This window comes from uncultured Desulfovibrio sp., from assembly GCF_902477725.1.
Classification (GTDB): domain Bacteria; phylum Desulfobacterota; class Desulfovibrionia; order Desulfovibrionales; family Desulfovibrionaceae; genus Desulfovibrio.
In genome coordinates this window covers 1-56,475 of the sequence record NZ_CABSIF010000003.1, presented here as the reverse complement: position 1 = coordinate 56,475, position 56,475 = coordinate 1, and the positions used below count along the sequence as shown (strand labels likewise).

Here is a 56,475-nt window from a genome sequence, read left to right as displayed (position 1 = left end):
GATGGCAAGCGCAGACCGTTGAATGTGGTGGTTTTGACCATGCTGTAGATGGCCATGTCTTCAAACACAAGCCGCTGGCCGGGCACAAGAGGCGCGTTGAAAGAGTATTCACCGGCCACATCGCCCGCCAGACAAGATTTTCCGGCAAGGCGGCATGTCCAGGCCTGTTCTCCGGCCTCGCCTGCCAGTTCTGCCACATGTGCTGATTCGTAGCGCACACGCGGACGGTAGGGCATTTCAATGACATCGGGCATGTGGCAGGGAACGCCGATATCAAGAATGGCCACAGGCATGTCGGCCTGCACCACGTCCAGCACTGTTGCCACAAGCCAGCCTGCGTCCAGAGCCACAGCCTCGCCTGGCTCAAGGTATATCTGCGCGTTGTAGCGGTCGCGCCAGTCGGTCAGGCAGCGGCAGAGCAGATCAAGATCATAGCCGGGCTTGGTGATGTGGTGCCCGCCGCCAAAGTTGATCCAGCGGCATTGCGGCAACCATTGTCCAAAATGGTGTTCAACGGCCCTCAGGGTGCGCTCAAGGGCATCTGCCCCCTGTTCGCACAGGGTATGGAAATGAAGCCCGGAAATGCCCTCCAGGGCCGCAGGGTCAAAGTCTTTGGGTCTGATACCCAGACGCGAGCCTGGTGAGCAGGGGTTGTAGATGGCGGCTGCGCCCTCGGAATGCTCTGGGTTGATGCGCAGGCCGCACTGAATCTGGCGGTCCGGGCAGCGGCTCTTGTTCTGCATGGTCACTGCGGGTGCGAATTCGCGCCACTGGGCAATGGAGTTGAATACCAGGTGATCCACAAGGGTAAGCAGCTCGGCCATCTCGCGCCGGTTCCATGCAGCGGCAAAGGCATGCACCTCGCCCCCAAAGTCCTCCCGCGCCAGCCGCGCTTCGTCCACAGAACTTGCGCAGGCTCCCCACAAGGGGCCGTGCCCCTTGGTGCGCGAAAGGAGCGGAAAGGTTGCCCAGGCTGCGTAACCCTTGAGCGCAAGAAGAATCTTGGCCCCGGTGCGTTCCTGAACTGCGCCCAGAGTGGCGGCATTGGCCAGAAGCTGCGCTTCGTCCAGAACAAAACAGGGCGAAGGAATGCGGGCGGGATCGAACAGAAGGTTCTGGCAGTGCATGGATGTTCCTTTGAACAAAGAGAGTTTCAGTATGGTGTCGCGCCAGCGCTGGCTTATGCTTGCCAGATAAAGCGGTCGCGCCCTTCCCGTTTGGCTGTGTAAAGCTGGGCATCGGCCGCATTGATGAGCGATTCGAGGTCGCTGGCCTTTTGTTCGGCCATGCCGATGGAAACAGAAATGGCTATGCTGAGCGCACCGATCTGCACTGGTTTTGAACTAACGGAAGTGCGAAAATTTTCAAGCCTTCGGGCGAAGTCGTTTTTATCCATTCTCGGCGCGACCACGCAAAATTCTTCGCCGCCGTAACGTCCGCAAATGTATGGCTCCGGAAACTCGTCGCGCAGCATGCCGCCAAGCTGCCGCAGGGCAATATCGCCCGCCAGGTGCCCGTAACGGTCATTGACCTGTTTAAAATAATCCACATCAATCATGGCGGCGGCCATGGCCCGACGTTCTTTTCTTGCCTCGGCCACAGCCTCTTGCGCTTCAGAGAAAAACTGACGGCGCACCAGCAGGTTGGTGAGGGCATCACGCTCTGCAAGGGCGCGGTTTTTACGGATAAGATCCTGAATGTCAAGATTCATGGAAATACGGCACAAAAGTTCCTCAAAGGAGGATGTTTTGAATACGTAATCGTTGGCCCCTGACCGCAGAAATTGTGCTCCCGCGTCCGTACCCACAGAAATGACAATAATGGACAGCTCGTCCATGGTGTGGGTTTTGCGGATGGCGGCGGTGAGCTTGATGCCGTCCATGCCGGGCATGTAGTGGTCAGCCAGCACAATGCGTATGCCAGGGTGCTCCTTGAGAATCTGCAAGGCTTCCAGGCCATTGCCTGCCGTGTAAGCGGTGATGCGCTGGCGCCGCAGCAACTCGGATACCTGCATGCACCAGAGGTTGGAATCGTCCACAATCAGGGCTTCAACGCCGCTATTGGCGCGCAGGCGGCTCACCACACGCATGAGGTACATCATGTCATCGGGGGTGCGCTTGACGATATAATCGGTAACGCCCTGCAACATCAGGCGCTTATAGATGTCTTCGTCAAAATGGGCGCTGACCACCACCACAGGGATGTGCCGGGCAAGGATGGCAGGGACAATCTCGCCGTTGGGAGCGTCGGGCAGGTTGAGGTCGCAAAGGGCGAGAAAGTACTGCGAGGGATTGTCCTCCAGCAGTTTCAATGCCTGCTGGCGATCCTCAGCGCATTCGTAGGAAAGCCCCAATTGTTCCTTGAGATTGTGCGCCATAAAGCGCGCTGTTGTCCGGCTGTCTTCAACGATGAGAACTTTCTGCATGTTTGCTTCCGCATGAGGGATTGGTTTGGGGCAGGATAAAAAAATTGCGCCGTGCAAGAGTGCGGAACCTGCGCGGCGGCTGTGAATTTTGATCGTATTGATTTTTGCTCTTGCAGTCAAAAGGGATAACGGCTCTTGCGTGTTATATTTGCAGAACATCCCCCGCACAGCACCGCTGGCGAAACACCGGGCCAGTGCGGCGGGAACGATTGCCTGCCGCAGTTCTGCCCATGATAGCACGCAACAATGCCTGCACGAGGAGTTTTACGGAATCACGTTGGCGATTGAGGGCGCATTATCGCAATGTATGTGGCGCGGCATGGGCGTGCGCCTTCACAGTATTGCCCCTCTTTTTTGGGTGGACCAAGCGGCCTGGTCTTGGCATTCTCCCGGCAAAAAGGTAGCAAGGCCCATGTCCCCATCAATATTGCTCGCCATCCTCTTTGCCGCATTTCTGCACGCGCTTTGGAATATTATTGTCAAAAGCGGTGAGAACAAGCTGTTTGAAACCGGTTTGAACGCCTTTGGCGCCTGCGTGGGCGCGCTGTGCCTGTTGCCTTTTTTGCCGCCTCTGCCGCAGGCCGCGTGGCCTTATCTTGGCATGTCGTGCCTGTGCCACCTCGGGTATTACATCTGCATTTCTGCCGCGTATGAGCGGGTAGACATGTCTTTTGCCTACACCGTAATGCGCGGATGCGCGCCTTTGCTCACCTCGCTGGCCCTGCTGGCCTTTGGCGTGAACATGTCTGTGGGCGCATGGTGCGGCGTGCTTACGTTGTGCGCGGGGATTCTGTGCCTTGCCACCGATAATATGCGCCGTGGCTATGGGTGGAGCGAAGTTTTTATCTCGTTGCGCACCTCATGCATCATCATGGGGTACACGCTGGCGGACGGTCTTGGTGCGCGCGAAAGCGGCAACGCAGCGACCTACACCACCTGGATTTTTTTGATCAACGCGCTCCCCGTGCATGTTTACATCCTGTGGCGGCATGGCTGGAGCTACGTGCGCTATGCCCGTAAGCGGATTGCTGTAGGTACGTTTGGCGGGTTGGCAAGCATGGGTTCATACGGCATTGCCCTCTGGGCTATGACCCTGGCACCTATCGCTGTTGTGGCGGCCCTGCGCGAGACTTCGGTGATCTTTGGCATGCTGCTGGCCATGTGGCTGCTGCACGAGCGTTTTACGCCCTTGCGCGGATTTTCTGTGCTGTTGGTTGTCGGTGGTGCTGCACTGCTCAAGCTGGCTTGATCAGAAGGTTGCAGGCTGGCAGACTCGCCGGTGATTATGGCAGCGGACTATTGCGAGAGGCAGCCTTTGCTGAACGCGGCGCACGTCCACCTCTGGGGCAAGGAGTCAGCCCTGCCTAGATATCACGGGTGCATCGCTGGCACATTACCAACTCAACCACCCCTCGCTGTTTGTTGCTGGCAGGCAACAAGAAAGGGCGCTCCCTTGCGGGAACGCCCTTTTGTATTTTGAAGCAGAAACAGACTAGCTGTTTTCGCTTTCTTCAAACTTCTGCTTGAGCAGGTCGCCCAGGCTCTGACCGGCTTCTTGCGAGCCGGAATGGAATTCCTTGGGCTTGCGGCGTTCTTCCTCGTCCTTGATCTGCTTGATGGACAGGCCCAGACGGCGCTCTTCAGCGCTGACATGGATAACCTTGGCCTGGATTTCCTGGCCTTCCTTGTAGATCTCGGCGGGGGTCTTCACCTTCTTGCTGGAAAGTTCGGACACGTGCACCAGGCCTTCGATACCTTCTTCCACTTCAACAAAGAGGCCGAAGTCGGTGATGTTGGTCACAATACCCTTGATGGTGCAGCCCACGGGGTAGGTGTTGGGCACATGGCCCCACGGATCGTCCACCAGCTGCTTCACGCCGAGGGTGAACTTTTCGTTTTCCTGATCCACGGTCAGCACCTTGGCCTGCACGGTGTCGCCCACCTTGTACAGCTCATTGGGGTGACGCACTTTCTTGGTCCAGGAAATGTCGGAAACGTGGATAAGGCCGTCGATGCCGTCTTCGATGCCAATGAACATGCCGAATTCGGTGATGTTCTTGATGACGCCTTCAAGGACGGTGCCTTCAGGGTACTTTTCAGCAACCAGTTCCCAGGGATTGGGGCGAACCTGCTTCATGCCGAGGCTGATGCGCTTCTTGTCGCCGTCCACGCCCAGGATGACCACTTCGACTTCGTCGCCGGTGTGAACCATCTGGGAAGGATGACGCAGCTTGCGGGTCCAGGACATTTCGGAAATGTGCACCAGGCCTTCAACGCCGGGTTCCAGTTCCACAAATGCGCCGTAGTCAACCAGGTTGGTGACCTTGCCGCTGCACTTGGCCCCTTCGGGGAAGCGGGCGGAGATGTCCTGCCACGGATCGGGCACGAGCTGCTTGAGGCCGAGGGAAACTTTGTTGTTGTCGCGATCAAAGGAAAGCACCTTCAGGGTCAGTTCCTGACCGATGGTGATCATTTCCTTGGGATGGCGAATGCGCTTCCAGCTCATGTCGGTGATGTGCAGCAGGCCGTCGAGGCCGCCGAGGTCAACAAACACGCCGTATTCGGTGATGTTCTTGGCCTTACCGGTAACGATCTGGTTTTCTTCAAGGGTGCGCAGCAGATCCTGGCGTTTGGAATCGCGCTCCTCTTCAAGCAGCACGCGGCGAGAAACGATAACGTTGCTGCGGCGGCGGTTGATCTTGAGCACGCGGAATTCGAATTCCTGGTTGACCAGGGCATCCATATCCGGCACGGGGCGCAGATCCACATGTGAACCGGGCAAAAACGCTTCCACACCGCCGATGTCCACGGTGTAGCCACCCTTGATGCGGCGGACAATGTGGCCCTTGATGACCCGGTTGTTTTCCTGCACGTCTTCGAGCTGGTCGAACACCTGCATGCGCTTGGCTTTCTCGAAAGAAAGAGTGATGGTGCCGTCGTTTTCGTTCTTGCGAACAACGTAAACGTCAACACGATCGCCCACTTTGACGGAAATGTTGCCGGCGGGGTCGCGGAATTCTGCCGCGGGAATCTGCCCTTCGGACTTGAAGTTCACGTCAACAAGCACATTGTCATCATCCACGCGGACGATTTCGCCCTTCGTGATAGAGCCTTCCTCAAGATCGCCGAAATCGGGATTGAGGTAGTTTTCAAGGGCGCTTTCGAAATTGATTTCGTTGTCGTGCCCGGTTTCCAAACCTGCCATATGTCCAGCCTCCAAACATAATTTCCCCATAACAGGGAGGTGCTTTATTATCAGGATTTCATCAGAAGAACAAGAAAAAATACGCGCCAAATCGGCTTTAGCCGCCGAAAAATCGGGATTCTGCGCCGCTCCGGATGGCCCAGGCGCGGCAGCCCGCGCGGGGCATACCTTGCAATGGCCTGTCTGACGGGGCTTGCAGGGTATGCCCACTTGACTTTTATTGCCGCATGAATTGTTTTTAAAAAGTCGGCGGGGAATTCCGTTAAAATCGGAAACAGTCGCGCTGCGGTAAGAGGGAACGAAGCTTCATCGTTCCGCCACATGGCGGGGCGCTACAGCCAGTCGCGCGAGCGGCGAAGGCGAAGTCTAGGCAAGGGGCGCGAGGCCCCCATGCCCTCAAGTCCGAATATCCTCCGGCATTTCATCCAACTTAACCCGTCAACGCGCCATTGAGGAGGTTGCCATGCTGCGTACTACGCCGCATTCCATTCTGCATTTTTTCACTCGTACTCTTTTGCCCATTTTTTTGTTGTGCGCCGTCATGGGCGCACCTGTGGTTGCCCCTGCCGCTGAATCCGGCGCGGAAAGCCCCAAGGCCGGAGTGCTGCTGGTGGCCTTTGGCACCAGTGTGCCCGAAGCCCTGGCTTCAATGAAGGCCGTGGATGCGGAGTTCAAGGCCGCATTTCCCGGTCAGCCTGTGGTGTGGGCCTATACCTCGCAGATTATCCGCAAAAAAATAGCCGCCGAGGGGCATCCCGTGGGCGGTATCAGCGACGGCCTCGCCCAGCTTGCCAAGGACGGCGTCAAGGTCGTGCGCGTACAGTCGCTGCACGTCATGGCGGGCGAGGAGTTCAGCGCGCTTGAGCGTGCCGTGCTTATCGATCTGCAAAAAAATCCGGGCCGCTTTGACTCAGTGTTTCTTGGCCGCCCCATGCTGGAATCGAAAAAAGACGCGCAGGAACTCATTCAGGCCATCAGGGAAGACGTCAAGTCCCTGCGTGGTAAGGACGCAGCCCTGGTGCTCATGGGGCACGGCCAGAGTCATGGCCGCGCGGATCTGACGTTTGAAGGTACGCGCGCCGTGTTCCACGATGTGGATAAGCGCGTGTTTATGGCAACCGTTGAGGGAGCGCGCAGCGTGGATGACCTGCTGGCGGAACTCAAGGCCGCCAAGGTCAAGAACGTGGTTATCGAGCCGCTCATGCTGGTGGCTGGCGACCATGCGCACAACGATCTGGCCGGGGATGAAGACGATTCCTGGGCCTCGAAGCTCAAGGCCGCAGGTTTCAAGGTGGAGACCAACCTCAAGGGTTTGGGCCAGATTGCCGGTGCGCGCGCCATTCTGGTGCGCCATGCGCGCGAAGCCGCCGATGACCTGATCAAGGAACCCAGGAAGCAGTAGCGGGCGTTTGCCTGCACCGCATATTTGTTGTGGGAGCCGCATAAGCCGGGACAGCGCGCCCGGTTTGTGCGGCTTCTTGCATTTTTGTGCGGGAAAATGGGGAGTGTGGGAGGCGCCGTGTCTCGCAGGTTTTCAGGCCTTTTGTCGGGTTCAGTGCGCTTGAGTATGTTTGTGTCTCAAGCCTGGCGGGTCACCAGCCATGCCAGCATGCCGCCCTGCGCCGCAATAGCGGCCGCAAAGGCCAGCCAGCAGCCCCAGAGGGGTAAGGCCTTGGGCGCAATGCCCGCAGCCAGCGCCAGCATGCCCTGAAATGCCCGTTTTAGGGGCCACAGCAGCGCCAGCCCCGCCCACACCGAGGCGCTCAGGGTAAAAACCTGCAATTCCTTGATTTCCCACAGCCCCACCAGCGAGGCATACAGATCAACATTGCCGGAATTGTAGGCATTGCCGATGAGTTCCAGCCTGTCCAGAGCCGGGCCGTCAGTGCAAATTGCGCCAAGAATGAAAAAAATGCCCACAAGACCAAGAAACAGCAGCAGAAAAAGACCGAAGGTGCGCATTTGCCAGCGGGAATGCGCCACACCAGCAAAATCGCCGATACGGCGCGCAAGAAAATGCAGGGGAATTGCCAGAAGCGGCACTGGCACAATGAGCAGGCCCAGACCGGGCCTCACCAGCGCAAACGATCCCCCTGCAAGCATAAGATAGCCTGCAAGTGAGATAACAGATGCGGGTAAGGCGGCAAGGGGCATACGCGCTCCAGTGTCGGCGGTTCTGGCGCGTAGAACAGGGGCGCGCTCGTATAAAATCCTATGCCAAAAAGGGGCAAAGGTCTATGCGGCAAGGGAACTTGCGATAATTTGCCGGAGCGGAGCGCCCGCGCGGCAATGCAGGAATCCGCCGTCGGGCAAGGGACTAGATTTCGGGCCCAACGTTCTGAGCTGGCACTGGGGGCTAACACACTGAGGCGGCGACTTTAGCCTGATATTTTGACCTAGCGTTCGGGCGTTGAGAGAAAGGCGGGCATGCTGGCCGCAGCCCCCCGGCAGGATGCCTCATCAGGGTCAAAGCAGCACAGGATGGCGCACCATGATCCGCCATCGCGCTGTTGCGCCACGCAGCGGTCAAGCTGCCTGTCGGGGCAACTGGCAGCTGGGGCAAGGTCGGGCAGGGCAGCGCGGCAGGCAGCTTCAAGCCGCAGACATTCGGCTTGCGCCTGACCCTGATCCTTTCCCTGATATTTTGATGTGTTGGCGTGTCTGGCGCACCATGCGGGGCTGTCCACTTCTGCTATCTCTCTCGCGGACGCAGCGGGAGCCAAGAGGCAAAAGGCCAGCAGGCATGCGGCGGTAAAGCCCATGATAAAGGCGCAGGGCAAAAACCCCGCGCCAGTGTAATCAATATGTTTTGCCACGGCCTAGCGCTTGTCCACCACGCGTTTGGATTTGCTGAAGGTACGCGGCAGGCTGGCGTAGTCCGCCACGTTCACGGAAACGCGGGCCATGATGGCCTTGTGCAGGCGGGTTTCAAGCTCATGGGCCAGGGCGGCATCGTTGCCTTCGGTCTGGCCCTGTCCGCGTTCCACAATGAGGGCCAGATGGTCGAGGGAGCGATCGTCACGGGTGAGTTCCACCTGGTACTCACCGCCAAGTTCCGCAAACTGGCCGATGACTTCCATGAGCTGACCGGGGTAGATGTTCACGCCACGGTAAATGATCATGTCGTCCGAGCGCCCGAGGATGCGGTCATGGCGCGGCATGGCAAGGCCGCACGAGCATTGACCCGGCAGCAGGCGCGAAAGATCGTGAGTGCGGTAGCGCAGCAGGGGCACGGCCTCCTTGCACAGGCTGGTCACGACCATTTCGCCCACTTCGCCCTCGGCAACTGGCTGCATGGTGGCGGGGTCGAGCACTTCAATGATGAAGAGGTCGGCCCAGTAGTGCAGGCCTTCGTGGGCGTCGCAGTCGATGGCCGTGCCGGGGCCGTACATTTCGGTCATACCGCCGATGTCGTAACAGCCCTCAAGGCCGAGCTTGCTTTCAATGGCGAGGCGCATCTTTTCACTGCGGGTTTCTGAACCGCAGACCATGCGCTTGAGCTTGATCTTGCCGCGCAGATCGGCGCGTTCCACTTCTTCCGCCAGCAGCAGGGCCATGGATGCCGTGGCCGTAAAGCCCGTGGCCCCCAGATCCTGCAAAAGCTGCAAGTGCATTTCAAGATTGCCCGGCCCCACCGGCACGGTGAGCATGCCAAGGCGTTCGCTGCCCGCCTGAAAGCCCGCGCCCGCCGTCCACAGTCCGTAGCCCACGGCAAGCTGCATGCGGTCTTCGGGGGTGAAGCCCGCCAGTTCAAAGCAGCGGGCAATCTGGAGGCTGAACGTATCAATATCGCGCTGGGTGTAGGCCAGAATTTTGCGTTTGCCAGTGGTGCCGCTGGAGGCATGGATGCGCGCCACGTCACGCGGCGGCACGCACAGGAGCGGCAGGGGATAGCCCTCGCGCAGGTCTTCCACGTCGCAGGTGGGCAGACGGCGCAGGTCGTCCAGGCTTGTAATGTCGTCCGGCTTCAGGCCGCAGGCTTCCAGCTTTGCCCTGTACTGGGGCGAATTCCAGGCCTGACGCACGGTGTAGCGCAGACCTTCAAGCTGTTTCTGGCGGATATCCTCATCGGTGAGCTGGGGAATAAAGCGGTACGACATGAAGCTCTCCTGATTCCATTGGGGTCATGGGCTTGAAAAGAAAATAAACCACACACTGCGGTTTTTTTGCGCCGCAGGCAAGCCCAAAGGGCACTGCTGCCTACAGTTTGGCCCCAAGGGCAAACACTTCGCGCACCGAAAGCATGCGCTGTGCCGGATCGGCGTCCTTTTGCTGTTCCAGCGCCAGCATGAGCAGCACGCGGGCCTTAGCGGGCGAAAGCATGCCGCCGGGCACAAAGCCCTCGTATTCATCAAGGGGCGTTACAGGGCCGGAACCGGTACGGCTGCACCGGATAACGGGGATGCCCCCGGCAATGGCCTGCCGCAGCTCATGGCGCACGGCATCGGGCATGGAGCCGTTGCCCATGCCAGCCAGCACTATGCCCGCGCTGTGCTCCATGGAATAGCGCACAAGATCAACAGGCATGCCCGCGCAACCGTAGATCACATCCACGCGCGGCAGCTTTTTACGGCCTGCAAGTTCGGCAAAGGTTCCGGCCAGAGCGGGATCTTCCTCCCCGCCGTAGTAAAACTGGGGTTCGCCGTTGATAACACGGCCAAGGCAGCCCGATTCCAGCGCGCGGAAGGCTTCCACATCAAGCGTGGCGACTTTTACAGCCGTGCGGGCCGAGAGCACCCGGCTGTTCATGACCAGCAGCGCGCCGCGCGCCTGCGCCTGGGGGCAGGCCGCCACGGCCACGGCATCGCGTATGTTGATGGGGCCGTCCGCGCTCAGCGAGGTGGAGGGGCGCATGGAGCCGGTCAGCACAACGGGCTTGGGGCTGGCAAGGGTGAGGTGCAGATAGAAGGCCGATTCTTCCAGCGTGTCTGTGCCGTGGGTCAGCACTACGCCGCAGATTTCTGGGTCGTCCAGAGCCTTGGCGCACTGCTCGCCCAGCATGGCCCAGTGTTCGGGGGTGATGTTTTCGCTGGGCAGGTTACCGCACTGCACGCTGGTGATGCGGGCCACGCCCTCAATGCCGGGCAGGGTTTCGAGCATGCTGTCAACGGTGAGCACCCCCGCCTGATAGCTGATCTGCTCAAGCGGCGTGGGGGCAACGCCCGCAATGGTGCCGCCCGTGGCAATAAGGGCCACCTTGGGCAGGGAGGTTGCGCTGGAACTGGCTGATGACGAAGAATGGTTGCTCATGGTGGCTCCTGCGGCGCGGTTTGCCTAGGAACGGCAGATTGCAGCCGCTTTGTCGTGAACAGTGTGCACCGCAGTCCAGAGCATATCCGTCTGCGGTTCGTTGGTATGCGGGCAGATACTGCGTCCGGCGGGGGCAAATCCCATATGGGTATAGAACGCCAGGGCGCGGCGGTTTTTTTCATACACGGTACAGCGGAGGCAGGCGTGCTTTTGATCGGGAAGTTCAGCCAGCACCTGTTCCTGCACCAGTTCCAGCAGTTGCCGCCCAAGGCCCTTGCCCCACCAGCGGGGCAGCACGAACAATCCCGCCAGATACGTGCTGTTGTCATCCGGCAGGGTTGCGGCAAACGCGGCGGGCTCTCCATCGGCGGTAAGCAATAAAACCTGAGATGAAGGTAGGTAGTGCTCCGCCATAACCGCCCGTTGTCCGCGCCAGAACGCGGCAGACACAAAGTCATGCCCTGCCAGAGAGGCCGCCAGCCAGATATCGGCGCAGGTCGAGTAATCCTTGGTAGATGCGGCCCTGACTGTTGTTACAGCCGGGCGAGGTGCGGCATGCCCCGCGTGTGTGGGGAAAAGTGTCGTTTTCATGGCCTCCCTCTGCTTAAGCGAGCCAGTGCAGCGCGTCAACCGCCGGGAACGCAGTACAGTCCCCGCGCTTGTGAACTGGTGCGCGTTACTTGGATTTGGAACAACATTGGTGTAGCGTGCCGCAATGGACAAAAAGAAAATACTCCTCGTGTCGTTAGGGCATTTGTCGTGCGATATTAACGGCGGAGCCTTGCCCGCCATACTGCCGTTTTTGCGGTCGGCTTTTGATTTGAGCTATCAGGCCACGGGCGGGCTGATGTTTGCATACTCCTGCCTGTCGTCCATGATCCAGCCGCTGTTTGGCCTGCTTTCAGACAGGTTTTCCAAACCCTGGTTCATCCCCGTGGGCGTACTGCTGGCAGGTTGCGGCCTCGCGGCCATTGGCTGGATGCCCGGCTACTGGGGGATTTTTGCGGCTATCGGCCTGAGCGGCATTGGCGCGGCCCTGTTCCACCCGGAAGGGGCGCGTTTTGCCAATGCGGTGTCGGGGCAGAACAAGGGCACGGGCATGAGCCTGTTTTCCATTGGCGGCAATGGAGGCTTTGTGCTGGGGCCGCTGCTGGCAACCGCCTGCCTTGGGGCCTTTGGCCTGACGGGAACAACGGTTTTCGCCATACTGGCCGTGATAACGGCAAGCATTCTGGTGTGGTCCATCGCCCGCATGGGCGCTACCAAAAAAGTGGGCGCAGCGGCAGGCGGCAAAACCGGGCCAGCACTCGGGGCGGAGGGGGAAACCCCCGGCGAGAACAACTGGCGCGAATTTTCTAAGCTGACGGTCTCCATCGTTACCCGTTCCATCACATTTGTGGGCTTTAACACCTTTATTCCGCTCTACTGGGTCAGCGCTTTCGGGCAGTCCACGGCAACGGGCGCAGTGGCCCTGACTTTTTTCAGCGTATGCGGTGTTATCAGCAACTTTTTCGGCGGGATGCTTTCTGACAGATTTGGCTACCGCGCCGTCATCCGTGCGGTATTCGCCCTGTTGCCGCCTGTGGTGGCGGCATTCAGCCTGAGCAACAACCTGTACGCGGCATGGGCCTTGCTGCCGCTGCTGGGATTTGTGCTGTACGCGCCCTTCAGCGCGCAGGTTGTGCTGGGCCAGCAGTATCTTGCCAAGAACATCGGCTTTGCCTCGGGCATTACCCTTGGCCTGGCAACCAGCCTTGGCGGCGTGGTGGCCCCGCTGCTCGGCTGGATTGCAGACAACTATGGCATGCCAGCCACCTTTCAGTCGCTGGCGGCGCTTTCCATTGTGGGCGCGATTTTTGCCTATTCCCTCAAACCCGTAACCGTGAAGAAGGAAAAGAAGGCATGAACAGCAAACAAAAAACTGAACCTCCCCATGCAGCGCATGCGCTGACGCGTGAAGTGCCGCTCATCGGCACCGTGCGTATTGTGGAGCGCGGAGGGAGCGTAATTCGGCTCGATCTTGGCCCCACGGCCCCCTTTGAAGCATTGAAAAATACCAAGGAACAGGAAACGCCACTGCTGAAGGAAGCCTTCAAGCAGCTTGATGAATATCTGACCGGGAAGCGCCGCGATTTTGATTTGCCCCTTGCCCCGGAGGGCACGGACTTTCAGCGCGGCGTGTGGGATGCCCTGCAAACGATACCTTACGGGCAGACCCGCAGCTACAGGCAGGTAGCCGAAGCCGCCAATTGCCCCAAGGGATACCGGGCGGTAGGCCTTGCCAACAATCGCAACCCCATTGCCATATTCATTCCCTGCCACCGTGTTATCGGCGCGGACGGCAAAATGGTTGGCTACGGCGGCGGATTGCCGATCAAGGAAGCTCTGTTGCGTCTGGAGGGCTACCTGTAGCCGCAGGCTTTTTCAGACGACACGTGTACTTTTTTCTAGGCCGTCCTTCGGGGCGGCTTTTTTGCGCGCGTCTTCCGCCCAGAGAGCAACCCCGCCTGGGGCTGTATCTTCCCTCTCGCGCTTCTTCGCATATGACTGCGTTTCTTGTGTTGCCTTGTGTGCGTTAGACTCTGGCGATAATGTTCGCAAATTGCGTAACATGTTTAAAATACACTATTAATATGAATGCTGATTTGTGCATAATCTGCCCCTGCGGGCGCACGGGTGAACCCCGGTTCCGCTATCGGTCAGAATGTCGGCATTGTGCGCAAGAGCAAAAAATGGGCGTAGATATTGTTCAAAACTAGAATAACTAACTGTAATTTTTATGTTTGTTTTGAACATTTCAAGTATGGGCAGCCCTGCAACGTTAGGCAGGAACTCCATCTCCTGCTTGCGGGGCACGCCCATTGCCTTGCGGCGCTCAAAAAAGGGCAGCGGCAGGATGAAGGCTCCCCTCCATTCTGTCGCTGCCAAAAATTCATGCCCTAAATGCGGGCGCTCAAATTGTGCGCAATTAATTTATTATTCTGTTATTATTGAAATAATTGTTTGAATAAACTGTTCCTAACCACCAAAACCTTGCGCCAAGGGCATGGAATCTGCCCAAGCTTCGGAAACTACGGGCACTGCGAACATTACAGACGCTGCGGGCGCACGGGCAGCATGGGGCCAAGGTCTATGCCCGCAGGGCTGACCAAGGCGCGGAAGGGATACATCTCCACCCCTGCGGAGAGCGCTTCGTAAAACAGGGCGGCATAGGCTGGATCAATGAAATCTGCCGGAGCAAAGCATTCTCCATCCGGACGTTGCACCAGATAGAACATGGCTGCGCGTTCGCCGCAGGCCACAATGTCCATAAGTTCGCGCAGATGCTTTTGCCCGCGTTCACTGGCGGCATCGGGGAAGCAAGCGGCGTTGTCTTCCACCATCGTGACGTTTTTGCACTCCACCCACAGGGGCGGCAGATCGGGGGCCGTGAGCAGGCCGTCCAGTCTGCTTTGCCCGCGTTTGGCCTCGCGCACAATGGTGGTGTAGCCTTGGGCAAAGGGCAGGCGGCGCGCATGAAAGGCCGCCTCAAGCATGCGATTGGGGGTGCTTGTGTTTACGCCCACCCAGAAGCCGCTGGCAGGGGAGTGTGTGCCTGATTCATGTGCTCCAGATTCGTGGGCGTTCTCAACCAGTTCAGGTACGGCCCTGCGTGCCAGCCACACGCATTCCTGCGTGTATTTGAGCTTGCGCTCAGGATTGCTTGCCGGGGATGCCAGCACCGGCGCACCCGGCAGGCACAGACCCAGCATGCTGCCGGAATTGTTGCTGTGCACCCACAGGTCTGCGCCCTGGTGCTGCAACAGCACGCTGAAACGTTTGCGGCGTGCCACAAAGGCGGCCACAATGCAGTGGGGCGGCAAGGGCAGCAGCGGGGCAGTGCTGGCAGAGTCCGGCAATCCTCCGCAGGAGGGCTGGGAGGTATCGGCAGCGGCTGTATGTGCTGCATTTTTGGGTTCAGAGCTCATTTACACCCCGATATGAAGCTGCTAGAAACAGCCAGTTGTGAGTACGCCTGCCGATTGCGGGTGCGTTGCATACGCCAAGGAGCCTCCTTATGCAGATTTCAGACCGTCTGAGCAGTATCAAACCTTCTCTGACACTCAGTGTCAACAGCCGCGCCCTCGAGCTTAAGGCTCAGGGCATTTCCGTAATCAGCCTTGCCGTGGGCGAGCCGGACTTTCCCACGCCCAAACACGTTTGCGAGGCTGCCAAAGCGGCTATTGACGACAATTTTTGCCGCTACACAGCCGTGCCGGGCATTCCCGAACTCCGCAAGGCCGCGGGTGCGTATTTTGAAAGAAACTACGGCGTCCCGGTGCCGATGGAATCCATTGTTATCGGCGCGGGCGGCAAGCACTGCCTCTATAATTTCATGCAGGCCATGCTCAACCCCGGCGACGAGGTGCTTGTGCCTGCCCCGTACTGGCTCAGCTACCCCGATATGGTCATGCTGACCGGCGCAACCCCCGTGCCTGTGCTCGCCGGGCCGGAGCAGGGCTTCAAGGTGACGCCCGCCATGCTCGAGGCGCACACCACGGATAAAACCAAGCTGCTCATTCTGAACTCGCCCAGCAACCCCACTGGCGCGGTCTACACCGAGGCCGAGTTTACGGCCATTATGGATTGGGCCATTGAGCGCGGGCTGTTTGTGCTTTCTGATGAAATTTACGACCAGCTTGTGTTCGCCCCTGCCAAAATGACCAGCGCCATCAGCTGGTTTGCCAAGTATCCCGAGCAGGTGGCCGTGCTCAACGGCCTCTCGAAGAGCTATGCCATGACAGGCTGGCGCGTGGGCTTTTTGGCTGCGCACCCGACCCTGATCAAAAAGATATCGGCCATGCAGGGTCACAGCACCTCGAATATCTGCTCCATCGCGCAGAAGGCGGGCCTTGCGGCCCTGACCGGCAGCATGGAGTGCGTGGACAAAATGCGCGAGGCCTTTGTGCGGCGGCGCGATTTTGCCATGAAGATCATTGAGGGCTGGCCCTTTGCCATCTGCCCCAAGCCCGATGGCGCGTTCTACCTCTTTTTGGACGTTTCCAAGTGCTATGGCGGCAGCGTGAACAACTCCACCGACCTTTGCACCCTGCTGCTCGACAAGGCCCACGTGGCCGTGGTGCCGGGCGCGGCCTTTGGCGACGACAAGTGCATCCGCTTCTCGTACGCTGTGGGAGACGAAGTACTCAAGGGCGCGCTGGAAAGCATCGGCAAGGTGCTTGCGCAACTGGCTGCGGAGCCTAAATAGCGCCGAAAACCGTGGCAGAATTGCCGCCAAAACCGCCGCTGTAAAAAAAATGCAAAATTGTATTGACAGTTAGGCCAGTTTTGGTCATTCTGCTTTTCGCCGTGGGGCTGTAGCTCAGTTGGGAGAGCGCTTGAATGGCATTCAAGAGGTCAAGAGTTCAATTCTCTTCAGCTCCACCAGATAGGTAATTAAAACCCCCGATCATTGAAAAATGGTCGGGGGTTTTTGCGTTTGGGTTCTACACCAAAGACGGGGCAAGCGTCCTGTGCCTTAACAGCTAGGCCCATATAGTCCGCCTTTCCAGCCCGCCACAATTGTAAAAATCAAAGTGATGATGGTCAGTGCGCCCGCACCAAGCCCCCCCCAATTTTACTTTTATTTCCGCACTTGTTGGGAATGTCATGTAAACCCTCTGCGTTACGTCTACTCATTCACGGCGCACAACCACAAGCAATTTGAGCAGAATGCGCGACTATACTGGCCCGAATAGACCGCTAAGGGCCATAAGCATCCAGAAAGACATAAATGTTGGCCCCAGGGCCGCGAGCAGAAATAACATACAGATGGGGATCTTGACCAGCATTGCGGCGCTAATCTGCGACCTAAAGAAGAATATATACAGGAGCAGTACGCAGATAAACGAAGCAATAGAACCCTGAACTGCAATTGTTATTATGAAGGTAGACCATGAGGACAACCATCCAAGGCCCATTATGTTAGCGATATGGTGAGTGTCTATTATTTCGGCAGCACCTATGAAGCATAAAGACATGCCTGAGATATAAATCCATATATTTTTTTGCAATTTAAAAAGTGACAGCAGCACAATAACGCCAGCCGCTCCAACAGCCTGCACCACATGCCCCATATAGTCGTCATCTACCAGCCAACCATACCAAGTAAGAATCAAGATAATAATGCTAGGCCAGTGTTCTCGCAGTAGCCCTACAGATTTTGCTTCTATTTCCGCTTTTGTTGGGAATGCCATATAATTCCTAAAAAAGGTTTATGTGTTTTGCTCAAGCATGTACAAATTGGGGCAGAAAAAAATAAAAATATTTTTTTTCAAAATCTGCAAAAAATTTCATCATTTATGCCCTTGCCACAGCCTCTGCACGAAATCATAGCCAACTGAAAAATTTTATTTTTTTCTTCACCAACTTCCCCTAATTCCAAACTGAAAAGAACAAAAAAACGACTGAAACGTTTCAGTATTACATAAACGCCCTCATCTGCTATATCTCCTCCAAACCTTTTAAGGAGGAAACATGGCAGCGAACAATTTCAGCACCAGAAACATGGGGCACGACGTTTCAGATCAACCGCGTTTGAGCAACGGGCAATTCACCTTTAAAGGTTCTGCAACAGCAGCAACCATACCCTCCCACAGGCAACAAACAGCGCTTGAGACTCCCATGCCCTTTTCGCAAAATGCCCCGCTGGAGGAGCGCATGTATCCGGCCAGCGTTGCTGACGTAGTAAAAAAGCACGCTCAGGGCGACCACTCTACCTTGCAGCAATATTCTCCAGACCCGGATGCGGCTGTTCCCTACTATCGCATGGGGGTGAGGGAACTCAGACTTCCTGGCGATAGAGGCAAAAAAATGTACGGGACGAAAGTTCCGCTCTTCAACTTACACTATGACCACATGCACTTTGTGGGCAGTGAGGGCCGCAATTTTGGCCTGACCGGTTCTGGCGAATTTTCTGAATCCGCTGAAGACTTAAAAAAATATCAGGTGGAAGCCCCCAAATACCGCAAGGAATACATAGACAGGGCAAGGATCGATGTCGCTCAAGAAAGAGAAAAAAATAAGTGGGACACCGCGCTCAACCAAAATTTCATCCCCCCGGTTTACGACGCCGTGGTTCACAACTGCCAGCACTACTTTGCGGAAGTTCTCCAACAGGCTCAAAAATACGAAACCAGAGAAAAACCGCTTATGTTGCCCTAACCGGCGGAAAACGCTGCCGACAACAACAGGCTAACCCCCTTGGATATGCGTACGTTACGGGTTTATGTATGGCAATAAAAATATTTAATTATACATAATCTGAAGGTGTTAACGAAGCTCCCGGTCAGATGCGATGACCGGGGGCTTTCTGATCGGGGGGGCATGTTTCCTATCTGGTGGAGCTGAAGAGAATTGATCTCTTGACCTCTTGAATGCCATTCAAGCGTCCATCTGGCGTCCTGCTTCTCATTTCCTTCAGTTACCCCAAGTCCCTCTCCCCCTACCCGTCAAGAAAAATGTGGTAAAACATGCTATTTCTGATGTTATCAAGCTCAAAAGGCACAAGCCCCCGGTTGATGCTCACCTGATCGGTCTGAGCAGATTTGAGGCAGCAGGGCGCGTAGGACGGCCTTTCTTTTGTATGACCAGCACCGTGGGCTTGAGGGCGCGTGGTGCTCCTGTAGGCTTCAAGGTCGATTGTGCCGCTAGAGTGCAGCACTAGCGTTTAGGGGCAAATTTTGAGCTGCGTCCTTATCTAGCAGAGCGGCGCAAGGCCGATGGCAGCAAGAAACAGCCAGAATAGTGCAGCTGCGGGGTACAAGGCCGCAATCATAAACAACATGCATGGGGGAACTTTTGCAAGCAGCCCCGCCCGCCCTTTCAGTCTAAAAATATACAAATGCAGCAACAAATATACAAATGAGGCTACAAATCCCTGCACTGAAAGGGATATCATTGCAGCGGTTCGCCGTGGCAGCCATTCAAGCCCCATGGCGTCAGTGAGGTGCTTTGCATCCACAAGCGTGCCTGTGGAGCATAAAACGAGCGCCCCAACATAGAGCCACGGATTCTTTTCCTGCTTAAACAACGGCATGCAAACAAGCATTCCAGCCATGCCTGCGGCCATAACCACCGCAGACGTGGTTTCCCGCATGAGTAGCCACCAGCCCAAAAATGCAATGATCAGTGCAACGATTACAGACCAATGTGCCCGAAAGAAGGTTGACCTTTGTGCTTGTATGTCTGCTGGAGCGGGCATGCAATTCTCCAATGCTGTTTTTTGTGTAAGCCGCAAAGCCATACGGTGCGCAAAAAGAGTGCTTTACTCCTGTTGCTCAGCGGAAAAGCTGAAGGGTGGTGCCGTTGGCCGCCAACTTGCCCTGCAATTTATGGAACTCTCATTTATATGGCAATGGAATATTTGTTTACAGATGGCTTGGTCAGGCAAAACGCCCCCGACTATCCGCGATAGTCGGGGGCGTTTTGCTTTATGTTCTGTGTGCTATTTTATATGGGTATGGAATTACTATGCATTACATGTCTGCAAGTGTGGGCAATCTTTCCGGCGCTTCAGGGCAGCACAAGAGGTTTCTCCTTGGTTGCGTATTCTTGAGCTTTTTGAAGGGCTTATGCAAAGTAGTGCTGACAGTTGTGCGTTGCCAAGTTGTACATCCGATGGCCATAGTTTTGCACATCAATTGCTTTTAATTGAAGCCCTTCCCATTTACGGTCAACTTCTATCTTGGCTCTGTCAATGTACTTTTTGCGATACTTGGGGGGCTCTACTTGATATTTATTCAAGCTCTGCGCGGGTTCAGAGAATACGCCAATAGAAGTCAACCCAAAGTTGCTACTGTCGTTGCCAAGGAAGTGCATGTGGTCAAAGTGTAGGTCAGCCCCTGGTATTCTCTCGCCATACCATCCTGAAAAAAAACGTGATCCAAGAGGTCTAACCCCCATTTGATAATACGGGATTGCGGCATTGGGATCACTTGAATATGGTTGCAAACCTGTGTGATCGCCGTTGGCATGTCTTTTCACAACGTCAGCAACGCTAGCTGGATACATGCGCTCCTCCAGCGAAGCAGTTTGTGAAACAGGCATGGGGGCCTCAAGCGCTGCCTGTTGCCTGTTGGAAGGTGTTGTGGCCACGGTTGCTGCGCCTTTAAAGGTGAATTGCCCGTTGCTCAAACGCGGCTGGTCTGAAACGTCGTGCCCCATGTTTCTGGCGTTGAAATTGTTCCCTGCCATGTTTCCTCCTTAAAGGGTTTGGGGGAGATATAGCAGAGGCGGGAGTTTTTGTAAGACTGAAACATTTCAGAAGTTTTTTAATCATTTTCGGTTTGGAAATGATGGTTTTTATTGAATCAAAAATTAGTATTTTCTTCTAGTTATAGCTGTGAACATGTACGCTTTTGAGCCATTGTGAATCATTTTTTGATGAATATATAAAAAACTTTTTTCAGGAATTTCTTTCTGCTGATGCGGTTAATCCTGGGGCTTACAGGGCTTTTTGGCCCATTGTGATTGGGGAGCTTTGTGACAAACATGCCGTGTTGATGCCAAGTTTTCCCGCAGCTGGGGAGTAATGGTTTATCATCTGCAGATATTTTGTCAGGGCCGCGTGTTGCGCAGATGTAAAGCCATGAGCAGCCCTTTTCAGTGCGTCACCACGCCAAAAACCCCCGACCATTTTTCAATGATCGGGGGGGGGAATTACCTATCTTGTGGAGCTGAAGAGAACTGAACTCTTACCTCTTGAATGCCATTCAAGCGTGCTTAACGCCATGCCTGCGGCAACGGGATAGCCCCCAATAGCCCCCGTGCCTACCGCTCAAGAAATAGGCAGTAAAATTGGCTATGATACTGGCAACCGCTGGCGAAACAAGCAAGCAAATCAAACGTAGACATTCACAGAAGGATTCACAGCCGCCTGCGGTGCCGCTCTGGCACCCGCGCTATCACTGGCAACGGCTACCTGGGCAGGTTGAACCTGCGCCGTTGAAAGGCTGGGCTGAGAAACTGCCGCAGGGGTAGCTTCCGTAGCAGGCGCACTGGCCGCAGGTGCTACTGCCTGAGATTTTTGATCCGTCTGCGGCAGTTGTTGCGGCTGGCCTACAGCGTCCTTTCCATCTGCTGAATCTTTGCCCTCTGCTGCTTTTTTTGCCATTTCTTCAATACGTTTCTTGATTTCTTTGAGGTTGCGCCTTGATTCTTCAGAAACGCTCGCCTGCATTGCAAATCCCATTTGCCGGGCTGCCTTTTTAGCCGCGAGCGCCATCTCTGCTGGGGTTTTGGCAGCAGCGCACGCTGCCATGCCTGCTTCAAGAATGGCCTGTTGGCGATTCATGCTGGCACTTTGCTCGATCTGAGCTCCAACCCGAGAGGCTTTAACGTATTTTGATTCACCCGATGACGCCGACACAAAATTGCGGGACATCAAGCTGGAGTCAACAGATGATATACTCATGATGGCCTCCCTGCGCTCAGACGATGTTACCTGTCTTATCGACTAAAAAAGCAAAAGCTATAGGTAAATATTTTTATATATGACCATAACTCTGATGCTTGCGCACTGCCGTTAAATGCATCGCTGTTGCCACGATGCTGTAATTATATAATTTTATTGATACTCCCACATGTCACAGATTTTTCTGCATGCCCAAGCCCTCCCCTCCCAAAATGCCCTGCAGGCATTTTGCACCAACCCCACGCCAGATTTTCCTCCGAATGTATCGAATTGCTTCTCCACCTTGCCAGCAAACAATATCTTTTTGATACACTTCACATTGCGCAATGCGACAATTTTTGTATAGCTGATATTTTCCTGTAATTATTCATGTAATGCACGATGCGATATTTTTTCTATTGACAAGATATCAAATATCGAAGAGCAGTCATTCTGAAAACTGACCGCTACTGAGTTTTTTGGAGCAGTTCATGAAGTATATTATTCCACTAGCATTTATTTTTGTGTTGCTCGCTGGCTGTGTTGAGTCGTATTCGCATAAAACTGGCGCGCCAGTGCCGCAGTTGGCCCGCATGCCCACACTTGATCCAGAAACAGGCAAGCCCGCCAAATGGTGGCTTCCTGATCTCAGCGATGAAGAAAAGGTTGACCCGCTTGAGGCGCGTGCACAAGAGCGCCGGTGCATGTACAACCTGTACAATGACAAAAACATCAGCGAGTTGTCCCACCCCAACATGACGCACAAGACCCTGCCGCAGAAAAAAAATCAGGTGTGGGCTTATTCGATCTCGTATGTTGAAGAAAGGGAAAAGTCTCGCGGATTTTTCCTCCGCAACGAAATAATCAAAAAGCCTGCCAGCACCATATTCAATATTTTTACGGATATGGACGGAAAGATCCTTGCCTGCACGTGGATCAGGGGCACATCTGCCTATCTTGCAGAGCAGCGCGCAAAGGCGGCGCAGGATGCTGATGCAGCCCGCCCCGCCCCATAGCGCCGCGACACTTTTGCGTACCTACTGATGCACGGAGAATCTGATGCTTAAGAATATATTACTGGTTGGCGTATTTGTGGTGCTGCTGGGCTGCGGACGACACGGCAACGGGTATGACGGCTGGGATGAAAACTATGTTGAAACCGGAACTGGCGTTACGATGTGGCTTCCCAAAAATATGCACACGCGCATGTATTTCTCGTCCGTTGTGGAAGATTATGCAAAAACCTGCGGTCAGAGCCAGTATCTGGATATAAACCTTCTGCCTGAACCGCAGGATGTTTACAGGGATGATGCCGACGGTGTGCGCACCTATGCGTTTTGCAGCACATACTCTGTCCATAAAGGGCGGCAAACGCAGATAAACGGGCCGGATGTTAACCGAACAGTCTACCATGACTACATTTTCAACGTCATGATGAACCAGAAAGGCGAGGTGCTGGACTGCGACTATATACACACGGAGAGTATAAGCGATTCGCCCATTTCAAACGAACCCTTCAAACTCCCCATTCTTATTTTTAAATAAAGGGCCAGATCCATCCGTTGCTCAACACTTCTGCATGGCGTAGGTTTTCAGCATGAACGGCCCACACCCTGGCGAAAAACACCCGATGAAAGAATTCCTCCAGGTATCCTTTATCAAGAATTACTGCACCAACCCGAACGTCATCATCGGCGACTACACGTATTACGATGACCCGGACGGCCCGGAACGCTTTTTTGAGAACATCCTCTATCACTTCGACTTCATCGGCGACAAGCTCATCATCGGCAAATACTGCGCCATCGCCAGAAAGACCACCTTCATCATGAACGGCGGCAATCACGCGATTGTCCCGTTCTCCACCTACCCCTTCTACATCTTTGGCTCGGGCTGGGAGGCTGGCGAACCTCAAAAGCAGGTGGCCCCTGTGGTCAAAGATACCATTGTCGGCAATGATGTGTGGATTGGTTATGACGCCACAATACTCCCCGGCGTGCGCATAGGCCACGGCTGCGTTATCGGGGCGAAATCCGTAGTGACCAAAGACCTGCCGCCCTACAGCATTGCAGCGGGCAACCCGGCGCGACTGATTCGCCGCAGATTTGCAGAAGATGTGGTGGAGCAGCTTTTGGAGATTGCGTGGTGGGATTGGTCGCCTGAAAAGGTCAGCCGAAACCTGCAAGCCATCGTTGGCTGCGATCTGAGCCTGCTCGCCAGCGCAACCTGATATTGCGCTCCGTCGGTGGTACTCTTCGGGCCGGGCGCGCAGGGCACGCGCATCTTCCCTGTCCCTCAGGCGGCCTTCCTACCGGTCAAGAAACATGCGGTAAAACTTGCTGTTCTTGATGCTGGCAAGTTCTGACGGCACAAGCACCCGGTTGATGCTGACCTGATCATTCTGCGCAAGCTTGAGGTAGTACGGCGCGTAGGGTCTGTCTTTTTTAAGTATGACCAGCACCGTGGGCTTGAGGGGCGACTTGTGATCCTGCTGGCATACAATGCCCGTTGTTTCGTTTGAGAGCTGCACCACCGTACCTACCGGGAATATGCCCACCAGCTTGATAAAGTGCTCTACCAGACCCGGCGCCCACGCCTGCCCCGACATGGTGAACAGCTTTTTTACCGCCTGCGCAGGGGGGATTGCGTTTTTGTACACCCGGGAGGATGTCAGCGCGTCATACACATCGCAAATGGATATAATGCCACCGTGCAGACTGATGGCCTCGCCCCTGAGCTGGTGCGGATAGCCGGAGCCATCGTGCCGCTCGTGATGGTGCAGTATGCCGTCAAGAATTATACTGTTAATCCAGGGGATATCCTTGAGGTTATCGTGGCCAAGCCTGACGTGCGAACGGATAACCGAGGTTTCGTCCGGGCTCAGGCTGCGCGGCGCATTCAGAATTTCCAGCGGCACAAAGGCCTTGCCGTAGTCGTGAAAAAGCCCGGCCATACCAGTATCAAAAGTTTCATCATCGTCCAGCCCCAAAAACTGGGCAAAAGCGATGGAAAAGATGGCGACGTTGATGCTGTGTCTATAGGTATAGTCGCTGGTTTTCTTGATGGTTGTGATAAGCAGCAGGGCGTTGAAATTACGGTGCAGGCTTTGAATAATCTCGTTTACAAAGGCCCTTAGCTCCGCAACCTCTATGGCGCCCACCTTCTTTTCCTGCATCAGGTTTTTGATGTAGTTGCAGGCGTCAAAATACAGGTCACGCGCCCGGCAAAGCTCCTCGGCGAGCGGTGTTTGCCGTGCGCCGCTGCGCTCCGGCGCGCAATGGCACGTACCTGATTGCACAGGCACGGAGCGGTCAGGATCGTAGTAGGCTTCTGTATAGCCAGACGCAATAATATGCTTGATCTGCTCGGCACTTTTGATGACGCCACTTTTGCCATAGACAAACGGAGCATTTATCCAGGATGTCGTGGGCTCTACGAGCCACATCCCCTGGCGTAACTGCGTTACGGATATCTTTATCGGCTTCATGAAATCTCCCGCCAAAAGCATTGCCATGAATATAGGTTTGCCCGAGGCAGACCATGCACCTCGCAAGCGAAATGTGATTACTTATCACCTTAATCTGATTTTTTTAATCTATCAAATGGAAATTCGGCTCCATATTTATACAGGAATGCTTATCATCAAAGCCTGAATTGCGTGAAACTATTGATTCATGGCTGAAATTGGAACCAGAAGTTGATACATGCGCGCGGCATGTTGCCCAAATGAATGCACGGCGTATAGGCTGCACCGGCACTGCATCCCCCCTGCATACATACAAAAAGCCCTCGAATTGAAAAAATCGAGGGATTTTGGTGTTATAGACTCTGGTGGGTCTGCACGCGCGGCTCACTGCTCAGCGGCACGTTCGCCCGTTTCGTAAACTGTCTTTGCATAGCCGGGCAATATGCTTTTAAATAATGCATCGATATCTTTTGGGGTTTGCGCAGGCGGCATTGTATTTTTTTGATATATCCGCATCCCTATACTTCTGACAGGCTCTTTGCCGTCTGACTGAAGGTCAAATGTGCGCAATATGAGCGAGAACCTATACACACGTGGTTCCCACAGTATTCTACGCTGCATCTGGATGTTAAAGAATGGAATAAGAACATATCTGGCCCCTGCCTTTTTGCCGCTTTCAATGGCTTCTTCGTCTGTTTCATATCTGCTGCCGGTGGATATTGCCCCGGCATAGGGGGCAAGGGTTTCCTTGAGCAAAACCACAATCTCCGCGCCAGTTCCGGGGTAGTGCTTTGCATCAACAATACCGCCTCCGGGGCTGTCATCAAAATCAGGAACGTCCTTGGGCACGGCAATATACGTACTCTGGTTCTTCTCAAGTGGCGGAAGCGTCTTGGCTGGTGGCACTTGGGCGGCGCACCCGGTCAACGCAACCAAGGCCAGAAGCAGCATCACGATTTTTTGAAACATCTCTCCTCCAGCATTCAGCATCCACAAAAAAATCTGAAACATGATTATTTCATAATTATTTTTATAGTACCACCAATTGCATTAGTATGGTTTGTTGCCTTATGCATCATTGCTGCGGGTGCCCCTTGGGGGGAAAGGTAAAAATTGGGTTCGGGGCCACTATAATCCACTTATTTTTGAGCAGCTTGACAACCATAGTGATAATTGATTTTGTTGCATATAGGTTAAGATTTTTGTTTTACTGGTAGCTGCCGCGCGCGTATTGCCTCCTTTTTGGATGCCCCCCCGTGCGCGCCTATTGCGTCAAACTCCAGATGTGAAGTGACGAACGGCATGTCATCAGTGCGTATTTCCATAGACCGCCTCAAGCCTGGCATGTTTTTGGTCAACCCCGGCATCTCCTGGCTGGCAGAACCCAATCTTTACCAGCAAGAGGGGTTCATCGCCTCGCAGGATGAAATCAGGGCCATTACTCGGCAGGGCTATGCTGAGGCCTGCTACGATCCCATTCGCTCGCAGATTGTGCGCAATCTGGAATCGCCCCCTGCGCCACAGACGCCGCTTACCGAAGAAATTTGTGCGGCACGGGGTGCGTTTTCCGCTGCTTATGGGCATGTAAAATCATTTATGCAGAGCGCCGCCAGCGGCAACATTGAAGTTACGGCTGTGGAGCCATGCCTGAGCGCCATCAAAAAAAGCATTGTGCGCAACCGCAACGCGCTGCTCTTGTTGGCAAATCTCAAGAGTCTGGATGATTACATGTACCGCCACAGCGTCAACGTGGCCATTTTTGCCGTGTCGTTCGCGCAATATCTGGGGATGGATGACGAAGAACAGCGGCAGATAGGCATTGCGGCGTTGTTTCATGATTACGGCAAGGCGCTGCTGCCCGCCAACATTCTTAACGCGCCGCGCAAACTCAACGAGGGCGAAATGCAGATCATGCATTCGCACGTTGAACGCGGTCATGCCAAGCTGCAAGCCACGGGCAAATTTTCGGCAGAAGTATTGGAAGGCATTTTGCAGCATCACGAGCGGCACGATGGCACAGGCTACCCATACAACCTTTCCGGCGACCAGATAGGCATTTTCGGGCGCATCATTTCCATTTGCGATGTCTATGACGCCCTTGCCTCAAAGCGCGTATACAAAGACGCCATCCACCCCAAGCACGCCCTGGGCACCCTGTTCAAGATGGGCGAGAATGCCTGGGCGCCCGGCTATGCCGAGCATTTCATCAAGATGGTGGGCATCTTCCCCATCGGCACGGCGGTGGTGCTCTCTAACGGGCAAAAAGGCATTGTGTGCCATTCCGACCCGTATGCACCCTCATTGCCGCGCGTGCTGCTGGTCAAGGATTGCGAGCACGGTGTCAGGCCGTTCCGCACCATCGACCTGTGGCGACAAAAAAGCATTTCAGTCAACAGATCACTCTCCAAAATCGAAACAGCCTGCTGGGATATTGCCACCCTGCTTGATTCCGCTCACGAGGACGATGCGTAGCTTTGCCGTGGCCGCAGCATCTGGCGTTCGCAGTATGCAGTGTGTTTGCCAGGCCTTTTGCACATAGCACCACAAGATGCCTTTGTTTGTCGCGTTCGACTTTGAAAAATCAACCCTCATGGAGGCTGTATGGCGTGGGTTTATCTTGTACTGGCGGGCTTTCTTGAAATCGGCTGGCCCATCGGCCTCAAACTGGGCTGGACAGAAGAAGGGCTGCGCGTGCTGTGGCTCGCCTTTGCCATCGCCTGCATTCTGTGCAGCGGTATGATGCTGCTGATGGCCCAGAGGGAAATACCCATGGGAACGGCCTATGCGGTATGGACGGGCATTGGCGCTGTGGGTACCTTTGTGGTGGGCATTGTTGCCTTTGGCGATGCGGCTGCGCCCTTGCGCATGGCCTCTGCCGGTTTGATTATCGCCGGTGTGATCGGCCTTAAATTCGCCTGATTCCAGCCATCGGCAACTCTGATAAAATTGGCGGGGCAGTGGCGCGCAATCATGTTGCGCCACTGCCCCGCCTTTTGTTCACACCCTTGCAGCCGGGCGTATCCGCCAGACTCCATGCAAAAGCTTGCCCCTACGGGCTACTTTGTCAGGCTTTTCAGTTCTGCATCAGAACCCGCAATGGCAATGCGCGTACCGGGCTGTATGAAGCCCAGAATTTTGACCATCGCTTCTTCCGGCACGCTGATGCAGCCAGATGTGGGCTTGTCCTGCGTACAGTGCAGAAAGATTGCCGAGCCAGCGCCCTTGACGATTTTATCCGTATTATACTCGATCACGGCCACGTACTTGTAGGCCACGGTTTCTTTGGACAGATCTTCGGCAGATTTCCAGTCAACGGGGGTTGTATCCTTTGTAACCCACTGGTTGTAGCGGGCTGAGGCAACGTCATCCACCCACTTTTCGTCGCCTGCAAGCTTGGTATAGGCAATGTTCACCACAGGGGGCGTAGCCAGCCCAAAACCGCGCCGGATTTCATACACACCCACGGGCGTTTTGCCATCGCCCTCGCGCTTGTCCACGCTGCAACCGTTTCTGCCCACATAGGCCGGGGTGCGCAGCAGTTCCTGCCGGGTGCCGTTGGCTGTGGAGTACACCACCAGCGTGCCCGTGGTGCCGGAGGCGACAACTTCAATCTCGGTTGTGGCGGCCTGGCACTGGCTTATGCCGTTGCTGCCGCAAACCAGTACGAAAAGAAGAAGACAGACCGAAAATAGATATCTTTGCATGGTGCCTCTGAATGTTTATACAAGCTTGCTGACCTATTGCCCCGCCATTGCGCAACGAAAAGATATGCGAACGATTCTCCACGCAACAGCGCGGCATACCTGCTACACGCTCGCATACTGCTATCGCGATTCGCGGTCATATTCAACAGCAGGACACGTTACTAAAACAGAAACGAGCCCCATATGCTACAAAAGCCCCGACCAGTGATGAACTGGCCGGAGCTTTTTGCAGACGCATAATGGCAGAAGGTTATTCTGCCTTACGCGCATCAGTAATCTTTGATTTCCAGATACACAAGAGTCTGGTTCAAAAGCTGGTAGGCTATTTCGCCAAACGTAACAGGCCCGACAAAGGCGCCGGTCTTCTTGTTTTCAAGATTGGAGAACAGGTAATTCAGAATACAGTTGCACGAAAACACAACCTTATCTGTATTCGAACCCATTACCTTGCTTACATGCGCATCAAAGGCCGCCACGTAATCCGCAATCGGCTTTGCATGTTTATAACGGATGCCGCTGAAAACCGGTGCATAAAAGTGCACCATGTTTTCCGCCTCGTTTATGCACTGAAAACTGATGTTCACCAGCGCGCCATAGTAGTCGGCAACGATTGGCAGCCTGGTATCCAGATTGTGTTCCTTGAGGTAGGCAGCGAAATTATGTGGGACGCCATTGACCATGACATCCTTGGCTGAAAACCCGTCGGCAGAAAAGGTCAGCGTGTCGCCATCGCCCTGCTCAAAAAGGTTGATGATGCCGATCTCTGCCAGCTTGCCGGGCTTGAGCTCTGCCCGAAGTACTATGGCGCCATCTTCAATCATGCTTCCCGTACTGCCGTTAAAAACCTTTGGTGTTTTGTTGCCAAGATCGTCCAGATGCACGCCTGCAATCCAGCCGATGAGCGGCGACATGCCGAAAGATTTGTAGTTGGGGGCATTCACCGCAAAGGAAAGATGCGTTTCGCTTGCCGCAGGTATCAGAATAAAACTGAATCCCTGCCTTGGCCCCTCCACATACACATTGGCGAGCGTGTCTTTGTTGTACTGGGCAATGCTGACGCTTTGGACAATATCGGTAATGTCTGTAACAAATATGAGTTCACGGGAGGCAAGCCCCCCATGCTCTTTTGTAATAAAATAAGGAATTGTTCCGCCAACCCAGTTGCCCTTAGGCAACTGCTGGATAACAGCTTCTTCGCCTGCAAGAAGAAGTGAACGCCCTTCGGAAATTTTTTTCTGAACGTCATGTATCCCCATAATTGACTGATTCATAATTTCCTCACTTCCCGAAAATTGTTTTGACATCATCCTGCACGGTTTGCGAATTGGCGTTTTGCACAAACAGGTTATACAGCTGGTCTATACTTGAGGCGATATTCTGCGGTGTTGGGTTGTCATGAACCCCGCGCACCAGTCGACCGAGCATGATTTTGGCTGCCAGAAACTTGAGTTCGAAGGTCTTCTTGCCAGTGATAATGTCTTGCCAGCCCGCATGGCTTTTGCTCGGAACTTCCATTGGCTCCTCCTTTTTCAACTAGCTGAATACACTTGAGTTATGAATTCATGAACATTCCTGTTCTTAATGTAAGAATAACCACATGAAAAATACAAAGTAAAGTTTAAATAGTGAGTTATGTAAACAAAATCAGTTGCACGCATTTTTTGTGCAATTGCATACATATTTTACGCACCAGATTTAATTTATGTATTTTAAAATCAGATGTTATAAAAATACAATAAAAATTGCACATATAGGCTATTTACAAAATAAAAATTATACAGGCTGAACGCAGCACGGCTTGTTCAATAGTATCAGCGTCCTGTTGGCAAGCAGGCATAAAAAAGCCCCCCGGTCATCGAATGATGATCGGGGGGCTTTCAAAGCGAGTTACCGCTGCTTATTTGCTTTGGTAAATAATTTTTTCGGCCAGGCATTCCTGAATTTTGCCGTCCTTACCCACCGTAAGGTTAAGCATTACTGCGGTGGTAAATTCAACATCGGTTGCATACAGTGAATAGAGCTTTCCTGCCTGCATGGTTTTGCCGCCTTCCAGCGGTTTGCTGTAAAACTTCATGTCTGCCAGCGTGGCATCTTTTATGGTTTTGCCTTCAAGTGCGCCACCGTTACAGGCCTTCATAGTGGCAATCACCTTTTCCCATGATGTTTTTATGGCCGGGGCCTGTTCTGGCGCCCACACCGCAGCAAAAGGCATGGGCGGCGGTGGTGGCGGCAACGTCGAGGGCTTGGGGGCATAGCTGACGCAGGCTGTGAGCAAGCAAAAGATGCCAGCCAGCATGATTTGTGTACGCATGTTGATTCCTTTATTCCGTTTTGGTGCGACAACCGGTTATGTTGCCCTGCTCATTCAGCACAATGTTGAACCACGCATGAGCCTGCACTGTGGCCGAATAGCTGCGTCCATCGGCATACGAAAACACACGTTTTTCAGGAAATTCCAGCACCATGGCGCACAACTGGCCAGTATACTGCGGCTGGCAAATGGCCTGATCTGATTGGGGAAAGTTTTGTAAAGCGCTACCCAAATAGGCTCCATCGCGGCATGCGTTGATTATTGGCTCGGCCTGCGCCTTGGTGATTTTAATGGGGGCAAGCTCCGCAGGCCGCCATTGGGGAGACGAAGTTATCACGCACGCCCCCAGCAGCACATAACAGAGGGATAGAATCAAGTTATGTCGCATGCGGGCTACTCCTTGGGCATTTTTGCTGCCAGAGTTCCTTCCTTGGGCTTTTTGCTGACTTGCACATGGTGGCCATACGAGGCCTTGCAGTCGTAGACCAGGCCCTTGGTATTGATGTAGAGATTTATCATGTAGTGGTAGTAGTTGGTGTCCTCTTTTGTTACCGAATGCCACGAGTTTGTTTTTGAGTCGAATTCTTGGCCAAGATACTCATGCGTTTCAGAGTCTATGAGTTCTGCCGCACAAATTCTGTTGCCGTTTTCGATTTTTTCGCAGCGCTGGCTCATTATGGGAAAGAGATTCTCTGGGCTAAAACCGCTGTAGTATCCGTTGTTGCACCTTTTGGCGATGTCTTCCATTTCTGGCGAGCCGCCATATTTATAGGGCGCACTCTTGGGAGCCCAGATTTCATCAGGATACTGCGTGGAGCCGCAGCCCGTAAGAAGCAGAAAAAACACTGCCAAAAGCCCACTATATCTGCCCATTATTACTTTCCTTTTAAAGAGGCTGTAGTAAAAACCGGATGCAAGATATACTGCAAGTGATGTGGAGAGTCGAGCAGTAGTGATAATTTTTTTCACCAAGTGAAATAATAGGTATATCAAATTGGGTTTATCAGCACAAATATTGCAATAAAAATCAGCATATAATGTGCTAATGCAGGCGCACTAGTATAAAAAATCAACCTTGAAGGAGAATATAGAGCCAGTAGGCTGATTTTGTTGGCGGCGTGAGGTTTGGGGCATGATGCCTTAGTATGGCATTCAAGAGGTCAAGAGTTCAATTCTCTTCAGCTCCACCATGTAGGTAATTAAAACCCCCGATCATTGAAAAATGATCGGGGGTTTTTGGCGTGTTACGCGATTTGAAAAAAGAGTGGGGTCTACACCAAAGACAGGGGCAATCGTCCCGGCCTGAACAACTAGGCTATAACTCCACTTTTCCGGCCCGCCACTATAAATAATTAGAATGGTGATAGGCCAGCACAACAGCACAAAACAAAAAATTTTGTTTTATTTGCGCGCTTGTTAGGAATGTCATGTAAACCCGGCTGCTTGGCGGCTACTCATTCACGGCGCACAACCACAAGCAGTTTGAACCAGGGTGTGCGCTACTATACTGGCCCGAATAGACCGCTAAAGGCCATAAGCATCCAAAATTCCATAAAGGTTGGCCCTAGGGCCGCGAGCAGAAACAACATACAGAGGGGAATCTTGAACAGCATGCGGTGCTAATCTGCAACCTAAAGAAAAGTATATACAAAAACAGTAAGTATATGAACGAAGCAATAAATCCCTGAACTGCAATTGTGATTATGATAATAGACTATGATGACAACCATCCAAGGCCCATTATGTCAGCGATATGTTGAGTGTCTATTATTTCGGCAGCACCTATGAAGCATAAAGCTATGCCTGAAACATAAATCAATATGTTTTTTGCAATTTAAAAATTGACAACAGCACAATAATTCCAACTGCTCCAACAGCCTGCACCACATGCCCCATATAGTCGTTATCGACAAGTCCACCGAACCAAGTAAAGATCAAGATAATAATATTAGGCCAGTGTTCTCGCAGCAGGCCAAAAAATTTTGCTTTTAATTCCGCAATTTTTGGGGATGTCATGCAAACCCTCGATAGCTGCTTATGTGCTTTACTCGGGGCACGCTCAATTTTGGGCAGAAAAAATAAAAATATTTTCCCCGATATTTGCAAAAAATTTCAGTAGACACGCCCTGCCATGGCCTCTGAGTGTTAATATAACCATCTGGTATTTTATCTTTTTGTGTTATCAAGCACTCTTATTTACCAAACTAAAAAGAACAAAAAGCTACTGAAATGTTTCAGTCTTACAAAAACTCCCGCCTCTGCTATATCTCCCCCAAACCTTTTAAGGAGAGAACATGGCAGGGAACAATTTCAGCACCAGAAACATGGGCCACAATGTTTCAGATCAGCCGCGTTTGAGCAACGGGCAATTCACCTTTAAAGGCGCGGCAAACGCGGCAACAATACCTTCCCATATGCCGCACAACGCGCTTAACGCGCCCATGCCTGTTGCGGCAAATGCCCCACTGGAAGAACGCATGTATCCCGACAGTGTCGCAGACGTAGTGAAAAGGCATGCTCATGGCGATCACACAGGTTTGCAACCATATTCAAGTGAGCCCAATGCCGCAATCCCGTATTATAAAATGGGGGTGCGTGAGCTTGAACTTGCCAAAACCAGCAACTGGTATGGAAAAAGAGTTCCAGGAACAGATCTGCACTTTGAGCACATGCACTTTGTTGGCAGCGATGGTAGTAACTTTGGGTTGACTTCTACTGGCGTATTTTCTGAACCCATGCAGAGCTTGAACAAATATCAAGTCGAGCCCACCAAGTATCGCAAGGAATACATCGACAGAGCAAAGATTGAAATAGACCGTAAATGGGATGCGCTTTATTCAAGAGCAATCGATATTCAAGATTATGACCACCGGATGTACAACTTGGCAAAGCATAACTGCCAGCACTACTTTGCCGAAGTTCTTCAAAAAGCGCAGGAATACGCAACCGAGGAAAAACCCCTTATGCTACCCTGATGCACAGAAGAGAACTTGATAATGATTACACTCATTATTAGGAATTTTAAGAACTACCCAATGCATGACAAATGAAACATCCGTTTGTGGCGACCCCATAAGTCATAAACACATGTCCCCGATCATCGCACGATGGTCGGGGAATTATTTTTTTGAAATAAGAGCACCAGCAACAGAAGCAAAAACGTGGGCAGGTACTGGCGCGTGTGGCCGTAATATCCAGTTATATGGGACCAAAAAAACCGCAAAGCCCTAGAAACAGCCAAAACATCGTGAAGGCAGGATCCAGCGCGGCAAGCAAAAAGAGCATGCACACAGGAATTTTAACGAGCAAGTGAAGGCTGACCTGGCGTCTGTAAATAATCATACAAAATAGCAAGAGAACGAACGTAATAAACGCCCCTTGCACAGCCACAAAAATAATAGATGCCGCCAAAGGAGAGAGCCATTCTATGCCCATAATACTGGTAATATAACGGGCGTCATTCAATGAAACATCGTTTGCAATACCCATAAAAAACGCCGCGATGTACAACCACAAACTTTTTTCCATTTTGCACAAGGGCAAAAAAATAACCAAACCTGCCGCCCCTACGGCAAGAACAACACTGCTTGCATAATCCTGCGCCCACAATCCGCCCCAGCACGTTAGAATAAGCAGGATAAAAACAGGCCAATGCGCCAGCCAGAAGGTCCAAAACATCGCTTTTATGTCTGTATCTATTGGGCTGGACATTATTTATCCTAAGTGGTGATGATTACAGAGTGTGGGCGACAATCAAAAAAAATCTTGTTGCCTTTCAATAACATAAAAAGTGATATTATTTTTGCCTGGAGTCAATTTTTATTGAGACTAACGCACTAAAAAACTTTTTTTGCTGGCATGAGCAACCTGCAAACTCCGCAAAATCAGCGCATGAATTCTGTCCGCGCTTTTGTAGCAAAGTGCACACCGCTAGCCATACAAAATGACCACCCTACGCACCCTTCTACCTCAAGCTTGCGCAGAGCGATCAGGTGAGCATCAACAGGATACTTGCCCTCTGAGCTTGATAGCATCAGAAACAGCAAGTTTTACCTCATATTTCTTGACGGATAGGGACGCGAAAGAATTTGGATTGCGAGAGGATATGAGAGCAAAATGCCATACGGCGCTGCTGCGTGATGCGCATGACGAACGCTTGCATGGCATTCAAGAGGTCAAGAGTTCAATTCTCTTCAGCTCCACCAGATAGGTAATCAAAACCCCCGATCATTGAAAAATGGTCGGGGGTTTTTTGCTGTCGATGGCTGCGCTTGCGGTTATCTGTCCATCTTGACAGTACTTTTTGAGGCAAAAAATTTCCACGCGATGCTATATGCGATAGCCTCCGCAGAGGGCTTGAAAAAAAGCAGATTATATTTTACGAAAATATAGTTAGTGTTGTAGATATAAATGTCTAAATGAAGTTAGCAAGAAAAATTAAAAGGATGTATGGCAAATGAGCAATTTATCCATATCAATAACCAAGGAGTACAAAAATATAAAAGAGCAATCTTTGTATGATTTGCCAAATATGATTATTCTGACAGGGCGCAATGGTGCCGGAAAAACAAACTTTCTTGAAGCAGTATATTCCAGAGCTTCAGGTCAAAATTATGCGACTACTTCTATTGATGACTGTATCGTAAATAAAATATTATCTTTTAGCTTAGGGGATTTTGTTGGAATGGGTCGAGGCTATTCCGAAGCAAACCCTTTAGGTTTAGATATTGATAATCTCCATGAAGATATCACTATTGCTCTAGGACTACTCAAAGTTAAATCAAATAATCCCCATTATGGTGGCCCCCGCGAATGGCTTGAAGATCGAGTGAAAAAGTGGTTTCCAGTTGTTGAAGAAACTGCGAAACATTTGGGGAAAAATGCTAAAGAGCTAACATCTCAGGAGCTTGATGATAATTTTAGCTTAATAATGGCACAAGGGAAGTATGAAGGTCGTTTTTTTCAAACGAATACGGCGGATATCTTTCTAGGTTATCATAATTTGAAGTATGAAAATACGCTCAAGCGGCTTAGAAAACAGTACAACAATGAAGTATTAGAATGCTATGAAACGGATGACGAGTTCATTAAACACTGTGGCCCAGCCCCATGGGTACTAATTAACGATTCGTTTAAAGAAGCAGGCCTGCCCTACCAAATAACTTTTCCAGAAGGAAATGGCAGATTAGAAAAATTTACGCCGAAGCTTGTCGGCAATGAATCCCAACAAGAGATTCAATATTCAAGCCTCTCTTCTGGCGAAAAAACTTTATTTAAAATCGCATTGTCAATTTTTAATAGTAAACAAAAGGAGAACTTCCCACAGATCCTTTTACTTGATGAAATTGATGCTTCTCTGCATCCAGAAATGATTAATCGACTCTTAAAAATTCTTGCAACAACATTTGTTGAAAATTATGGGATCAAAGTTATCCTTACAACACATTCACCGACAACAGTGGCTGTTAGTCGTGACGAATATATTTACTCTGTAGAAAATGGAAGAATAATAAAAACAAGCAAAGAAGAGACGTTAAAAAAATTGCTTCAAGGTGTACCTGCTCTCGGAGTAATATATAGAAATGTTAAGCAAGTCTTTGTAGAAAGTAAGTATGATGTAGATTTTTACAATGTGATATGCAATTCGTTAAATCTTCAAGCAAAAACTGACTCTTTACTCAATTTCATTTCCTCTGGATCAAGCGGCTCAGGTAGCGCCGAGCAGACTAAGCAAATAGTCAAATCTCTTGGAGTCGATAGTACTGTTCCGTCTGTGTACGGGATTATAGATTGGGACACAAAAAATTCGTCTAACGGTAGGATCTCTGTTTTAGGCGAAAATTTAAGATACTCTAGGGAAAATTATACATTTGACCCGTTGTATTTTGGCCTTTTACGAATCAGAGATAAGCTGTTTTCCCCGGACGATGAAAAATGGTTTAAAGAAATTACGGTATCTACAATACTGGCTGCTGATAATGATTTGTTGCAGGCAATATATTCTTATTCATACAGAAAAAATTATTATGATTTCGATGCACTGGAAACTCAAGAAATGAGGTTGGTCAATGGGTATACGATGTTATGTCAAAAAAAGATATTAAATATGAATGGGCACAAGCTTGCTGAAGAAATTTTAGAAAAAAACAATACTGTGGGAAGATACCGAGGGAGATCTGAAAAGTACGAAAATGATATTTACGAGAAAATATTTAAAGAATTCCCAATTTTTATTTATAAAGACGTTCATGATCTTTTATATGCAATCCATGTTCTTCCCATCCAACAATAGGCGCTTCTCGACATAAATTGTTTTCAATCTATAAATCTGCTTTTTTTCAAGCCCTCTGCGGAGGCTATCGCATATAGCATCGCGTGGAAATTTTTTGCCTCAAAAAGTACTGTCAAGATGGACAGATAACCGCAAGCGCAGCCATCGACAGCAAAAAACCCCCGACCATTTTTCAATGATCGGGGGTTTTGATTACCTATCTGGTGGAGCTGAAGAGAATTGAACTCTTGACCTCTTGAATGCCATTCAAGCGCTCTCCCAACTGAGCTACAGCCCCATGAGGAATTTGGAATTATACCTTTTCGCCGTGGGGCGCAAGTATTTATTTCATCTAGTCAAAAGAAAATGCTGAGAGCGGTGCGCCCATAGCTCTGCCATGCCAGGCAAGCTTGCCCGGTGCGGCTCCGGCAGCTCCTGCAATCACCATGAGCGGAATCAGATGTTCCTCGCGCGGGTGGGCAAAGCGCGCACCGGGGGCCTTTTCCCATTCCGCAAGAGCAGCGTTGCGCATGGCGGCATTGGGGTTACGCACGGCATCCGTCAGCCAGTTGTCAAAAACATCCGCCCCTTCAATGGGCGTATTATCCCCGTAGCGGAAGGCCCGCATGTTGTGAAAGCTCATGCCGCTGCCCACAAACAGCACGCCTTCTTCACGCAGCGGGGCCAGCGCCCGTCCCAGTGCCAGATGCTCCAGCGGATCAAGCCCCCGCCTCAACGATATTTGCAGCGTGGGCATCTGCGCCTCTGGGTACATCAGCAGGCCCGGCACAAACACGCCGTGGTCAAAGTCGCGCGTAGTGTCCTCTGCCAGCGGCAATCCTGCCGAGCGCATGCACTGGCCCACACGGTCAAACAGTTCCGGCGCTGGCGGCGCAGGCCACTGCAACTCATAGGTATGCGGCGGAAAGTCATAATAATCATAATACAGGCCGGGGGTTCGCGTAGTCAGCAGGGTAAATTCCGACTGCTCCCAATGGGCGGAGAATACAATCTGCGCCTTTGGCTGTTGCGGTAAAGTCGCCGGGATGGAGCGCATCCAGCCGCCAAGGGCATTCCATGTGTCGGGCGGCATCCAGTCCATAAAAAAGCAGGGGCCGCCGCCGTGGGGGATGTAAAATGCGGGCATGGTCATGATGCGCCTCGCTGGTGGGGGTGGATGTCACAAAACTAGCTTGAGGAGAGAAGATGCAGCAAGCAGCGTAGCGCCAAACCCTGCCGGGGCCAAGAGCTGTAGTGATCAGGACAGACAAATTTTTGATGGGGAAGCCAAGCATATAATGAAGGCGGGCATTCCGCAGAATACCCGCCTGTGTATGCCGTCATTTATGCGGGCAGTGCCCGTTATCCATCCTCGCGCCAAGCGCCGCGTCCAGTTACCCACAGCCAGAGGCACAGCACACCGAGCAGTACGGCAAAACCCAGATGCACAAGGTCAATAAAGGTCGTCATACCCGGCGAAAACGTGATGGAAGGCAGATTTTTGGCAACGCGGGCCATGCCGCTCAGCACCACAACGCCAAGCACTGCCAGCCGCACCTTGCCCCAGTAGGCAAGGCGGCCTCGCAGCCTGCCGCGCACCTGTAGGGTCAGCCAATACAGGCCCAACGCCAGCAGCAGGGCAGCCAGAACATAATGGACATTCAGCGTGGTGTAGAAATCACCTGTCCATGTGAGGCCGGGAATTTTGGCAATGCCGTAGCGGCTTGCTACGGGCAGTTGCATCATGCCCGTAAATCCAAGCAGCAGAGCCACTGCCACCCACAGTTTCTTGAGCAAGCCTCCGGAGAGGGCAGCTTCAGCCTTGGGGGCATGCAGTGCACCCAGAGGGCGGGCCTGCGTGTGGTTCTGACTCGGGCCTTGCCCCTGGCGCGCGGCGTTCACCAGCGCCCCTGCCACGCCCACAAGCGGCGCCGTCATCAGCATGCGGGTAAGGTTGCCAGCCTGCGCCATGGAGTCCGCCATCGGGCCAAAGGTGGGCTTGCCGGGGCCGGGTTTGGCCTGCGCTGCCAGTTCGGAAAAGGGCACTGGCGACAGATAAAAAGTATTGGTGCCGCCGTTTTCCGTCACGCCATAAAGGTACGCTCCGCGCTCCTGCGCCAGCTTGCGGGCCTGCGCCAGAATTTCATCGCGCGGGCCAATGGTCTGCACCTGCTGGGGGCAAACCTCCACACAGGCGGGCAGTTGGCCGTGGGCAAAGCTGTCTGCGCAGCGGTCGCACTTGTACATGACGCCGTTGCCGGCAAAGCGCGGCATGAGGTCAAGATACAGCCCTACGCCCGATTGTCGTTGCGGTATATGCCAGGGGCAGACCGTGCGGCATTTAGCCCCGCCAAGGCAGGTCTGGCTGTCTATGCTCACCGTGCCGGTTTCTGGCTGGCGGCTGGCAGCGCCCCATGGGCAAAGGTTGGCGCAGGGCGGGTTTGTGCAGTGCAGGCAGCGGCGGGGAATGTGCAGTTCAAGCGGCGCGCCGTCCTTCAGCACGGTAACGCTCTCAATATACAGCCAGTTGTACGGCGTGAGCCTGTCGTCCACATCCCGCTTGCCAGACCAGTCCTCGTCCTTGGTTCCAGGTGGAAACATGACTGGCAGGGGCTTTTTGACTTCCGGATAACGGCTCCCGTTGCGCTCGCGGCAGCCCTCCACGCACTGGCCACAGCCGATGCATTTTTCAATGTCGAGCAAGGTTGCGTATTCTGCATGCTGGACAGAGGCGCTCGCGCCATTGGTTTCGGCCCGGGCATCCAGCCCCGCAGCTGCAATGCCTGCCGCAGAGGCCGCGCCCACCAGAAAATTACGTCGGGTCAGTGCCATGTATGCTCCCCTATCGGCATAAGCGGGCGCAAGGGTGCAGCCGAGTTGCCGATTATTACGATTCATTCGCAATATAACATATTCCCCAAAAGAGTGCAATTTATAGCATACTTTTATGGTGTGATTTGTGCCCGAAACAGGCAGGGGAAAAAGCTGAGGGAAATGAAAGAGAGGCAGGCCCGAAAGTCAGGCCCAAGGGGCTGGGAGATCAGGGCGAATAGGTCGCAAGGGGAGGCTATTTTTCGCGGGGCAGCACGGGCACATAGACATCGTGGGTACCGGACTGAAAAAAGCGGCTGTCGTAGCGCTCAAAGCAGGGTTTGTCTGCCAGAACGGTATAGCCGTCCGGCGTTTGGGGCCATTCGTCGTACATGTAGTCGTATGCTTCCTGAAGCATGCCAGCAGCGGGAATGCGGCAACAGGCATAGAGACCGCCCGGCAGAGTTACCGTGTCCATGCCAGCGGGCGGCGCGGCAAGTTCCGGAGCTTCCATCGCAGCCCAGTAATCAAAAGCCAGGCCTGCATGATCTGTAAATAAAGAAAGCCCGTAAGATGGCCCCTGATAGGTATTGCTGGGCTTGCCGCTCAGCTCTGGCATGCGGGGGGTAAAGACCTCATTCCACAGCCGGGGGCATTCCTGCGGGGCGTTGTGCAGGGTTGTGTGGATGCGCACACCGAAAAGGCGGACACTGTGGTGCTGCAACACCACAACGGCAAAAGGCATTGGCATGAACGCTCCTCGGCTGGTCTGATCACGGGCAACAGTTTCCGGCCTCAGGGGTGAAATGACGTAGTCTCCCACATGCGCCGGACAGCCGTTTTGCATGTACCAGTTATGTTCACATGTCAACCGGTATACCAATGTGATGAAATCGCTATGCCGTATATTACACTGAATTATATTAAAAAATAGTAAATGATAATTTGTAATTAATAGTGATTTACTTGCAAAAGGGAGGGTGCCGCGCATCCATGCCGCTGACCATGCCACAAGCCCGCACCGCAACTCTGGCTCGCGTGGACAGCGCCCCCGGCTTCCGGCTAGTGTGAGTCATGCCGTAAACCCGTAGTCTGGCGCGCAAGCGCGCCACAAGCAGGAGCCGCCATGCACCATGCCATTATGCTTCCCCGCTATACCCGGCGCGTATTTTGTTCTCTGGCTCTGGGAACCTGCGCCGCTCTGCTGCTGCCTTGTTCCTGTATGGCCTCCATTGCACAGGGGGTTGGCAAGCCGGTGAGCGATGAGGCCCTCAAAGCCGAATTTGCGGGCATGTGCGCCGGTGCGGAGCAGATGCTCGCCGGGCAGCGCCCAGCAGAGGACTTGCGAGCCATGTTTGCCCAGGCAAGGCAGGCCCATGCCCGGTTGCTGCCGCTGCCGGATATCGGCGGGCCAGAAAACCTGACCTACCCCAGTTTTCTGGTAGGGCCGCAGTATGCGGCGCTGTACACGGCCATGCGCGAGCACGGATTCAGCGCCAGGGATGTGGGCAAGCTTGTGTACGATCTGGCGGTCTACAGTTTTGAGGAGCAAAAGGAAGCGTACCGCGCCAATGGGCAGCGCTTTTTTACGCCGGAGTATTTTGCCCTGTTGCAGGGCTGGGCCATGCGCAGCCAGCAGCGGCGCTACCCGCTGGACTGGGTGCAGACTGTATTTCGGGGAGATGGGCGTGATTTTGATATCGGTGTTAACTACACGGAATGCGGGCTGATGAAGTATTTTGCCTCGCTGGGCATGCCCGAGCTGGCTCCTTATCCCTGCCGGGTGGACTTTCCCACCGCACGGGCGGAGGGCACTGGCCTTGCTCGCACCTCAACACTGGCTGAGGGCGGCAAGGTATGCGACTTCCGCTACAAGCAGGGGCGGGAAACAACCCAGGGCTGGGACATGGCGTGACGCGGCTGTTGCGCGGTGGCCTTGCAGCCATGCCGCGCACAGTCGTCAGCAGGTTTTGACCGCCAGCACGTCCTTTTCAACCAGCTTGCGCATGGTTTCCGCACAGCGAAAAATATCTCTGCCCACAATGTCTGCTTCTTCAAGCAGCGTGGTTTCGCCATCGGCATAGGCCAGCAGATCCATCATCAGATTGACCTGTTCCGTGCAGGAAGTTTTTGTGCTCAGCGTGGGGTAGAGGCCGCGTTTGCCCAGTTGCGGTTCGCACAGCACGCGCGGCTCGTAGGTGACGTTTTCTTCCAGCGCTTCAAGGATGCGCGTCATGATGTTCACGCTGCCTTCAAGCCCCTTTTGTGTAACAAGCGAGCAGTCGTCCAGCGAGGTGTGATATTCGGGGTAGGCGTGGTATTTGCTGCGCATGACGCTGCACAGGGGCAGGTCGATGCCGGGCGCGCAGTACTGGCGCTCGTCGCTCTCGCGGTCAAGAAAGGTGTAGCGGATAAAATCGGGCGCAAAGTGGTGCAGCACGTGCAGGGCGGCCTTGTCGGCCAGGGTGTTGCCCTTGCGGCTGGGCAGATAGGAATAGGCCCGCTCATCGCCCATGCAGGTGAGGTTGAAGCCCGCCACCACATTGCGGCGCAAGGCCTCGTGGTTGCGGCTCAGATAGGTGATGGAGCCGATAGTTTCCGGCACAAAGGCAAAACGGTAGGTGTAGCGGCGCGGGCGCTGCGCCACCCACTGCGCCAGTGCCGTGGCCACCACCGGGCCGGAAAGCTCGTTGTTGGCCATGGAGGGGTGGCAGATGTAGGTGGAAAGAAAAACTTCTTTCTCGCACTGGCCGGGAATCACAAGCTCACCGTATGTCAGATGCCCCGGAGCCAGGGTGGAATCTATGGAGGCATGGTACATGCCGGGGGCCAGCTTTTGCCGCTGCTCGTGCTTGATGCAGAAGCCCCAGCGCCGGGCATAGTATGAGGTGACATAGGGAATGGCATTGGTCATTTCGGGCAGGGAATGCAAATGGTTTTGCAGCTCTTCCAGCGAAATGTCGCAGTCAACGGGTTCTGAATAGCCCATCACGTGCAGGTTTGTGTCGGCAAAGTCGGCAATCACTTCGCCCGATGGGCCGGTCAGTCGCGCGCCCCGGATGTTCCATTCGTCCGGCACTGTCCAGTCAAAAACCTTGGATCCAGACGGCACCTCAACGGTGCGTAATCCCGGTAATTCTTCCTGCAACATGCGCAACGTCTGCCGCACCCCGTTGCCCGTAATACTGCGGCATATGGGAAAAAGACTGCGAAGAAAGTTGTGGAAGCTCGTCATTATCCTTCCTTATGTTGGCATCGCGTGAGGCAGCAATTCCCAAAAGGGGCACTAACCCTGAACGCCGAATTCCAAGGGGGGGAATTTTTCGGCGGCAATGCCTGTCGCGAGCTTGCTTATGGCGACTGAGGCGCGCAGTCAAGCAGCAATTTTCTGTAAAACGGAAAAAAGATGCCCGCTGCCCCCATACAGGGCTTTTGTTCCCGGTCGTCGCGCAGGCCAGAACTGCCATTATGACCGCGCGCGTGGAGCTTCAACGGCAGCACGGGCCAAGCGGGAGCCAGCGCGCCTTTATAAGGTTAGCATTTAGTTTGCGCGTAGAAAAGCCCCAGGGTGGGTGCGCAAAACATCCTTTTCCGCCATCAACAATACTGGTATGCAAAAAGTGCTCGCGCAATGCAAGCAACTATAAGTAAAATCAGCTAGATTCTGGAGACCCCATGCCTCATATCAGCCTTACCGAAGCACAAAAAATGGGCGAAGACATTTTGCAGGCCCACAAGGTCGGGCAGCGAAATGCCCAATTGACCATCGCCTCGCTCCTGCGGGCAGAAATGGAAGGCCTGCCCTCGCACGGATTTTCGCGCATTCCCTACTATGCGTCCCAGGCGGCGGCAGGCAAGGTTGACGGCAACGCCATTCCAGTGGTGGAACGCACAAAGCCTGGCGTGGTGCTGGTTGACGCCTGCTGCGGATTTGCCTTCAGCGCTTTTGCCGATGGCCTGCCCGTGGTGGCTCAGGCCGCCAGGGAGTCTGGCGTGGCCCTCATGGCCGTGCGCAATTCGCACCATGCGGGCGTGATGGGATTCCCCGTGGCGGATCTGGCGGCGCAGGGTCTGCTGGCCCTCGGCTTTGCCAACAGCCCCGCTGCATTGGCCCCCTACGGCGGCTCCAAGGTGACGTTTGGCACGAACCCTCTGGCTATGGCCTGCCCGCGCAAGGACGCCCCTCCCCTTGTTATTGATCTTTCCATGGGGCTGTTGGCGCGCGGCAAGATTTTGCAGGCCGCAAAAAAGGGCGAGAGTATCCCCGAGGGCGCGGCTGTGGATGCAGAGGGCAATCCTACCTGCGATCCGGTCAAGGCTTTCAACGGCGCACTGCTGCCCTTTGGCGGCCCCAAGGGCTATGCCCTTGCACTCATTGTGGAAATAATGGCGGCAGCGCTTACTGGTGCTTCCCTGGCCATTGAGGCCTCTTCCCTGTTCACGCCGGACGGCCCGCCGCCGCGCCTTGGGCAGAGTTTTCTGGTCATGGACCCTGCGGCTACGGCAGGGGCGAACTTTCTGGATCGGGTGGAGCACTTGCTGGGCTTCATCAGCGACCAGCCGGGCGCGCGTCTGCCGGGCGACCGCCGCATCGGCCTCAGCCGCGCCGCCAGTGAGCGAAATAGTATTGATCTGCCGGAGGATCTGCTGGCCCAACTGCAATCGCTGCACTAGCCGCAGTGTTTAAACGGTTTTGCCCTCGTGCGCGCAAGGCCGGGGGCAACACCGTATTTCAGCCATGGTCGCAGGCCGGTTATTTGAAGGGAAAGTACAGCTCCCACAGGTGCGAAAGCGGCAAAATAATGGCCATCGCGGGCAGCATGTTGATGACCGGGAATATCTTAATATCGCACATGCGCAGGCCCGTGGCCACAAAGATGACGCCGCCGCAGGCGGTAAAGTCGTTGAGCATGGCCGGGGTCATGAACGGGGCAATGGTGGTGGCCCCCATGTAGATGAGCGCCAGAATAATAAACTGCGGCACGGCGATAAGGCTTACGGAAAAGCCCATGAAGGAGCCGAAAACCACGCCGGTAAACATGTCCAGCGCGGCCTTGGTCAGCAGGATGTCGGGCTTGCCGGTGAGGCCTTCATGAAAGGCCCCCAAAAAGCCCATGCTGCCAAAGCAGAATGCCGCCACTAAGGTTATGACCATCAGGGAAAAGTTTTCGTCCCCCATGCGCTTGCTCTTAAGCAGGCTAAAAATGGCCCGCAGGAACTTTTGCAACAAGGCCTCAGCATACATGATTTCGCCCACCATGGTGCCGAGAATGAGCGAAATCGTCACGGCGGGCAGCGCTGCGGCCTTACCCACAAGGGTCGCGCCCAGACACAGGGTTATGACGCCAAAGATGGAAGGCAGCGCTTTTTTGAGCCGTTCAGGAAAAATATCGGCAAAAATAACGCCGATGATGCCGCCGATGAAAAGTCCGCCACTGTTCACAATTGGCCCGATCATATGCGTGCTCCGCGTAATGGCATAGAAATCGTTCTGGAAGGCGGACAGGAAAAGTGGTCTGTAGGCCGGTGTGAATCGATGTGGTGATGCCAGGGTTTGTTGCCCCGAAAACAGCAAGGGCGCAGGCGCGGGGCCGCCTGTACGCCGGAATTATCCCGAAGGCAGGATGACTTGGTGTGCGGTTTGGGTACCACAAGGGATTTTCGTTGACAATGCGCCCTCGTCCGCGGCGGGCGCGGGAGCAGACAGGAGGCAGCATGATTGTGAGAACATGGCACGGGTGCGTGCCAGAGGCTATGGGCGACGCCTTTGCCGAGCATCTGCGCAAAACGGGCGAAGACCACGCCAAAAGCGTTGACGGCAATCTGGGCGTTGCGGTCAAACGCATGACATTTCGCGGCTGGGAGCATTTTTTCTTTGCTACATGGTGGGATTCGCTAGAGGCTATAAAGGCCTTTGCGGGCGAAAATTACCAGCTTGCGGTGCACTATCCCGATGACGAACGCTTTGAGCTGGTGGCAGACCCCTATGTGTTCCACCACGTGGTAGATCAGATTACGCCCCTGTAAACGCAAATCTGCGCGCGCAGTATGGAGAGGCCGTGGTATACGCGCTCATTGCTCTATGCGGCATTGTGGCAGGGGCCATCAGCGGGGTGGTGGGCACCGGATCGTCCATAATCCTTTTGCCGGTGCTGAGTCTAGCCTTTGGCCCCAAGGCCGCCATCCCCATCATGGCTGTTGCCTCCATTGCGGGCAATGCCTCGCGCGTGGTGGCCTGGCGGCGGCAGATAAGCCTCAGGGCCTTTGTCTGTTATTCGGTAACGGCCGTGCCTGCGGCGGTGCTGGGTGTGCGGACGCTCTGGATCATGCCCTCGGAGATTTCCAATCTGTGCATCGGTCTGTTCTTTTTTGCGCTCATCGGCTTGCGCCGGGCCAGCAGAACGCGCGGCATGCGCCTTGGCCCCCGGCAGATGGCCCTGGCGGGCGGCCTTGTGGGGTATCTGACTGGGGTTGTATATTCCACCGGGCCGCTGACCATTCCCATCTTTGCCGGTTTTGGCCTTGCCAAGGGCGCGCTGCTTGCCACCGAGGCGGCGGCGTCCATTGCAGTGTATTTTGCCAAAGCTCTGGCATTCGGGGCTGTGGGCGGTCTGCCCCTGCCAGTGCTGTGCAATGGCCTTCTGGTGGGGGCTACGCTGGCTATTGGCACCTTTCTGGGCAAGCGTTTTGTGCTTGGCATGTCTGAAGCGACCTTCAGTCTGCTTATTGATGCCATGCTTGCCTGTGCGGGCCTTGTGATGACGGGCAGCGCGCTGCTGGGGTAGAGCATATGTGGCGCGGAAGCGGGATTCCCCCCTCTTCACAAAAACCTGCATGAGGCATAACAGACCCTGAACGAACTGCGCTGCGGCAAAATTGTGCGGAACAAGGCCCGGCGCTGCATTTGCGGCACAGCAACAAACAGGGACACGACTCATGGCACAGCATTACATGAAATACGGCGACAGGGAATTTTCTGTGGAGCTTGGCAACGGCCTCATAGCGGCGGAGCTGCATTCCAATGCGGTTGCGCTGCCCGCAAAAAGCGCGTTGGAGCACATTAATGAAGCTCTGGATAATCCCATCGGTTCGCCCAGGCTTGAGGAAATGCTCAAACCCGGCCAGACGGTGTGCATTGTCGTGCCAGATTCCACGCGTCTGTGGCAGTCGCCCAATGTTTATGTTCCTGCTGTGGTGGCCCGTCTGAACAAATGCGGCATCCGCGATGCAGACATTCGTATACTCACGGCCACGGGCACGCACCGACCGATGACGCGCGAGGAGCACATCGCCATTGTTTCCGAAGATATTTACAACCGTATTCAGGTTATTGACCACAAGTGCCGGGATGCGGCGGATATGGTCAAGGCGGGCGTGACCAGCAACGGCACCGAGGTGTGGTTTAACCGCTTTGCCATGGAGTGCGACCATATCATCCTGACCGGCGGCGTGGTGTACCACTTTCTGGCCGGGTACGGCGGCGGGCCCAAGTATCTGCTGCCCGGCATCGCCAGCTACGAGACCATCCAGCGGCACCACAATCTGGCCCTGAACAAGGGCTTTGGCAGCGGTACCAATGCGGCTGTGCGCAGCGCCAATATGGAAACCAGCAATATTTTTCACGCCGATCTTGAAGAGGCCGCCCAGCTGGCCAAGCCCAGCTTTCTGCTCAACGTGGTGGTGGACGACAATTACAACATCATCAAGGCCGTGGCTGGCGACATGGTGCAGGCCCACCGCGAGGCCTGCGCACTGGTTGATGCCATCGACGGCGTCAACGTGGGAGAACGCACTCCTCTGGTCATCGCCAGCGCGGGTGGCGCGCCCAAGGACATCAATTTTTACCAGACCATCAAAACCCTGGCCAACGCACTTGCGGTGGTGAGCGAGGGCGGCACCATCATCATCCTGTCAGCCTGCACTGAGGGCTTTGGCAGCCCGGATACCCAGCACCAGATTTGCGATTTCGACAACATGGACGCGCGCGAAAAAGACCTGCGCGAGAATTTTTCCATAGGCAGCTATGTGGGCTTTCTGTTTGCGGAATCGGCGGGAAAGCACAACCTCATCATGGTCAGCTCCATGAATGCCGCGGACTTTGCCAAAACAAAGATCCACATCACCACAACGCTGGACGAAGCCCTTGCACTGGCAAAAAAGCTGAACGGCGGCATAGACCTGCGGGCAACACTGCTGCCCCACGGGGCCAATACCCTGCCCAAGCTTCAGACGGTTAACAACTAGAGCATTTAACAGTTGAAAGGCTCACTTACGGCAGCCAAAGCCTGCTTTAAAGCCTTGCATGGATTGACAGACTGATCATAAAGCATCGGGCGTGAAGGCGACAGGATTGTCTCCACGTCCGATGTTTTCGTGAAAGTAACACCGCCCTCACCGCCCCTCATGCCTGTACACGAGGGCATCGGCGAATGGCTTGGACAAATGTAGAAAATGCGATATGTCCCAACAATGTGTTTTATGGGGGGAAGTATGCGCTTTATCTATAATCCTTGTACAGACGCCTCGTTCAATCTGGCGGCGGAAGAATGGCTGCTGCGCAATAGCGAAACCGACATTTTTATGCTCTGGCGTAATGCGGCTTCTGTTATTGTGGGGCGAAACCAGAATTCCCACTCCGAAATCAACGCCGATTATGTGCAGCAGCACGGCATCCCCGTTGTGCGCAGGCTTACCGGCGGGGGCGCTGTTTTTCATGACCTGGGGAATATCAACTTTACCTTCATTAGTCTGAACAACCATGCGGGGCTGCTGGATTTCAAGCGCTTTGCCACGCCCATTACCGAAGCGCTCAATGCCCTTGGCGTCCCCTGCGAGTTCAATGGCCGCAACGACATGGTCGTTGGTGAAAGCAAAATTTCCGGCAACGCGCAGCATATGCACCGCGACCGTCTGCTGCACCACGGCACCCTGCTGTATTCTGCCAACCTGGATTCTGTCTGTGCCGCGCTCAAGCCCAGCCCCGCAAAATACATTGATAAATCTGTCAAAAGCGTGCGTGGCCGCGTGGGCAACATTGTGGATTTTTTGCCCCAGCCCATGCCCATTGAGGAATTCATAAACTACCTCATGCGCTTTGTGGCCGGGGAGGATTCTATCGGGCAGACGGCCTTGAGCGCGGAGGAAATAACCGCCATTGAGGCTCTGGCAGAAGAACGCTACCGCTCCTGGTACTGGAATTTTGGCTATTCACCCAATTACGCCTTTGAACGCAGCACAAAGACCCCCGGCGGCGTACTTGACGTGCACATGGATGTGCGTGACGGAATAATCGCTGATATCCGTCTGTTCGGCGACTATTTTGGCGTTCGGGATGTGACGGAACTTGAAGACATGCTCTGCGGGTGCAGGCACGAGCGCGGGGCTCTGGAGCGTCGGCTGGCTCTGGTGCACATTGACGCTTTCATTCAGGGTATTGGCGATCGCATGTTTCTGGACTGCCTTTTTTAGCAGGCGCGACAACGGGGAAAGGGTTTAACCGCTGGCATCCAGCTTTGTTTTTATGTTGTATTAATTTTTATATATTTTATTTACTTTATTTTCTGGACTTTTTCCCATAGTTTTTGTTTGCCCATATGCGCTCCGGTAGCGTGTTGCAGGTCTGCTTTGCAGGGTGATCCTCTGCACGCGGTCTGATTTTGCGGGCTGATGTGTGCTTTTGAAAATTTTGCTGACTTGCGCGAGACGTTTGGATGTGGCAATGCTTAATATCTGGTGCCAAAAATTGCTTAGCGTTGGCATCAGGCAGGCGGCAAGCAAGTATCAATTACAAGCTGGCAACGCACATACTGGGGGCATTACAATGAGCGCTTCTACCAGAGACCGTGTTGGTATAATCATCAACCGCGCCTCCCGCACATGGCGTACCAAGCTTGACGAGCGTCTTTCCCATCTGGGGCTGACCCAGGCGCGCTGGCTGGTGCTCATGCACCTGTCGCGGCTGAACGGCAAGGCCCTGCAAAAGGATCTGGCCGTTTCTGTGGGTGTGGAAGGCCCCACCCTTGTGCGGGTACTGGACGGCCTTGAACGCATGGGCCTTGTGGAGCGTGTGGGTGTGGAGGGCGACAGGCGCGCCAGACGCATCTGTCTGACCCCCAAGGCGGACAGTGTCATCAACGATATCCTGAATATTGGCACCCAATTGCGCACTGAAGCCCTGACGGGCATACCCGATGCAGACCTTGAAGTTTTTTACCGTGTGACGGAAGTCATCCTGGCCAATCTGCTTTCCGCATCAGCAAAGTAGTGATTTGCGCGCCTTTACGGCGGCGTTTTTTATCCCGGGTATAATGGGGATGGCGCAGGCGTCATGCTGGTTTGCTCAGCGTCTGCGCAGCAGGTGGGGCAGGGCCGTTGCGCAGAAAATGCCGCCCAGAATGGCAAGGGCGCTCACCAGCAGCCGCAGCCCCAGAGTTTCATCCATGAGCATGGCACCGCCCAGGGCGGTGATGAGCGGTACGCTCAACTGTACCACAGCGGCAGAGGGCACGCTGAGCCAGCGCAAAACAGCATACCAGAGCACATAGCCAAGAGCAGAAGCCAGAGCTCCGGCTGCCAGGGCGCAGACAACGCCTGCCCATGGCCATGCGGCGGGCATGCCTGCCTGGTCAAAAGCCACAGCCCAGGCCAGCAGTGCTACAGCTAATGGAACGCAACGGATAAAATTGCCAGCCGTGGCCGCAGCGGCATTGTCGCCGCCCCTGCCATAGATCGTGTAGGCCGCCCAGCACAGGCCAGAGCAAAAAATGACCGTGGCAGCCCCTGCTGGCGGCGCATCAAGCCCCGGAAGCAGCAGATAGACAAGCCCCGCCATGGCAAGCCCTATGCCCAGGCTCTGGGCCTTGCCGGGATGTTGCCCCAGCCGCAGCCCGGCCACGAGCATGCCAGCCTGCACGGCCACGGCAATAACCAGAGCGCCCGCCCCGGCAGACAGCCGAACATAAGCCCAGGAAAAGCAGGCCATATAGCCAAACAGCGCCAGCGCCGCGCCCCAGCTGCCAGCACGCAGGGGATTGCCGCCGCGGCGCATCTGAAGCAGCCAGAGCATGGCAGCGGCAGAAATGGCCCTCAGGGCTGTATATACAGAGGGATTCAGGGGATGAGCGTTTTGCCCTTCGGCAAGCGCAAAACGGCAGAGCAGGGAGTTGGCGGCAAAGAGGATCATGACCAAGGTCGTCAAAACCGCCACCACCAAGGGAGAGGCATGCGTCTTGACGGTCGCGTTGCCAGCCCTGGCGTCCACACGCATCAGTCAATCCGCCGTGCGCCCTGCAACTTGCGGAACACCGTACTGCGGTTGATCTGGAACAGCTCCGCCACGCGTTGCACAGAGCCGTGCACTTCAATGGCCTTGAGCAGAAAATCCCGCTCCATTTCGGCCATGATGTCGCGCAGGGGGCGGCGGGCGGCGAGGATGTCCTCGCTATAGCACGAGGCTTCGCGGGGTGCGCCGGATATCTGCGGCGGCAGGTCGCGCGGGGAAATCAGCGGCCCGCTGAGTGTGATAACCAGACTGTGCACAAGGTTTTGCAGCTCACGCACGTTGCCGGGCCAGGAATAGGCCGTCATGATGTCCAGGGTCACGTCCATAAAAGCCATGGCCTTGTGGTATTTGGCCGTGTACTGGGCAAGGTAGTGTTCTGCCAGGGGGCGCACGTCTTCCTGCCTCTCGCGCAGGGGAGGAATGCGCACCGTGGCCACATTGAGGCGGTAGTACAGGTCGCGGCGGAAGGTTCCGGCCTCCACGCTTTCGGCCAGATCGCGGTTGGTGGCGGCAATGATGCGCACGTCCACCTTGCGCGGGCTGGAAGCGCCCACCCGCATGATTTCTCCGTCCTGGAGCACGCGCAAAAGCCGCGTCTGCATGGAAAGCGGCAACTCGCCCACTTCGTCCAGAAAGATAGTGCTGCCATCGGCAATTTCAAAATACCCGGCCTTGCCCTTGTTGGAAGCGCCCGTGAACGCCCCTGGCATGTAGCCGAACAGTTCTGATTCTGTGAGAGATTCTGAAATGCCGCCGCAGTCGACCTTGAGCAGGATTTTATCGTTGCGGGCCGACTGGGAGTGGGTGTAGCGGGCAAACACGTCCTTGCCCGCGCCAGTCTCGCCCAAAATAAGCACGGTCGCGTCCGTGTCCGCAAAGCGGCGCAGCAGGGAAACCACATCGCCCATGGCCCGGCTGGCATACACAGGTTCGCGGGATTTTGCCGCGCCCTGTGCAATATAGGCCAACTGGTCGTTGATCTGGTCAATAAGTTTGCACTGCCCGGCCACCTGATCCTGCAATTGGGCGAGCAGGGTGACATCGCGCGCAAACGTGACCACCAGGCACAGATCCCCCTTGGCATCAAAAACGGGAAAGCCCGTAAGCACGAGCTTTTTGCCGTTCTTGAGCTGCTGCACATGGGTGGTGGGCCTGCCCGTGCGCACTATTTCCGGGTTCAGAATGCAGTCAAACGTGCCTTCCTGCACCAGATCGCGCACATTCTTGCCGCGTATCTGCTCCTGGGTCAGCCCGGTCAGCTGCTCGTACATGCGGTTAACCTGCAGGCTAGTGCCAGCGGCATCACTTATAAAGACGCCTTCAGGCAGGGCATCGAGTATGCGCTCCACATGTTTTGATAGAAGCTCGGAAGATCTGCATGCCATAGGTCAATCGGGGGGTAAGTGGTTATCAGTGCGGTACGCGGAGCCGGTCGCCCAGGATGGCCTGCGCCACAGCCTGAAGCCTGTTCATGTGCTCTGTTTCCAGCTTTACATCACCCATGGGCACGGGTCTGTCCAGGAACTGGTATTTCTGCGTACCAAGGCGATGGTAGGGCAGCATTTCGTATTCCACCCGCTCAAAAGGCTTGAGGAATCCGGCAATGGCGGCAATGGCCTCTTCGCTGTCGTTAAAGCCGGGGATAACCGGCGTGCGTGCCAGTATGGGCAGATCAGGGAATTCTTCTGCCAGAATGCGGAAGTTTTCGAGGATATGCCTGTTGGGCAGGCCTGTCTGCGCTTCGTGCACGGCGCTGTCCATATGTTTGATGTCGAACAGCACGTAATTGAGGTATGGCGCGGCCTCGCGGATGGTCTCTGGCGAAACCATGCCGCAGGTTTCAACGGCGGTCTTGATACGCCTGGTGCGCGCCTCGCGCAGCAGAGCCACGGCAAATTCACCCTGCAACAGGGGTTCGCCGCCCGAAAGGGTCAGGCCACCGCCGGAGCGGGCGTAGAAGGCCATGTCCTGCTCAACCACTTGCAGCACATCATCCACTGTACGCTTTTTGCCGTAAACCAGCAAACCCTGAGCCGGACATGCCGCAGCGCAGGGCATATGGCATTCGGTGCAGTGGCTGCGATTTATGTTCAGCTTGTCATCCTCGCCAAGCGTGATGGAACCGTGTGGACAGGCCACAATGCAGTGACCGCATTTGGAAACGCCCAGGCAGCGGCCAGCGTTAAAGGCGAGTTCCGGTTCGCGTTGCTGCGATTCGGGGTTGCTGCACCAGCGGCAGGAAAGGCTACAGCCCTTGAGAAAAACAATGGTTCTTATGCCAGGGCCGTCATGAACCGAATACTTCTGTACGTTAAAAACCATGCCTTGCCGTTGGCAGTCATCCTGACACATAAGACCATCCTTTTATAAAAAACGGGCGCGGCCAACCTTTCGGCCAGTCGCGCCCGTGGATTTGTTACATAGCGTCGTGTTCAGTACGGGCAATCAGGTCGTTCTGCAGGTCGGGCGACAGGTCCACAAAGTAGGCGCTGTACCCGGCAATGCGCACGATGAGGCTGCGGTACTTCTGCGGGTCTTTCTGCGCGGCCACCAGGGTCTGCTTGTTCACCACGTTGAACTGCACATGCCAGAGTTTGAGGTCGCAGAAGGTGCGGATAAAGGACACCAGCTTTTCGGTGCCCTGCTCGCCTTCCACGCACTTGGGCGTGAACTTGATGTTCAGCATGCGGGCGGCGCGGTCGCGCATGCCCATGTTCTTGGTCTGGTAGTTGGAGAGCAGCACGGCGGTGGGGCCGTTGACGTCCGCGCCGTGCGAGGCCGAGGAGCCGTCGGAAAGCGGGAAGCCATCTGTACGGCCATTGGGCGTGGCGGAAACCACCTTGCCGAATGGCACGTGCGAGGTAAAGGGCACATAGCGCACATCGTTGTGGATGCCCAGTTCCTTCATGGAGTACTTGCCGCCGTATTCCACGGAAATCCTGTCGATTTCACGGCCAATGGCGTCGGCGTATTCATCGTTGTTGCCGTAGCAAGGGGCGGAACGCAGCAGGGCGCGTACGTCGTCGTAGCCTTCAAAGTTGGCGTCAATGGCGGCCAGCAGCTTGTCCATGCTCAGTTTCTTTTCTTCAAACACCAGCTTTTTCACGGCGGCGAGGGAGTCCACAACCGTGCCAAGGCCCATGTATTCAAAGTAGCCCAGGTTGATGCCTTCGGGGATCTGTTCCTGATGCAGGTCGATGCAGTGCTTCATGCACAGGTCGTGCATGGCAGAGCCCATGGGCTGGGCAAAATGCTGGGCGCGCAGCTTGTTGATGATGTACTGCTGGGTAAAGGCCGTTTTGAGGAACAGCAGGTGCTGCTGCACGTAGGCGTTCCAGAATTCGTCCCAGGTCTTGAAGTTGCGCGGGTCGCCGGTTTCTACGCCCAGCAGCTGGTCGCCAAACTTCTTCATGCGGCCATTGCGCAGTACCATTTCCACGGCAGCGGCAAAGTTGATATACGCGCCGCCCGAGGTATAGGTGTCGCGGTTGGGCATGCGGGCTTCGGTGCAGCCGGAAACAGCGTAGTCCAGGGCTTCCTCAAAGGTCGCGCCCTTGGAAACGTAGAGGGGCACGATTTCTTCGTCGTTGATAAGCTTGGGGAAGCCGGAACCGTACTTGATGGTTTCGGCCACATCCCACAGGTAGCGTTCGGGCGCGCGGGAGTGGATGCGGGCCGCGAGGTCGGGGTAGTGCAGCGGGAATTCACGCTTGGACTTGAGGATCAGGTAGGTCAGCGCGTTGCTGGCATCGCGGCCATCGGTGGTCTGGCCGCCAACGGTCACGGCTTCCCAGTGGGCATAACCTTCGTTGAAAGCGCCGCCGGTGGGCGAAATGTACATGTCGATGAATTCGGCCATGCCCACCCACATGCATTCCAGCAATTCCATGGCCTGGGCGTCGTTGAGCTTACCCTCGGCGCGGTCTTTGGCGTAGAAGGGGAAGAAGTACTGGTCCATGCGGCCATTAGAAATTGTGGTGCCGGTCTTCTGTTCAATGCGCGAGAACATCTGGGTGAACCACTGGCTCTGGCAGGCTTCCCAGAAGTCGCGGGCAGGTTCGCCGGGTACGTGGTCGGCATTGTCGGCCATGCGCAGCAGTTCGGCCTTGCGGGTGGGGTCGGATTCCTTGGCTGCCATTTCGCGGGCAAGCACGGCGTGGCGCTTGGCCCACAGCACGATGGCATCGCACACGATGACGACGGCTTCAAGGAAGGGGCGCTTTTCGCAGGCGTCCTTGCAGCTCAGTGGATCAAGGGCGTCCAGTTTTTCCTGGGCTTCTTTCTTGATGCTGTTGAAACCGCGTTTCAGGATCTTTTCAAAATCGTGCACCCACTGGATGGACGAACGGAAGGACGAAGTCTCGTTGACGATAAAGCGCGAGATAAGCCCCATGGGGTCGTCATAGGTCAGCTTGTGGATCTCGGCGGGCAGAGCGGCGTTGAGGGCCTCATGGTAGGTCTTGCCCTTCCAGTATGGCGCAATTTCTTCAATAACGCGCTTGGCGTCTTCAGGCGTGATCGTGGCGGGAGAGGTCTTGCGGGTGGGCAGATCGCGCACGGCGATATCCAGAAAGTCGCCGTCCAGTTCGGGGTACAGGATACCGTAACGGCCATCGCAACCTGCGCGGCCAAGCAGCAACTGGTCTTCCTGCACGTATACGGTCATGTTTTTCGCAATGTGCATGAGGGCCTTTGCCCAGCGCAGCACCAGAGGCTGGCCGTCCGTTTCCTGCATGGACTGGGTGAAGTACAGCGCGCGTTCAATGTCGATGCGCGGCTTCTGCCCCTCAAAACGCTCCAGCAGCTTGAAAACGCGGGTGTGGGTTGTGCGGAATCTGTCTTCCTTGCCCTCGATCTTGTCATACAAGCGCTGTTCCTGAGGGGAGCGGCATTCGCAAGTGGTGGTGCTCATCACGATACTCCTGAAATATGAATATGTGGCGCGCGGGACAATGGTAGCCGCCGCGCGGAGAACGCCGAAAGGTTGTGGCAATCCTCGGTTGCTTTTCCCTGTGCATGCGGCATGCCATAATATTTAACTATATGAAATTTTTAAGTATTTAGAATTTTTTTTTCCGACCACGTTTGCGAGTGCGGTTTTTAACAAGCCATAGTCGCAAATTTGCACCAGTCAGGAGGGCTTGGCGTTAATAAGGGCATTTATTGCGACGCAAACTTGCGACACAGCCTTTTGGAAGAACTATCCAGCTAGGGGTAACGTGACAAAAAGCAATATGATTTTATTTTCACAAGCACCATTTTTCGCCCGCGAGAGAACGATTCCTGCTTGATGCAAATTTGCGACGCGGCTCTAAAACA

52 protein-coding genes, 3 tRNA genes and 1 riboswitch (1 of these 56 only partly in view) are annotated in these 56,475 nt (G+C 54.5%); of the genes, 21 read left to right on the top strand and 34 right to left on the bottom strand.

Going from position 1 to position 56,475, the window contains the following annotated elements:
• Together nspC and RDK48_RS03070 are read right to left on the bottom strand one after the other, a co-directional pair.
• Positions 1-1,127 carry the 5' portion of a carboxynorspermidine decarboxylase gene (gene nspC, locus RDK48_RS03075; protein ID WP_298997967.1) on the bottom strand. Its footprint begins 94 nt before the window's first position, so the window shows 1,127 of its 1,221 coding nt (coding positions 1-1,127); it begins with the start codon at positions 1,125-1,127; the stop codon falls past the left edge of the window.
• Positions 1,128-1,180: 53 nt separating this feature from the next.
• Entirely contained in the window at positions 1,181-2,425 is a 1,245-nt protein-coding gene (locus RDK48_RS03070; protein ID WP_298997970.1) for a response regulator, read from the bottom strand.
• A gap of 412 nt (positions 2,426-2,837) precedes the next feature.
• Between RDK48_RS03070 and RDK48_RS03065 the strand changes: the two genes are divergently transcribed.
• A complete protein-coding gene (locus tag RDK48_RS03065) occupies positions 2,838-3,674 on the top strand; it encodes a DMT family transporter (protein WP_298997971.1) in 837 nt (278 codons plus the stop codon).
• Between the two features lie 243 nt (positions 3,675-3,917).
• Here the strand turns inward: RDK48_RS03065 and RDK48_RS03060 are convergent, their stop codons facing one another.
• Positions 3,918-5,630, bottom strand: coding sequence for a 30S ribosomal protein S1 (locus tag RDK48_RS03060; protein WP_298997972.1), 1,713 nt, complete (start codon positions 5,628-5,630; stop codon positions 3,918-3,920).
• 210 nt (positions 5,631-5,840) lie between these two features.
• Positions 5,841-6,063, top strand: a riboswitch (cobalamin riboswitch).
• A 30-nt stretch (positions 6,064-6,093) separates the two neighbouring features.
• Between RDK48_RS03060 and RDK48_RS03055 the strand changes: the two genes are divergently transcribed.
• Entirely contained in the window at positions 6,094-7,032 is a 939-nt protein-coding gene (locus RDK48_RS03055; protein WP_298997973.1) for a sirohydrochlorin cobaltochelatase, read from the top strand.
• Between the two features lie 176 nt (positions 7,033-7,208).
• Here RDK48_RS03055 and RDK48_RS03050 read toward each other — a convergent pair whose 3' ends face one another.
• The 5 genes from RDK48_RS03050 to RDK48_RS03030 all read right to left on the bottom strand — a co-directional run bounded on the left by RDK48_RS03050 (position 7,209) and on the right by RDK48_RS03030 (position 11,471).
• The gene (locus RDK48_RS03050) at positions 7,209-7,784 is read right to left on the bottom strand and encodes a hypothetical protein (RefSeq protein WP_298997975.1); all 576 of its coding nucleotides are present in this window, start codon (positions 7,782-7,784) and stop codon (positions 7,209-7,211) included.
• A 242-nt stretch (positions 7,785-8,026) separates the two neighbouring features.
• A complete protein-coding gene (locus tag RDK48_RS03045) occupies positions 8,027-8,446 on the bottom strand; it encodes a hypothetical protein (protein WP_298997976.1) in 420 nt (139 codons plus the stop codon).
• Between the two features lie 3 nt (positions 8,447-8,449).
• Positions 8,450-9,730: a phenylacetate--CoA ligase family protein gene (locus RDK48_RS03040; protein WP_298997977.1), complete on the bottom strand. Its 1,281-nt coding sequence runs from the start codon at positions 9,728-9,730 to the stop codon at positions 8,450-8,452.
• A 100-nt stretch (positions 9,731-9,830) separates the two neighbouring features.
• On the bottom strand, positions 9,831-10,880 hold the full coding sequence (locus RDK48_RS03035) for an asparaginase (protein ID WP_298997978.1): 1,050 nt from the start codon (positions 10,878-10,880) through the stop codon (positions 9,831-9,833).
• Positions 10,881-10,904: 24 nt separating this feature from the next.
• Positions 10,905-11,471 (bottom strand): GNAT family N-acetyltransferase, encoded by a 567-nt coding sequence (locus tag RDK48_RS03030; protein ID WP_298997980.1) that lies wholly within the window; start codon positions 11,469-11,471, stop codon positions 10,905-10,907.
• A 124-nt stretch (positions 11,472-11,595) separates the two neighbouring features.
• On the opposite strand from RDK48_RS03030, the gene RDK48_RS03025 reads away from it, so the two are divergent.
• Positions 11,596-12,786, top strand: coding sequence for an MFS transporter (locus RDK48_RS03025; RefSeq protein WP_298997982.1), 1,191 nt, complete (start codon positions 11,596-11,598; stop codon positions 12,784-12,786).
• A complete protein-coding gene (locus RDK48_RS03020) occupies positions 12,783-13,292 on the top strand; it encodes a methylated-DNA--[protein]-cysteine S-methyltransferase (protein WP_298997983.1) in 510 nt (169 codons plus the stop codon). Before RDK48_RS03025 ends, RDK48_RS03020 begins: the two co-directional genes overlap by 4 nt.
• 677 nt (positions 13,293-13,969) lie before the next feature.
• On the opposite strand, the gene sfsA is transcribed toward RDK48_RS03020, so the two are convergent.
• Positions 13,970-14,848, bottom strand: coding sequence for a DNA/RNA nuclease SfsA (gene sfsA, locus RDK48_RS03015; RefSeq protein ID WP_298997985.1), 879 nt, complete (start codon positions 14,846-14,848; stop codon positions 13,970-13,972).
• Positions 14,849-14,937: 89 nt separating this feature from the next.
• Here sfsA and RDK48_RS03010 point away from each other — a divergent pair, with 89 nt between their 5' ends.
• Both RDK48_RS03010 and RDK48_RS03005 read left to right on the top strand, forming a co-directional pair.
• Complete coding sequence (locus RDK48_RS03010) at positions 14,938-16,128, top strand: pyridoxal phosphate-dependent aminotransferase (RefSeq protein WP_298997986.1); 1,191 nt, start codon at positions 14,938-14,940, stop codon at positions 16,126-16,128.
• Between the two features lie 103 nt (positions 16,129-16,231).
• Positions 16,232-16,307: transfer RNA gene (locus RDK48_RS03005), tRNA-Ala, on the top strand.
• A gap of 293 nt (positions 16,308-16,600) precedes the next feature.
• On the opposite strand, the gene RDK48_RS03000 is transcribed toward RDK48_RS03005, so the two are convergent.
• Positions 16,601-17,116: a hypothetical protein gene (locus RDK48_RS03000; RefSeq protein WP_298997987.1), complete on the bottom strand. Its 516-nt coding sequence runs from the start codon at positions 17,114-17,116 to the stop codon at positions 16,601-16,603.
• A gap of 463 nt (positions 17,117-17,579) precedes the next feature.
• Here RDK48_RS03000 and RDK48_RS02995 point away from each other — a divergent pair, with 463 nt between their 5' ends.
• Positions 17,580-18,083, top strand: coding sequence for a hypothetical protein (locus RDK48_RS02995; RefSeq protein WP_308587793.1), 504 nt, complete (start codon positions 17,580-17,582; stop codon positions 18,081-18,083).
• 535 nt (positions 18,084-18,618) lie between these two features.
• Here the strand turns inward: RDK48_RS02995 and RDK48_RS02990 are convergent.
• From RDK48_RS02990 to RDK48_RS02975, 4 genes are all read right to left on the bottom strand, one after another.
• Complete coding sequence (locus RDK48_RS02990) at positions 18,619-19,164, bottom strand: hypothetical protein (RefSeq protein ID WP_298997989.1); 546 nt, start codon at positions 19,162-19,164, stop codon at positions 18,619-18,621.
• Between the two features lie 326 nt (positions 19,165-19,490).
• Positions 19,491-20,114 carry a hypothetical protein gene (locus tag RDK48_RS02985; RefSeq protein WP_298997990.1) on the bottom strand — a complete coding sequence of 208 codons (624 nt, stop codon included), beginning with the start codon at positions 20,112-20,114 and terminating at the stop codon, positions 19,491-19,493.
• Positions 20,115-20,591: 477 nt separating this feature from the next.
• A tRNA-Ala gene (locus tag RDK48_RS02980) sits at positions 20,592-20,685 on the bottom strand.
• A 75-nt stretch (positions 20,686-20,760) separates the two neighbouring features.
• Positions 20,761-21,333, bottom strand: coding sequence for a hypothetical protein (locus RDK48_RS02975; protein WP_298998240.1), 573 nt, complete (start codon positions 21,331-21,333; stop codon positions 20,761-20,763).
• A 470-nt stretch (positions 21,334-21,803) separates the two neighbouring features.
• On the opposite strand from RDK48_RS02975, the gene RDK48_RS02970 reads away from it, so the two are divergent.
• From RDK48_RS02970 to RDK48_RS02960, 3 genes are read left to right on the top strand one after another with little or no spacing between them, the layout of a single operon-like run.
• Entirely contained in the window at positions 21,804-22,328 is a 525-nt protein-coding gene (locus tag RDK48_RS02970) for a hypothetical protein (RefSeq protein ID WP_298998243.1), read from the top strand.
• 43 nt (positions 22,329-22,371) lie between these two features.
• On the top strand, positions 22,372-22,857 hold the full coding sequence (locus tag RDK48_RS02965; protein WP_298998246.1) for a hypothetical protein: 486 nt from the start codon (positions 22,372-22,374) through the stop codon (positions 22,855-22,857).
• A gap of 52 nt (positions 22,858-22,909) precedes the next feature.
• Positions 22,910-23,542, top strand: coding sequence for a CatB-related O-acetyltransferase (locus tag RDK48_RS02960; RefSeq protein WP_298998248.1), 633 nt, complete (start codon positions 22,910-22,912; stop codon positions 23,540-23,542).
• A 78-nt stretch (positions 23,543-23,620) separates the two neighbouring features.
• On the opposite strand, the gene RDK48_RS02955 is transcribed toward RDK48_RS02960, so the two are convergent.
• Both RDK48_RS02955 and RDK48_RS02950 read right to left on the bottom strand, forming a co-directional pair.
• Positions 23,621-24,799, bottom strand: coding sequence for an HD-GYP domain-containing protein (locus RDK48_RS02955; RefSeq protein ID WP_298998249.1), 1,179 nt, complete (start codon positions 24,797-24,799; stop codon positions 23,621-23,623).
• 363 nt (positions 24,800-25,162) lie between these two features.
• Positions 25,163-25,789, bottom strand: a complete 627-nt coding sequence (locus RDK48_RS02950) for a hypothetical protein (protein WP_298998251.1) — start codon at positions 25,787-25,789, stop codon at positions 25,163-25,165.
• A 291-nt stretch (positions 25,790-26,080) separates the two neighbouring features.
• Here RDK48_RS02950 and RDK48_RS02945 point away from each other — a divergent pair, with 291 nt between their 5' ends.
• Positions 26,081-27,250 (top strand): HD-GYP domain-containing protein, encoded by a 1,170-nt coding sequence (locus RDK48_RS02945; protein WP_298998254.1) that lies wholly within the window; start codon positions 26,081-26,083, stop codon positions 27,248-27,250.
• A 129-nt stretch (positions 27,251-27,379) separates the two neighbouring features.
• Positions 27,380-27,697 (top strand): multidrug efflux SMR transporter, encoded by a 318-nt coding sequence (locus RDK48_RS02940; protein ID WP_298998256.1) that lies wholly within the window; start codon positions 27,380-27,382, stop codon positions 27,695-27,697.
• A 137-nt stretch (positions 27,698-27,834) separates the two neighbouring features.
• Here the strand turns inward: RDK48_RS02940 and RDK48_RS02935 are convergent, their stop codons facing one another.
• The 7 genes from RDK48_RS02935 to RDK48_RS02905 all read right to left on the bottom strand — a co-directional run bounded on the left by RDK48_RS02935 (position 27,835) and on the right by RDK48_RS02905 (position 32,809).
• On the bottom strand, positions 27,835-28,482 hold the full coding sequence (locus tag RDK48_RS02935) for a L,D-transpeptidase (protein WP_298998259.1): 648 nt from the start codon (positions 28,480-28,482) through the stop codon (positions 27,835-27,837).
• Between the two features lie 269 nt (positions 28,483-28,751).
• Positions 28,752-29,822 carry a hypothetical protein gene (locus RDK48_RS02930; protein WP_298998261.1) on the bottom strand — a complete coding sequence of 357 codons (1,071 nt, stop codon included), beginning with the start codon at positions 29,820-29,822 and terminating at the stop codon, positions 28,752-28,754.
• Positions 29,761-29,997, bottom strand: a complete 237-nt coding sequence (locus RDK48_RS02925; RefSeq protein ID WP_215648831.1) for a hypothetical protein — start codon at positions 29,995-29,997, stop codon at positions 29,761-29,763. Before RDK48_RS02925 ends, RDK48_RS02930 begins: the two co-directional genes overlap by 62 nt.
• A gap of 382 nt (positions 29,998-30,379) precedes the next feature.
• Positions 30,380-30,793: a hypothetical protein gene (locus tag RDK48_RS02920; RefSeq protein WP_298998263.1), complete on the bottom strand. Its 414-nt coding sequence runs from the start codon at positions 30,791-30,793 to the stop codon at positions 30,380-30,382.
• Positions 30,794-30,803: 10 nt separating this feature from the next.
• On the bottom strand, positions 30,804-31,181 hold the full coding sequence (locus RDK48_RS02915; protein ID WP_298998265.1) for a hypothetical protein: 378 nt from the start codon (positions 31,179-31,181) through the stop codon (positions 30,804-30,806).
• A 5-nt stretch (positions 31,182-31,186) separates the two neighbouring features.
• Positions 31,187-31,666 carry a hypothetical protein gene (locus RDK48_RS02910; RefSeq protein WP_298998267.1) on the bottom strand — a complete coding sequence of 160 codons (480 nt, stop codon included), beginning with the start codon at positions 31,664-31,666 and terminating at the stop codon, positions 31,187-31,189.
• A gap of 942 nt (positions 31,667-32,608) precedes the next feature.
• Positions 32,609-32,809, bottom strand: a complete 201-nt coding sequence (locus tag RDK48_RS02905) for a hypothetical protein (RefSeq protein WP_298998270.1) — start codon at positions 32,807-32,809, stop codon at positions 32,609-32,611.
• A 278-nt stretch (positions 32,810-33,087) separates the two neighbouring features.
• On the opposite strand from RDK48_RS02905, the gene RDK48_RS02900 reads away from it, so the two are divergent.
• Positions 33,088-33,768: a DUF778 domain-containing protein gene (locus RDK48_RS02900; RefSeq protein WP_308587792.1), complete on the top strand. Its 681-nt coding sequence runs from the start codon at positions 33,088-33,090 to the stop codon at positions 33,766-33,768.
• A 223-nt stretch (positions 33,769-33,991) separates the two neighbouring features.
• Here RDK48_RS02900 and RDK48_RS02895 read toward each other — a convergent pair whose 3' ends face one another.
• Positions 33,992-34,504 (bottom strand): hypothetical protein, encoded by a 513-nt coding sequence (locus RDK48_RS02895; RefSeq protein WP_298991861.1) that lies wholly within the window; start codon positions 34,502-34,504, stop codon positions 33,992-33,994.
• Between the two features lie 745 nt (positions 34,505-35,249).
• Here RDK48_RS02895 and RDK48_RS02890 point away from each other — a divergent pair.
• The gene (locus tag RDK48_RS02890; RefSeq protein ID WP_298991858.1) at positions 35,250-37,085 is read left to right on the top strand and encodes an ATP-binding protein; all 1,836 of its coding nucleotides are present in this window, start codon (positions 35,250-35,252) and stop codon (positions 37,083-37,085) included.
• Between the two features lie 201 nt (positions 37,086-37,286).
• Here the strand turns inward: RDK48_RS02890 and RDK48_RS02885 are convergent.
• The 4 genes from RDK48_RS02885 to RDK48_RS02870 form a co-directional block, all read right to left on the bottom strand.
• Positions 37,287-37,362: transfer RNA gene (locus RDK48_RS02885), tRNA-Ala, on the bottom strand.
• 54 nt (positions 37,363-37,416) lie between these two features.
• Positions 37,417-38,217 (bottom strand): class III extradiol ring-cleavage dioxygenase, encoded by an 801-nt coding sequence (locus RDK48_RS02880; protein ID WP_298991853.1) that lies wholly within the window; start codon positions 38,215-38,217, stop codon positions 37,417-37,419.
• Positions 38,218-38,426: 209 nt separating this feature from the next.
• Positions 38,427-39,896, bottom strand: a complete 1,470-nt coding sequence (locus tag RDK48_RS02875) for a 4Fe-4S dicluster domain-containing protein (RefSeq protein WP_298991849.1) — start codon at positions 39,894-39,896, stop codon at positions 38,427-38,429.
• A 235-nt stretch (positions 39,897-40,131) separates the two neighbouring features.
• Entirely contained in the window at positions 40,132-40,626 is a 495-nt protein-coding gene (locus RDK48_RS02870; RefSeq protein ID WP_298991844.1) for a GyrI-like domain-containing protein, read from the bottom strand.
• A 375-nt stretch (positions 40,627-41,001) separates the two neighbouring features.
• Between RDK48_RS02870 and RDK48_RS02865 the strand changes: the two genes are divergently transcribed.
• Positions 41,002-41,790 (top strand): L-2-amino-thiazoline-4-carboxylic acid hydrolase, encoded by a 789-nt coding sequence (locus tag RDK48_RS02865; RefSeq protein ID WP_298991840.1) that lies wholly within the window; start codon positions 41,002-41,004, stop codon positions 41,788-41,790.
• A gap of 45 nt (positions 41,791-41,835) precedes the next feature.
• On the opposite strand, the gene RDK48_RS02860 is transcribed toward RDK48_RS02865, so the two are convergent.
• Positions 41,836-43,110, bottom strand: a complete 1,275-nt coding sequence (locus RDK48_RS02860; protein WP_298991835.1) for a DUF4910 domain-containing protein — start codon at positions 43,108-43,110, stop codon at positions 41,836-41,838.
• Positions 43,111-43,550: 440 nt separating this feature from the next.
• On the opposite strand from RDK48_RS02860, the gene RDK48_RS02855 reads away from it, so the two are divergent.
• Positions 43,551-44,549, top strand: coding sequence for an Ldh family oxidoreductase (locus tag RDK48_RS02855; protein ID WP_298991833.1), 999 nt, complete (start codon positions 43,551-43,553; stop codon positions 44,547-44,549).
• A gap of 79 nt (positions 44,550-44,628) precedes the next feature.
• On the opposite strand, the gene RDK48_RS02850 is transcribed toward RDK48_RS02855, so the two are convergent.
• On the bottom strand, positions 44,629-45,333 hold the full coding sequence (locus RDK48_RS02850) for a DUF554 domain-containing protein (protein WP_298991830.1): 705 nt from the start codon (positions 45,331-45,333) through the stop codon (positions 44,629-44,631).
• Positions 45,334-45,590: 257 nt separating this feature from the next.
• On the opposite strand from RDK48_RS02850, the gene RDK48_RS02845 reads away from it, so the two are divergent.
• The 5 genes from RDK48_RS02845 (at position 45,591) to RDK48_RS02825 (ending at position 50,139) form a co-directional block, all read left to right on the top strand.
• Positions 45,591-45,902, top strand: a complete 312-nt coding sequence (locus RDK48_RS02845; RefSeq protein ID WP_298991826.1) for a hypothetical protein — start codon at positions 45,591-45,593, stop codon at positions 45,900-45,902.
• Positions 45,903-45,934: 32 nt separating this feature from the next.
• Positions 45,935-46,660 carry a sulfite exporter TauE/SafE family protein gene (locus RDK48_RS02840; protein ID WP_298991822.1) on the top strand — a complete coding sequence of 242 codons (726 nt, stop codon included), beginning with the start codon at positions 45,935-45,937 and terminating at the stop codon, positions 46,658-46,660.
• Positions 46,661-46,811: 151 nt separating this feature from the next.
• Positions 46,812-48,119, top strand: a complete 1,308-nt coding sequence (gene larA, locus RDK48_RS02835; RefSeq protein WP_298991817.1) for a nickel-dependent lactate racemase — start codon at positions 46,812-46,814, stop codon at positions 48,117-48,119.
• 246 nt (positions 48,120-48,365) lie between these two features.
• Entirely contained in the window at positions 48,366-49,343 is a 978-nt protein-coding gene (locus RDK48_RS02830; protein ID WP_298991814.1) for a lipoate--protein ligase, read from the top strand.
• 352 nt (positions 49,344-49,695) lie between these two features.
• Positions 49,696-50,139 carry a MarR family transcriptional regulator gene (locus tag RDK48_RS02825; RefSeq protein WP_298991809.1) on the top strand — a complete coding sequence of 148 codons (444 nt, stop codon included), beginning with the start codon at positions 49,696-49,698 and terminating at the stop codon, positions 50,137-50,139.
• Between the two features lie 75 nt (positions 50,140-50,214).
• Here RDK48_RS02825 and RDK48_RS02820 read toward each other — a convergent pair whose 3' ends face one another.
• The 4 genes from RDK48_RS02820 to RDK48_RS02805 all read right to left on the bottom strand — a co-directional run bounded on the left by RDK48_RS02820 (position 50,215) and on the right by RDK48_RS02805 (position 56,068).
• A complete protein-coding gene (locus tag RDK48_RS02820) occupies positions 50,215-51,141 on the bottom strand; it encodes a DMT family transporter (protein ID WP_298991805.1) in 927 nt (308 codons plus the stop codon).
• On the bottom strand, positions 51,141-52,541 hold the full coding sequence (locus tag RDK48_RS02815) for a sigma-54-dependent Fis family transcriptional regulator (RefSeq protein WP_240823413.1): 1,401 nt from the start codon (positions 52,539-52,541) through the stop codon (positions 51,141-51,143). Before RDK48_RS02815 ends, RDK48_RS02820 begins: the two co-directional genes overlap by 1 nt.
• Before the next feature lie 25 nt (positions 52,542-52,566).
• Positions 52,567-53,508: a glycyl-radical enzyme activating protein gene (locus RDK48_RS02810; RefSeq protein ID WP_298991793.1), complete on the bottom strand. Its 942-nt coding sequence runs from the start codon at positions 53,506-53,508 to the stop codon at positions 52,567-52,569.
• Positions 53,509-53,572: 64 nt separating this feature from the next.
• Positions 53,573-56,068 carry a glycyl radical protein gene (locus RDK48_RS02805; RefSeq protein ID WP_298991788.1) on the bottom strand — a complete coding sequence of 832 codons (2,496 nt, stop codon included), beginning with the start codon at positions 56,066-56,068 and terminating at the stop codon, positions 53,573-53,575.
• Between the last annotated feature and the right edge of the window lie 407 nt (positions 56,069-56,475).

Excerpts from the sequence above, each read along its gene's own strand:
- RDK48_RS03070 (WP_298997970.1), bottom strand. The coding sequence starts at position 2,425 with ATGCAGAAAGTTCTCATCGTTGAAGACAGCCGGACAACAGCGCGCTTT.
- RDK48_RS03065 (WP_298997971.1), top strand. The coding sequence starts at position 2,838 with ATGTCCCCATCAATATTGCTCGCCATCCTCTTTGCCGCATTTCTGCAC.
- RDK48_RS03060 (WP_298997972.1), bottom strand. The coding sequence starts at position 5,630 with ATGGCAGGTTTGGAAACCGGGCACGACAACGAAATCAATTTCGAAAGC.
- RDK48_RS03055 (WP_298997973.1), top strand. The coding sequence starts at position 6,094 with ATGCTGCGTACTACGCCGCATTCCATTCTGCATTTTTTCACTCGTACT.
- RDK48_RS03050 (WP_298997975.1), bottom strand. The coding sequence starts at position 7,784 with ATGCCCCTTGCCGCCTTACCCGCATCTGTTATCTCACTTGCAGGCTAT.
- RDK48_RS03040 (WP_298997977.1), bottom strand. The coding sequence starts at position 9,730 with ATGTCGTACCGCTTTATTCCCCAGCTCACCGATGAGGATATCCGCCAG.
- RDK48_RS03035 (WP_298997978.1), bottom strand. The coding sequence starts at position 10,880 with ATGAGCAACCATTCTTCGTCATCAGCCAGTTCCAGCGCAACCTCCCTG.
- RDK48_RS03030 (WP_298997980.1), bottom strand. The coding sequence starts at position 11,471 with ATGAAAACGACACTTTTCCCCACACACGCGGGGCATGCCGCACCTCGC.
- RDK48_RS03025 (WP_298997982.1), top strand. The coding sequence starts at position 11,596 with ATGGACAAAAAGAAAATACTCCTCGTGTCGTTAGGGCATTTGTCGTGC.
- RDK48_RS03020 (WP_298997983.1), top strand. The coding sequence starts at position 12,783 with ATGAACAGCAAACAAAAAACTGAACCTCCCCATGCAGCGCATGCGCTG.
- sfsA (WP_298997985.1), bottom strand. The coding sequence starts at position 14,848 with ATGAGCTCTGAACCCAAAAATGCAGCACATACAGCCGCTGCCGATACC.
- RDK48_RS03010 (WP_298997986.1), top strand. The coding sequence starts at position 14,938 with ATGCAGATTTCAGACCGTCTGAGCAGTATCAAACCTTCTCTGACACTC.
- RDK48_RS03000 (WP_298997987.1), bottom strand. The coding sequence starts at position 17,116 with ATGGCATTCCCAACAAAAGCGGAAATAGAAGCAAAATCTGTAGGGCTA.
- RDK48_RS02995 (WP_308587793.1), top strand. The coding sequence starts at position 17,580 with ATGTATCCGGCCAGCGTTGCTGACGTAGTAAAAAAGCACGCTCAGGGC.
- RDK48_RS02990 (WP_298997989.1), bottom strand. The coding sequence starts at position 19,164 with ATGGCTTTGCGGCTTACACAAAAAACAGCATTGGAGAATTGCATGCCC.
- RDK48_RS02985 (WP_298997990.1), bottom strand. The coding sequence starts at position 20,114 with ATGGCAGGGAACAATTTCAACGCCAGAAACATGGGGCACGACGTTTCA.
- RDK48_RS02975 (WP_298998240.1), bottom strand. The coding sequence starts at position 21,333 with ATGAGTATATCATCTGTTGACTCCAGCTTGATGTCCCGCAATTTTGTG.
- RDK48_RS02970 (WP_298998243.1), top strand. The coding sequence starts at position 21,804 with ATGAAGTATATTATTCCACTAGCATTTATTTTTGTGTTGCTCGCTGGC.
- RDK48_RS02965 (WP_298998246.1), top strand. The coding sequence starts at position 22,372 with ATGCTTAAGAATATATTACTGGTTGGCGTATTTGTGGTGCTGCTGGGC.
- RDK48_RS02960 (WP_298998248.1), top strand. The coding sequence starts at position 22,910 with ATGAACGGCCCACACCCTGGCGAAAAACACCCGATGAAAGAATTCCTC.
- RDK48_RS02955 (WP_298998249.1), bottom strand. The coding sequence starts at position 24,799 with ATGAAGCCGATAAAGATATCCGTAACGCAGTTACGCCAGGGGATGTGG.
- RDK48_RS02950 (WP_298998251.1), bottom strand. The coding sequence starts at position 25,789 with ATGTTTCAGATTTTTTTGTGGATGCTGAATGCTGGAGGAGAGATGTTT.
- RDK48_RS02945 (WP_298998254.1), top strand. The coding sequence starts at position 26,081 with ATGTCATCAGTGCGTATTTCCATAGACCGCCTCAAGCCTGGCATGTTT.
- RDK48_RS02940 (WP_298998256.1), top strand. The coding sequence starts at position 27,380 with ATGGCGTGGGTTTATCTTGTACTGGCGGGCTTTCTTGAAATCGGCTGG.
- RDK48_RS02935 (WP_298998259.1), bottom strand. The coding sequence starts at position 28,482 with ATGCAAAGATATCTATTTTCGGTCTGTCTTCTTCTTTTCGTACTGGTT.
- RDK48_RS02925 (WP_215648831.1), bottom strand. The coding sequence starts at position 29,997 with ATGGAAGTTCCGAGCAAAAGCCATGCGGGCTGGCAAGACATTATCACT.
- RDK48_RS02920 (WP_298998263.1), bottom strand. The coding sequence starts at position 30,793 with ATGCGTACACAAATCATGCTGGCTGGCATCTTTTGCTTGCTCACAGCC.
- RDK48_RS02915 (WP_298998265.1), bottom strand. The coding sequence starts at position 31,181 with ATGCGACATAACTTGATTCTATCCCTCTGTTATGTGCTGCTGGGGGCG.
- RDK48_RS02910 (WP_298998267.1), bottom strand. The coding sequence starts at position 31,666 with ATGGGCAGATATAGTGGGCTTTTGGCAGTGTTTTTTCTGCTTCTTACG.
- RDK48_RS02905 (WP_298998270.1), bottom strand. The coding sequence starts at position 32,809 with ATGACATCCCCAAAAATTGCGGAATTAAAAGCAAAATTTTTTGGCCTG.
- RDK48_RS02900 (WP_308587792.1), top strand. The coding sequence starts at position 33,088 with ATGGCAGGGAACAATTTCAGCACCAGAAACATGGGCCACAATGTTTCA.
- RDK48_RS02895 (WP_298991861.1), bottom strand. The coding sequence starts at position 34,504 with ATGTCCAGCCCAATAGATACAGACATAAAAGCGATGTTTTGGACCTTC.
- RDK48_RS02890 (WP_298991858.1), top strand. The coding sequence starts at position 35,250 with ATGAGCAATTTATCCATATCAATAACCAAGGAGTACAAAAATATAAAA.
- RDK48_RS02880 (WP_298991853.1), bottom strand. The coding sequence starts at position 38,217 with ATGACCATGCCCGCATTTTACATCCCCCACGGCGGCGGCCCCTGCTTT.
- RDK48_RS02875 (WP_298991849.1), bottom strand. The coding sequence starts at position 39,896 with ATGGCACTGACCCGACGTAATTTTCTGGTGGGCGCGGCCTCTGCGGCA.
- RDK48_RS02870 (WP_298991844.1), bottom strand. The coding sequence starts at position 40,626 with ATGCCAATGCCTTTTGCCGTTGTGGTGTTGCAGCACCACAGTGTCCGC.
- RDK48_RS02865 (WP_298991840.1), top strand. The coding sequence starts at position 41,002 with ATGCACCATGCCATTATGCTTCCCCGCTATACCCGGCGCGTATTTTGT.
- RDK48_RS02860 (WP_298991835.1), bottom strand. The coding sequence starts at position 43,110 with ATGACGAGCTTCCACAACTTTCTTCGCAGTCTTTTTCCCATATGCCGC.
- RDK48_RS02855 (WP_298991833.1), top strand. The coding sequence starts at position 43,551 with ATGCCTCATATCAGCCTTACCGAAGCACAAAAAATGGGCGAAGACATT.
- RDK48_RS02850 (WP_298991830.1), bottom strand. The coding sequence starts at position 45,333 with ATGATCGGGCCAATTGTGAACAGTGGCGGACTTTTCATCGGCGGCATC.
- RDK48_RS02845 (WP_298991826.1), top strand. The coding sequence starts at position 45,591 with ATGATTGTGAGAACATGGCACGGGTGCGTGCCAGAGGCTATGGGCGAC.
- larA (WP_298991817.1), top strand. The coding sequence starts at position 46,812 with ATGGCACAGCATTACATGAAATACGGCGACAGGGAATTTTCTGTGGAG.
- RDK48_RS02830 (WP_298991814.1), top strand. The coding sequence starts at position 48,366 with ATGCGCTTTATCTATAATCCTTGTACAGACGCCTCGTTCAATCTGGCG.
- RDK48_RS02825 (WP_298991809.1), top strand. The coding sequence starts at position 49,696 with ATGAGCGCTTCTACCAGAGACCGTGTTGGTATAATCATCAACCGCGCC.
- RDK48_RS02820 (WP_298991805.1), bottom strand. The coding sequence starts at position 51,141 with ATGCGTGTGGACGCCAGGGCTGGCAACGCGACCGTCAAGACGCATGCC.
- RDK48_RS02815 (WP_240823413.1), bottom strand. The coding sequence starts at position 52,541 with ATGGCATGCAGATCTTCCGAGCTTCTATCAAAACATGTGGAGCGCATA.
- RDK48_RS02810 (WP_298991793.1), bottom strand. The coding sequence starts at position 53,508 with ATGTGTCAGGATGACTGCCAACGGCAAGGCATGGTTTTTAACGTACAG.
- RDK48_RS02805 (WP_298991788.1), bottom strand. The coding sequence starts at position 56,068 with ATGAGCACCACCACTTGCGAATGCCGCTCCCCTCAGGAACAGCGCTTG.